This window comes from Bacteroides sp. AF20-13LB, assembly GCF_003603065.1.
GTDB lineage: Bacteria > Bacteroidota > Bacteroidia > Bacteroidales > Bacteroidaceae > Bacteroides > Bacteroides uniformis.
The window spans coordinates 1-57671 of the sequence record NZ_QTMH01000003.1; the positions used below are offsets into that span (position 1 = coordinate 1).

33 protein-coding genes and 1 pseudogene (1 of these 34 running past the window's edge) are annotated in these 57671 nt (G+C 48.7%); 16 read left to right on the plus strand and 18 right to left on the minus strand.

The features are described 5' to 3' along the window. Positions 1-311 precede the first annotated feature (311 nt). Positions 312-1874, minus strand: a pseudogene (locus DWX62_RS03705) (glycoside hydrolase family 3 N-terminal domain-containing protein); the annotation flags it as partial. 58 nt (positions 1875-1932) lie between these two features. Beyond that, on the minus strand, positions 1933-3108 hold the full coding sequence (locus DWX62_RS03710; protein WP_057087309.1) for an acyltransferase: 1176 nt from the start codon (positions 3106-3108) through the stop codon (positions 1933-1935). A 290-nt stretch (positions 3109-3398) separates the two neighbouring features. Here DWX62_RS03710 and DWX62_RS03715 point away from each other — a divergent pair, with 290 nt between their 5' ends. Then, a complete protein-coding gene (locus tag DWX62_RS03715) occupies positions 3399-4235 on the plus strand; it encodes an AraC family transcriptional regulator (protein ID WP_227212800.1) in 837 nt (278 codons plus the stop codon). Between the two features lie 331 nt (positions 4236-4566). Further along, a complete protein-coding gene (gene mutS, locus DWX62_RS03725) occupies positions 4567-7182 on the plus strand; it encodes a DNA mismatch repair protein MutS (RefSeq protein WP_008662199.1) in 2616 nt (871 codons plus the stop codon). A gap of 167 nt (positions 7183-7349) precedes the next feature. On the opposite strand, the gene DWX62_RS03730 is transcribed toward mutS, so the two are convergent. The 6 genes from DWX62_RS03730 to ychF all read right to left on the minus strand — a co-directional run bounded on the left by DWX62_RS03730 (position 7350) and on the right by ychF (position 16009). Continuing rightward, positions 7350-9527 carry a glycoside hydrolase family 3 C-terminal domain-containing protein gene (locus DWX62_RS03730; protein ID WP_120172588.1) on the minus strand — a complete coding sequence of 726 codons (2178 nt, stop codon included), beginning with the start codon at positions 9525-9527 and terminating at the stop codon, positions 7350-7352. A 123-nt stretch (positions 9528-9650) separates the two neighbouring features. Continuing rightward, complete coding sequence (locus DWX62_RS03735; RefSeq protein ID WP_120172589.1) at positions 9651-11987, minus strand: alpha-xylosidase; 2337 nt, start codon at positions 11985-11987, stop codon at positions 9651-9653. 101 nt (positions 11988-12088) lie between these two features. Continuing rightward, positions 12089-12994 (minus strand): prolipoprotein diacylglyceryl transferase, encoded by a 906-nt coding sequence (lgt, locus tag DWX62_RS03740; RefSeq protein WP_117945469.1) that lies wholly within the window; start codon positions 12992-12994, stop codon positions 12089-12091. A gap of 86 nt (positions 12995-13080) precedes the next feature. Then, the gene (locus DWX62_RS03745; RefSeq protein WP_005824862.1) at positions 13081-14001 is read right to left on the minus strand and encodes a ketopantoate reductase family protein; all 921 of its coding nucleotides are present in this window, start codon (positions 13999-14001) and stop codon (positions 13081-13083) included. A gap of 14 nt (positions 14002-14015) precedes the next feature. Next, on the minus strand, positions 14016-14828 hold the full coding sequence (locus tag DWX62_RS03750; RefSeq protein ID WP_120172590.1) for a carboxypeptidase-like regulatory domain-containing protein: 813 nt from the start codon (positions 14826-14828) through the stop codon (positions 14016-14018). A 77-nt stretch (positions 14829-14905) separates the two neighbouring features. Further along, entirely contained in the window at positions 14906-16009 is a 1104-nt protein-coding gene (gene ychF / locus DWX62_RS03755) for a redox-regulated ATPase YchF (RefSeq protein WP_057097379.1), read from the minus strand. 252 nt (positions 16010-16261) lie between these two features. Between ychF and DWX62_RS03760 the strand changes: the two genes are divergently transcribed. Beyond that, complete coding sequence (locus DWX62_RS03760) at positions 16262-17878, plus strand: family 43 glycosylhydrolase (RefSeq protein WP_120172591.1); 1617 nt, start codon at positions 16262-16264, stop codon at positions 17876-17878. Between the two features lie 270 nt (positions 17879-18148). On the opposite strand, the gene DWX62_RS03765 is transcribed toward DWX62_RS03760, so the two are convergent. Next, entirely contained in the window at positions 18149-18772 is a 624-nt protein-coding gene (locus tag DWX62_RS03765; protein ID WP_005833925.1) for an HD domain-containing protein, read from the minus strand. 106 nt (positions 18773-18878) lie between these two features. Further along, positions 18879-20294, minus strand: coding sequence for a calcineurin-like phosphoesterase family protein (locus DWX62_RS03770; RefSeq protein ID WP_005833924.1), 1416 nt, complete (start codon positions 20292-20294; stop codon positions 18879-18881). A 215-nt stretch (positions 20295-20509) separates the two neighbouring features. Here DWX62_RS03770 and DWX62_RS03775 point away from each other — a divergent pair, with 215 nt between their 5' ends. Beyond that, complete coding sequence (locus tag DWX62_RS03775) at positions 20510-23560, plus strand: TonB-dependent receptor (protein WP_005833923.1); 3051 nt, start codon at positions 20510-20512, stop codon at positions 23558-23560. 56 nt (positions 23561-23616) lie between these two features. Next, positions 23617-25404, plus strand: coding sequence for a RagB/SusD family nutrient uptake outer membrane protein (locus DWX62_RS03780; RefSeq protein WP_005833922.1), 1788 nt, complete (start codon positions 23617-23619; stop codon positions 25402-25404). 153 nt (positions 25405-25557) lie between these two features. Here DWX62_RS03780 and DWX62_RS03785 read toward each other — a convergent pair whose 3' ends face one another. Both DWX62_RS03785 and polA read right to left on the minus strand, forming a co-directional pair. Next, on the minus strand, positions 25558-25950 hold the full coding sequence (locus DWX62_RS03785) for a DUF3836 domain-containing protein (protein ID WP_005826180.1): 393 nt from the start codon (positions 25948-25950) through the stop codon (positions 25558-25560). A 278-nt stretch (positions 25951-26228) separates the two neighbouring features. Then, the gene (polA, locus tag DWX62_RS03790) at positions 26229-29084 is read right to left on the minus strand and encodes a DNA polymerase I (RefSeq protein ID WP_120172592.1); all 2856 of its coding nucleotides are present in this window, start codon (positions 29082-29084) and stop codon (positions 26229-26231) included. An 87-nt stretch (positions 29085-29171) separates the two neighbouring features. On the opposite strand from polA, the gene DWX62_RS03795 reads away from it, so the two are divergent. Beyond that, a complete protein-coding gene (locus tag DWX62_RS03795) occupies positions 29172-30146 on the plus strand; it encodes a polyprenyl synthetase family protein (protein ID WP_008662178.1) in 975 nt (324 codons plus the stop codon). Positions 30147-30231: 85 nt separating this feature from the next. On the opposite strand, the gene deoC is transcribed toward DWX62_RS03795, so the two are convergent. The 6 genes from deoC to mnmG form a co-directional block, all read right to left on the minus strand. Further along, complete coding sequence (deoC, locus tag DWX62_RS03800) at positions 30232-31134, minus strand: deoxyribose-phosphate aldolase (protein ID WP_035447524.1); 903 nt, start codon at positions 31132-31134, stop codon at positions 30232-30234. Further along, positions 31121-31459 (minus strand): nucleotide pyrophosphohydrolase, encoded by a 339-nt coding sequence (locus DWX62_RS03805; RefSeq protein ID WP_120172593.1) that lies wholly within the window; start codon positions 31457-31459, stop codon positions 31121-31123. Before DWX62_RS03805 ends, deoC begins: the two co-directional genes overlap by 14 nt. Further along, positions 31459-31911: a D-aminoacyl-tRNA deacylase gene (gene dtd, locus DWX62_RS03810; RefSeq protein WP_005826171.1), complete on the minus strand. Its 453-nt coding sequence runs from the start codon at positions 31909-31911 to the stop codon at positions 31459-31461. The genes DWX62_RS03805 and dtd overlap by 1 nt, the downstream gene beginning before the upstream one ends. 80 nt (positions 31912-31991) lie before the next feature. Then, positions 31992-33812, minus strand: a complete 1821-nt coding sequence (uvrC, locus tag DWX62_RS03815; RefSeq protein ID WP_117713642.1) for an excinuclease ABC subunit UvrC — start codon at positions 33810-33812, stop codon at positions 31992-31994. A 122-nt stretch (positions 33813-33934) separates the two neighbouring features. Continuing rightward, a complete protein-coding gene (locus DWX62_RS03820; protein ID WP_005826167.1) occupies positions 33935-34459 on the minus strand; it encodes an adenine phosphoribosyltransferase in 525 nt (174 codons plus the stop codon). A 56-nt stretch (positions 34460-34515) separates the two neighbouring features. Next, the gene (mnmG, locus tag DWX62_RS03825; protein ID WP_120172594.1) at positions 34516-36390 is read right to left on the minus strand and encodes a tRNA uridine-5-carboxymethylaminomethyl(34) synthesis enzyme MnmG; all 1875 of its coding nucleotides are present in this window, start codon (positions 36388-36390) and stop codon (positions 34516-34518) included. A 295-nt stretch (positions 36391-36685) separates the two neighbouring features. On the opposite strand from mnmG, the gene DWX62_RS03830 reads away from it, so the two are divergent. From DWX62_RS03830 to DWX62_RS03875, 10 genes are all read left to right on the plus strand, one after another. Then, entirely contained in the window at positions 36686-39847 is a 3162-nt protein-coding gene (locus DWX62_RS03830) for a TonB-dependent receptor (RefSeq protein WP_057281851.1), read from the plus strand. Positions 39848-39866: 19 nt separating this feature from the next. Next, complete coding sequence (locus tag DWX62_RS03835; RefSeq protein WP_005833916.1) at positions 39867-41357, plus strand: RagB/SusD family nutrient uptake outer membrane protein; 1491 nt, start codon at positions 39867-39869, stop codon at positions 41355-41357. 331 nt (positions 41358-41688) lie between these two features. Then, complete coding sequence (locus DWX62_RS03840; protein WP_005826156.1) at positions 41689-43506, plus strand: sugar-binding domain-containing protein; 1818 nt, start codon at positions 41689-41691, stop codon at positions 43504-43506. A gap of 105 nt (positions 43507-43611) precedes the next feature. Next, positions 43612-47565: a hybrid sensor histidine kinase/response regulator transcription factor gene (locus DWX62_RS03845; RefSeq protein ID WP_120172595.1), complete on the plus strand. Its 3954-nt coding sequence runs from the start codon at positions 43612-43614 to the stop codon at positions 47563-47565. 300 nt (positions 47566-47865) lie between these two features. Beyond that, positions 47866-50877, plus strand: coding sequence for a TonB-dependent receptor (locus DWX62_RS03850; protein ID WP_005826152.1), 3012 nt, complete (start codon positions 47866-47868; stop codon positions 50875-50877). Positions 50878-50899: 22 nt separating this feature from the next. Beyond that, on the plus strand, positions 50900-52477 hold the full coding sequence (locus DWX62_RS03855) for a RagB/SusD family nutrient uptake outer membrane protein (RefSeq protein ID WP_005826150.1): 1578 nt from the start codon (positions 50900-50902) through the stop codon (positions 52475-52477). Between the two features lie 84 nt (positions 52478-52561). Next, complete coding sequence (locus tag DWX62_RS03860; RefSeq protein WP_120172596.1) at positions 52562-55204, plus strand: family 43 glycosylhydrolase; 2643 nt, start codon at positions 52562-52564, stop codon at positions 55202-55204. Positions 55205-55448: 244 nt separating this feature from the next. After that, complete coding sequence (locus tag DWX62_RS03865) at positions 55449-56417, plus strand: glycoside hydrolase family 43 protein (protein ID WP_005826146.1); 969 nt, start codon at positions 55449-55451, stop codon at positions 56415-56417. Between the two features lie 3 nt (positions 56418-56420). After that, positions 56421-57389: a glycoside hydrolase family 43 protein gene (locus DWX62_RS03870; RefSeq protein WP_120172597.1), complete on the plus strand. Its 969-nt coding sequence runs from the start codon at positions 56421-56423 to the stop codon at positions 57387-57389. Positions 57390-57416: 27 nt separating this feature from the next. After that, a protein-coding gene (locus DWX62_RS03875) for a family 43 glycosylhydrolase (protein ID WP_005826142.1) crosses the window boundary here: on the plus strand, positions 57417-57671 show its start. The gene runs 753 nt beyond the window's last position; the window shows 255 of its 1008 coding nt (coding positions 1-255); the start codon lies at positions 57417-57419; its stop codon lies beyond the right edge, outside the window.

Below are 57671 nucleotides of genomic sequence, written 5' to 3' on the forward strand. Positions count from 1 at the left end.
TTAGCACAAGGGGGCAGAATCGCTTGGTTTTAGGGGGCAGCTTACACTGGATTTTCCAGCGGGTACTCACAAATAAATCAAGCGGTAAGCCATCTATCTTTTTCTTTGCTAAGATTTATTCGTCCGATACTTGTTGAATTATCGTCCGACAGCTGTTGCAGATTCGTCCGACAACTGTCGGACGATAATTCAACGGCTGTCGGACGAATAAGTTTTAGTAAGCAAGAATTTAAAATGCAGTATTGCAGGAATTGTTGCTTAAATAGGGAATGTAGTAAATGGGAGACTGGCAATATAGACTACCGATTGGGAGCTCGCAGGCGAAGGCTGTCGGGGGTCATTGAAGCTATGAGGTCACTGTTGAAAAGGAGAACACTTTCTTTGCCGGCACGGCTTCCTGTATTTTTTACGTCCACAGTGAAGATAAGCTCGTCATCGGCTGTGAAGTCTGCCTTGTTTACTTTCAGATTGCTATAGCTGAAGCAGGTATAGCTTAGTCCGTATCCAAAAGCCCATTGCACGGATACAACCGCGTCATAGTCGTAGGCCCCTTCCATTTTTTCCACTTCCTCGCTCACCTTGTAGTTGTAGTTGATGAGTGAGTTGATTTCTTTCGGATAGGTGAAGGGCAGCTTTCCACTGAAGTTTTCATCACCGCTGAGCAGGTTGGCAAGGGTGTCTCCTCCGTAGTTTCCCGGCAGAATGATGTCTACTACGGCCTTTGCCATCGGCTCTATTTCATTGATGAGGCGGGGACGGCCTTCATTCAGTATAAGGATGACGGGTTTTCCCGTAGCAGACAGTGCTTTTACTAAATCGAGCTGATTGCGCGAGAGGGTCAGGTCAGTCAGGTTGCCGGGAGTTTCACAATAAGAATTTTCACCGATGCAGGCGATGATGTAATCGACTTCTGTGGCTGCTTTCACGGCTTTTTCGATTTCCGGCTTGTTTTCGGCCCAATAAGCCCCTTTTTCATTGTAGGTGACGCCGGGTGGCGTCATTAATGCGGCTTATGGGTACTTCGCCTTCGTGTACAAGTTCTTTCAGCAGTGTACAGAAATCCCATTCATAAGGTTCCATGGCCATGTCGATACCTGCGTTGATGGCGATTTTGATGGCTTCTTTCTTGTCGGCTGCCACTTTTTCGCGGCGCCAGAGGTTGTTGATGTCAGCCCAGTCCGTGACAAGTACTCCATCCCAGTTCAGTTCTTCTTTCAGCCATTAGGTCAAGAGTTTGTAATTGGCGTGTACGGGCAATCCGTTGACTTGCCATGACGGATAATGCTCCTGCTTTTACACAAGCCAGGAAAGGAGCAAAGTGTTTCTCACGAAGGTCTTGAGCCGAGATGTATACCGGTGTACGGTCTTTTCCGGTGAAGGGGACGCTGTAGCCCATATAATGCTTTAGCGATACGGCAATATTTTGTTTGCCGATATGGTTCGGGTCTTCTCCTTGGAAGCCGAGTACGGCAGCCCGCCCCATTTCTGCATTGACGTAGCAGTCTTCGCCATAATTCTCCCATATGCGTGGCCAGCGGGGATCGCGTCCCAGGTCGATGGTGGGAGAATAAGTCCACGGGCAGCTGCCAGCTTTGGTTTCATAGGCAGTAATACGTGCGGCTTCACGGACCAGGTTGCGGTTGAAGGAAGCAGCCACATTGATGTTTTGAGGAAAGAGCGTTCCACCCATTGTGTAGGTTGTCCCGTGATTTTGGTCCAGTCCATAGATGCAGGGTATGCCGATTTCTCTCATGGCCTATTTTCTCTTCAAGGGTCATTTTTTTCAGTAGGGCTTCCACTTTCTGCTCTATTTTTTTGTCTTGTGGAATAGCTGGAGCAGCTGCTTGCTGCGCCATTGTTGGCAGGAGAAACATGCTTGCCAACAAGAAAGATTTTATTCTATTCATGGTAGTGTGTATTTGGGTTCAACAATCATTTGGATGTTTTGGTATTCTTCTTCATCAACCAGTGTTGTTTCAGCCACTCGCGTACCGGTTCGTCATACAGTTTGAGGCAAGCGTATGCAATGGCAATGGAGAGTACAAAGACGGATACGGCAATGAACAAGTGCATTCCTGCCGGTGCGTCGGGGTTATTCCGTGCCCAGGCTATCTGCATGTATATCAGCGGGAAGTGTGTGATGTACAGCGGATAGGATAGTTCGCCCAGGAATTTGCAGAGGGCTACGGAACGCTTGCCCGTGACGTTGCTGCCTGCTCCCATAGCCACTATCAGCGGAAAGAGGGCGAGCACGCTTACGGCTTCGTAGACGCCGTTCATCCATTGGCTGGTCTCGCCTCCGATGCGCGGCATCACGAGGATAACAGTCACCAGCAGGGAACACCAGTAGAATCCTCTCTTCACTTTCACCAGCTTGCCTATGCGAGACAACAGCAGACCCATGAAGAAGGGATAGAGCAGGCGTGAAATGCCTATATAGAGCTGGCCGGGTGTCAGGCTCCAGCCGCCGATGAGGGTGTAGGCGGCTTCTCCCCGCGATGAAAGAAGCCCAAAGGTATCTATGTTGAGCGTGACGTCGAGCGTAAGGCAGGCAGAGAGTCCGACGAATATGCCCAGTGCCAGTTTGGAGAAGCGGCGGATGAATAGGGCATAGAGCACATTGGCAATATATTCCCACATCAGCGACCAGGTGGGGCCGTTCAACGCGTTTGTTTCCCACCAGCCCCGGATGTCCCATGAAGTGGGGGTGGGGAACATAAGGCAGCCCAGGAGTGTCATCAGCAGCACGTTCCACCACGGTGTTTGCATCACCATCGGGAAGGCGGAGCAGGCACTGAAGTAGAATAGGGAGGCGCCGAGGAGTGTACCCATAATCACCATGGGGTGCAGGCGTACCAAGCGTCGCTTGAAGAAGTCCCACGTTGTCATACGGTCCCAGCGGTCGTCGTAGGCATAACCGATGACGAAGCCGGAGAGTACGAAGAAGAAGTCCACGGCCAAGTAGCCGTGGTTCAAAATCTGGTGGGCAGGCCCTGCGGAATAGGTTTCAAAAAGATGGAAAGCTACCACGATTATTGCGGCTACGCCGCGAAGCCCGTCCAGTATTTCGTAACGCGGCTTGGATGCTAAATAAGTTGTTGTCTTCATTGGAATTATGTTTGTTGTTAGATTAATATTCTTCTAAAATGCGGACGTGTCATGACTCACCACAGATTACACAGATTATTTTAGGAGCTCTGATAATCAAGAACTTTTATCGGTGTTAATCTGTGGCGAGTGTGTATTTTGACATATCCTCAGACAATCCGGATTCCCGGCATAACTTTATTTCGCGGGCAAAGTTAGTCTGCAATTTCTCCGGGCATTTCTCTTATTGTTTATTAGGATTGTCTTATATTTGCATTTACTCCCCTTCAGGGAGATATTTTACCCAAATTATGAATGATAATGCAGTGCCTCGGCCGGAAAACACTTCTTTTACCTTCGACGATGTATGCCTGGCTCCCGGCGAGCAGATAGGTCTGCATGAGCAGGCAACGTGGGAGTTGTCGTATATCATCGTAGGCTCAGGCATGCGGCTGATAGGTGACCGTACTGAACCTTTCGGGAGTGGGGAAGTAGTGATAGTTCCTCCGGAGATACCGCATTGCTGGTATTTCGAGAATGATGTGACAGATGCGCAGGGGCATATTGCCAATATCACGATAACTTTCGGCCGGGAATTTCTTGACAACTGCTGTGTTGCTTTCCCTGAGCTGCAGGAATGTACGGAGAAGCTGAAACGGAAAAGGGATGCCGTGAAGTTCGGGAAGGAAAAGTCGTCGGCTATTGCTTCCGTCCTCGAGGAGATGCGTCCTTTGGGGAGGGCTGAACGCATCCCGCTGATGATAAAACTGCTGCTTATTCTTGCCGGGAGCGAGGAAGAGAGTGTGGTGGGGCAGTATCAGAAGATGGACCCGGAACGGGAGCGAATGAATAGGATACAAGTCTACGTCGTTTGTAACGCCAAGCGGGATATTACGCTAGATGACGTTGCCCGCCACGTGGGGATGAACCGCACTTCTTTCTGTATCTTTTTCAAGAAAGTCTCGGGGAAGACTTTCGTCACTTATCTCAATGAATACCGCATTGAGCTTGCCTGCCGGTTGCTGAAACAACAAAAGGTATCCGTAGCAGAAATCTGCTATCAGGTGGGATTCAACAATGTTCCTTATTTCAACCGGGTTTTCAAGAAGATGAAGGGCGTTTCGCCGAGTGAATATGTCTTTTTGTAAGGGAAAAGGGGAAGATACGAAAGGTGTGGGTATAAAAAAAGGAGTACCGCTGTACTCCAACCTTTGTTAACCTTAAATCTAATACTATGAAAAACACATTGCAAAGGTACGGACTTTTTGCTTATCTCCAAATAAAGCAAATAAAAAAGGCTGTTTTATAACATGTTTTAGGAAAATACGTCTCTTTGTTAAGGCTTGCTAAGGTTTTGAAGCCTCTACGCAGCTGTTTTCTAAAAAAGAATTATCTTTGTCACATTAAGTTTTGGGCCTTACTTGACGATTTTCTGCTCTCTTGGCTCAAAATCCTGGAAATTAAAAATTAAAGACTTGTATGCACGAAGATATTGTCCTTACCCCGATGATGAAACAGTTCCTCGACTTGAAGGCAAAGCATCCCGATGCTGTCATGCTGTTTCGTTGTGGTGACTTCTATGAAACCTATTCCACCGATGCCGTCGTCGCGTCCGAAATCCTCGGTATTACCTTGACCAAACGTGCCAACGGCAAGGGGAAAACCATCGAAATGGCGGGCTTTCCGCATCATGCACTCGACACCTATCTGCCCAAGCTGATACGTGCCGGCAAGCGCGTGGCCATCTGCGACCAGTTGGAGGACCCGAAGCTGACGAAGAAACTGGTGAAGCGCGGCATCACGGAGCTGGTGACGCCGGGAGTTTCCATCAACGACAATGTGCTGAACTACCGGGAGAACAACTTCCTGGCTGCCGTGCATTTCGGTAAGGGTGCCTGCGGTGTGGCTTTCCTGGACATATCTACGGGCGAATTTCTGACGGCGGAAGGACCTTTCGACTATGTGGACAAGCTGCTGAACAACTTTGCCCCCAAAGAGGTGCTTTTCGAGCGTGGCAAGCGGCTGATGTTCGAAGGAAACTTCGGCAGCAAGTTCTTCACCTTCGAGTTGGACGACTGGGTGTTTACCGAGACATCTGCCCGCGAAAAGCTGCTGAAGCATTTCGAGGTGAAGAACTTGAAAGGCTTCGGTGTGGAGCATCTCAAGAACGGTATCATCGCTTCGGGAGCCATCCTGCAATACCTCATCATGACGCAGCATACGCAGATAGGGCATGTCACTTCGCTGGCACGCATCGAGGAGGATAAGTATGTCCGCCTGGATAAGTTCACGGTGCGCAGCCTGGAGCTGATGGGGTCGATGAACGACGGCGGTAGCAGTCTGCTGAATGTGATAGACAAGACCATCAGCCCGATGGGTGCCCGCCTGCTGAAACGCTGGCTGGTATTCCCGTTGAAGGACGTGCAGCCGATTAACGAACGGCTGAATGTAGTGGAATACTTCTTCCGCCAGCCCGATTTCAAGGAGTTGATAGAGGAGCAGCTGCATTTGATAGGTGACTTGGAGCGCATCATCTCCAAAGTGGCGGTAGGCCGTGTCTCTCCGCGTGAGGTAGTGGCGCTGAAGGTGGCTTTGCAGGCGATAGAACCCATCAAAGCGGCTTGCATGGATGCCGATAATGCCAGCTTGAATCATATAGGCGAGCAGTTGAACATCTGCCAGTCCATCCGCGACCGCATAGACCGGGAGATAGACAATGACCCGCCGTTGCTGATTAATAAGGGCGGTGTCATCAAGTCCGGTGTTAGTGCCGAGTTGGACGAGTTGCGCCAGATAGCCTACTCCGGTAAGGATTATCTGTTGCAGATACAGCAGCGCGAGAGTGAGCTGACGGAGATTCCCAGCTTGAAGATAGGCTACAACAATGTCTTCGGTTATTACATCGAAGTGCGCAACACGCATAAGGACAAAGTGCCGGCAGAGTGGATACGCAAGCAGACCCTTGCCAATGCCGAACGCTACATTACCCAGGAATTGAAGGAGTACGAGGAGAAGATTCTCGGTGCGGAGGACAAGATACTGGTACTGGAAACACAACTCTATGCAGAATTGGTGCAATCATTGAGCGAGTTCATCCCCGCCATTCAAATCAATGCGAACCAGATAGCGCGTCTGGACTGCCTACTCTCCTTTGCCACGGCAGCGCGCGAGAACAACTATATACGCCCCGTCATTGCCGACGACGATGTGCTGGAAATCTGCCAGGGACGCCACCCGGTGATTGAGAAGCAGCTCCCCATCGGCGAGAAGTATATTGCCAATGATGTGATGCTGGATAGCCAGACGCAGCAGATTATCATCATTACGGGTCCCAACATGGCGGGTAAGTCTGCTTTGCTGAGGCAGACGGCGCTGATTACGCTGCTGGCTCAAATCGGCAGTTTTGTGCCTGCGGAGAGTGCCCATATCGGGTTGGTGGATAAGATATTCACCCGTGTGGGTGCCAGCGATAATATTTCCGTGGGCGAGTCTACCTTTATGGTGGAGATGAACGAGGCGGCGGATATCCTGAACAACCTTTCTCCCCGCAGCCTGGTGCTGTTCGACGAGCTGGGGCGCGGTACTTCTACATATGATGGTATTTCCATCGCCTGGGCGATTGTGGAGCATATACACGAGCATCCCAAGGCAAAAGCCCGAACCTTGTTTGCCACGCACTACCATGAGCTGAATGAGATGGAGAAGAGCTTCAAGCGTATAAAGAACTACAACGTTTCGGTGAAGGAGATAGATAACAAAGTCATCTTCTTGCGCAAATTGGAGCGCGGCGGTAGCGAACACTCCTTCGGTATTCATGTAGCCAAAATGGCGGGTATGCCCAAAAGCATCGTGAAGCGTGCCAATGACATTCTGAAACAACTGGAAACAGACAACCGCCAGCAGGGGATTTCCAGCAAACCGATGGTGGAAGTGGGAGAGACACGCGGCGGCATGCAACTCAGCTTCTTCCAGCTCGACGACCCGGTGTTGTGCCAGATACGCGATGAGATACTGAATCTGGATGTGAATAACCTGACGCCGCTGGAGGCACTGAACAAGCTGAATGATATAAAGAGGATAGTGAAAGGGAAATAACCGGATAGGGGTGTGTCAAAATTCACCACAGATTACACGGATTAACACAGAATGAGCTTAATCTACTGATAATCAAAGATGCTTATCTGTGTAAATCTGTGTAATCGGTGGTGAATACCAGTTTCGACGCATCCTCATCCGGATTGTTTCAAAACACGGCTGGTTTCTTATAGTTTGACTTTTCCCTCCAACCGTATATCTTCCGATGAAGCCCCTATCAGCAGCTTCACCGTTCCGGGTTCTACAACGAACATCTGCTTTCCTTCGTTCCAATAGCCGAGCTCCTCTTTGGGAACGGTAAGCGTCACTTCCCGGGTTTCGCCGGCCTTGATGGGGATACGCTTGAAGGCGCGCAACTGCTTGGAAGGACGTTCCACTTTGGAGTTCGGATAGCTGGCATAGAGCTGTACGACTTCTTCTCCGTCGCGTCCGCTGGTATTCTTCACTGATACCGTCACGCGGATGTTCTTCTTGTCTTGCTTGACGGATTCAATCTTCTCGTACGTAAAGTCGGAATAGCTCAGACCATAGCCGAAAGGATAGAGCACAGGGCCTTGGTGGTACATATACGTACGTCCGTTGCGGATGTCGTAGTCCATCATGTCGGGCAGGTCGATGATGTCTTTCACCCACGTCTGTACGGTACGTCCGGCTGGATTTACCTTGCCAAAGAGTACGTCGGCCAGTCCGTTGCCCTGCTCCTGGCTGCAGTGGGTGATGTGGACGATGGCAGGCACGTGCTCCTGGCTCCAGTTGATGGTATAGGGGAAACTGCTGACGAGCACTAGTATGGTATTGGGATTGGCTTTGAGCACCAGCTTCACCAAGTCTTCATCGGGCAGCATCAGCGATTTGCGGTCCACGGCTTCGCGGCCGTCACTGGGGACGGGAGAGAACTTCCAGTCCGCACGTGTGCCGTAAGGATGGTTTCCTACACATACAATGGCGATGTCGGCGGCTGCGGCAGCCTTTTCCGCCTGGCCCATGCGGTTGTCTTCGGCGTGGATGACTTCGGTATCTTCCTTTACAGCATTGCGTATGCCGCTCAGAATCGTTGTTTCGTAAGGCGGGGTACCACTATACCAGTCTTGCACGATTTTGTCCGAATACGGGCCTATAACGGCTATTTTACGCAGCTTTCCGGCATCGAGTGGCAGGAGATTCTTGTTTTTCAATAACACCACAGACTTGGCGGTGACTTCCCGTGCCAGCCTGCGGGCTTCTGCTGTCATGAAAGGCGGTGCCTGCGTACTGTCCTTTCCGATGGAGAGATAAGGGTTACGGGAGTGGTCCCCGTCCAGCAAGCCGAGCTTGAGGGCGACGAAGATGTTCCCGCGGATAGCCTTGTCGATGTCGGCTTCGGTCAGCAATCCCTTTTCCAGCGCTTCCTTGACGTAAGGAACGTATACGTCGAGAAACTGTCCTGTGGTGGCTTTTACTACGGCAGCGGCGCCCTCCGCAAAGCTCGGAAAACTCTTGTGCGCTTCAATCAGCAGTTTCAGGGCACCACCGTCCGTACAGATGATACCGTTGTTGCCCCACTGCTTGCGGGTAATCTCTTCGAGGCAGGGATGGATGGACATGGGGATGCTGTTCCAACTGTTGTAGGCTGCCATGAAGGCACGGCTGCCTCCCTCGGTGATGCCTTTATAGAAAGGATAAGCGTAGTATTCATGGAACAGCCGCGTGTCGAAGTCGGAGGAAGTGCTGTCCCGTCCGTCCTCGTTACTATTAGCAAGGAAGTGTTTCATCAGAGAGGCAGTTTTCCAGTAGCGGGGATGATTGCCTTGCAGGCCGCGTACGCTGGCAATGGTGAGTTGGGCGGTGAGGAAAGCATCTTCTCCGAAACTCTCCTCGGTACGTCCCCAGCGCGGGTCGCGGGCAAGGTCGGCATTCGGAGCGCGCATCACGAGGGCATGACGCTTGTTGCCGGTGGTCTGCATGTAGTAGCGGGCTTCTTCAGCAGCTTGTTCCGCTACTTTCTGCACCAAATCGGTGTCCCATGTGGAGCCCAGACCGTAGGATTGGGGGAATATGGTGGTGGGGCAGTCTGTGGGGACTACTTTCCCGTCTTCCGTTCTTTGGCGTCCGCCCCACATGGCAGGCCCGCCGAGGGTCAGCCCGTGCAGTCCTTCGTAGTGTCCGCAACGGGGAATGTTGAGGCGGGGGACACCGAGGTCGGTGGAAAGAAGGTTTATCTTTTCATCCAATGTCAGGATGGAAAGAAGATGGTCCACGCGCTGTTCGTCGGTGAGCGTGGTATCTTGGAAGGCTTGTGTTTGTTGTGCGCTTGTCTGCAGGCAAAGCAGCAGAGAGAAAATGAGGAGTAGTGACTTGTTTCTCATGGTTCATTAGGGTTTAATGGATTCAATGTAGTGGGTTGTCATAACAAACATTCTTGGTTGTTATCTCAATCTATACCTTTTGTCTGCACGAGATATGCATCTCATACATGAAAGGATAGAGGATTATGGGATGGATATCCGTTGTAACCGTCCGTCCTGCGGCAGGCAGAGCAATCCTTCAGCTTTCTTTTCGTCTGCCAGATACTTCTTCCACGTAATCTTGTCCCATTTCATCTGGTCTGTGCATTGTGCCACGGGGATATGGGGGATGGCCGAACCGTCCTTTACAAGAATGACGATAGGCAGGGTGCCGCACTCGATATGGTTCCATCCCGGAGCATACACCTTTCCGGTCTGGTAGTCTATCCATTTCTGCCGTCCGGGGAGGTAGACATCCCGTCCGCTGCCCTCTTCGAGCATGGGTGCCACGAGGAGATTGGAACCGAACATGTACTCGTCCTCTACCAGCCATGCACCCGGGTCGTCGGGATACTCCAGCAGCAGGGCGCGGAGCATCGGCCAGCCGTTTTCGGTGCACTCTTTGGATTGTGCATATACGTAGGGCATCAGTTTGTACTTCAGTTCGGCACAACGGCGGAAATAGTCTGTGAACTCTTTCCCGTAGTACCACGGCTCGGTGGGAGGTGCTCCGTGCACGCGGCTGTGGCTGGTGAGGAAGCCGAAGGGCAGCCAGCGGCGGTAGAGGCTTTCGGGGCTTTGGGTCACGAAGCCGCCTATGTCATTGCTCCAGAAGCAGAATCCGCTCAGTCCGATGGAGAGGCCGCTGCGGATGGTTCCCTCGAAACCGGTTTCGGTGGTTGCGGCGTCACCGCCCCAGTGCAATGGATAGCGTTGTGAGCCTGCCCATGCAGAGCGTGCCCAGATGATGTTTTCGCCGTGCAGCTTCTTGATGATGTCGGCCACGGTTTTGTTGTAGCGCAGCGGGTAGAGGTTGTGTTCGTACAGTCCGCTACGGCCGTTGGCATAGATGGCATCCAGCGGGGCACCTTCGCCGAAGTCTACTTTGATGGCGCCTACACCCATTTCAATCAGATTGCCGAGTTTTTCCTGATACCACTTCACGGTTTCGGGGTTGGTGAAGTCCAGCACCACGTCCTCGTAGGGGAGCTGCCCCTTACCGTTGCGTACGTACAGACCGCGTTCCACCAGCTCGGGGAAGAACTTGTTTTTCGGAGTGAAGTAGGGGAGTTGCCAGAGGCAGGTGCGGAAGCCTTGTGACCTTAGGTCGGTGAGCATCTGCCGGGGATTGTCGAAGCGGTCGGCGGCAAAGGCGTAGTCGCATTGCCAGTCCACGCCGAACCAGCCGGTATCGAAGTGGATGACATCGCTCGGTATCTTGTTCTCACGCAGTTTCCGGGCTACATCGCGGCCCTCTGCTTCGCTGAAGTAGGTGATGCGGCTCATCCAGGTGCCGAAGCTCCACAAGGGGGGCATTTCGGGCCGTCCTACCAGTGCGGTGTATTCGCTCAGCATCTCCTTCGGCGAACCCAGGAAGATGAAGATGTCCATCGCTTCGTCTGCCATAAAGAGTTTGGTGGCTCCGATGTAGGAGCAGCCGAAGTCGCAGGTCACGGGGGCGGAAGTGTGCATAAACATGCCATAGCCGCGGTTACTGAAAAAGAAGGGGATAGGCTTGTACATGTCCGGGGTTTCGGGGCCCTGCGGGTCGGTGACAAAGAGGTTGACCTTCTGCCCGGCCTTGTTCAGTGCGGTGGCGGACTCGCCGCAACCGTAGATTTTCTCGTTTGGCGCGAGGCTGAATACGGGATTGATGCTGCGTGAGTTGTCCGAGCCGCGCTTGATGAAGCTGAATGGAGGTACCTTGACCTGTGTGGAGTCGTTGTCGCTCCAGCAACGAGTCTGTGTCAGCAGGCGTCCGTCGGCATCTTTCAGCACCAGGCGCCAGGGGTAATTCTCGATGAGCAGGCTGCCGTATCGGGAGGTGTACAGGGTACCTTTATCCGTCTTCTCGGCTTTCCAGAAGGAGCGTCCGTCGGCAGGCTTTCCTATGAGCATGGGGTCATCGGCATCTTCTTTCGGTACGATGGGCGAGGTAAGCATATGGATGCGGAGGGTACGTTCGCTGACCGGTTCGACGGTGAACGTCAGTTGTGGATTGTTGTCGTAGGCCGTCTCCGGGAAGTCCAGCGACTGGAGGGGCTGGTGCAGGTAGGTGTTTGCATTGAATGCCTGGCGGGGCATCAGTTGCTGGCGTTTCCACTGGACAGTCCCCTTGCCGGTGGAGGTGTCGAACGATACCAGGCTGTCGGCGAAGAAATAGGTGTTGCTGAGGTCCAGAAAATCCTGGCTCATGTCTTTCGACTGGGAAAGCAGGTATTGCACGCCGGCATTTGTTTTCAGTTGGGCATGCGCAGGCGGGGTGGCAGTTGCTGCCAGCAGCATAAAAGCTGCCCCTTTCATCAGTTGTCTCTCTTTCATGATAAATATATGATTTACGGTTACTGTTTCGATGCCGTAAAAGTAGAGAAATCCACACAGATGAAAGGGGTGGGTATGTTGCTTATGTAGGGCTGAAATGTTTATTTGGAAGCTTTCTTCCCGTAGAAACACATGAAATATACCCCGATAATCACAAACGGGATACTGAGCCACTGGCCCATGTTCAGCGTCATGCTGTCCTCAAAGTTCACCTGGTTTTCTTTCAGGAACTCGATGAAGAAACGGAAGGTGAAAATCTCCGTCAGGCAGAGTCCGAAGAAGAAACCGCGGTGATAGGGCAGGGAGGCTTCGGCCTGCACGGTGGTTGATTTCCGCTTGGTGGTGCTGAAATCTGTTTCGAGCTTGGTCTCTTGTTTCTTCTGTCCGCGTTTGTATAGCCAGACCATCCCCAGGAAGAAGATGAAGTAGGCGATGGCTTCGTAGAGCTGTGCCGGATGGCGGGGCAGCATGTCTTCGCGTTCAAAGATGAATGCCCAGGGCATGTCGGTCGGTTTGCCGATGATTTCGGAGTTCATCAGGTTGGCAAGGCGGATGCAGCAGGCGGTGATGGGAGTGGCAACAGCTATCATGTCGAGCACGTCCATGTAGTGCATCTTCGTCTTGCGGCAGTACATCCAAAGGGCGATAATCAGGCCCAGCGTGCCGCCGTGGCTGGCAAGGCCGGTGTAGCCCGTCATCTTCCAACTGCCGTCCGGCAGGATTTTTATGGGGAGAATCATCTCGAGGAAATGGTCCTGGTAGTAGGCCCAGTCGTAGAATATGCAGTGGCCCAGTCGTGCGCCTATCAGTATGCCGAAGAAGCAATAGAAGAAGAGAGGTTCGAATTTCTTTTCGTCTATTCTGCGGTCGCTATACTGGCGTTGCACGATGAAGTAGGCAAGAGCAAGACCGATAATCCATAACAGTCCGTAGTAGCGGATGGATATGCCGAAGAACTTGAACAGTTCGGGGTCGGGATTCCAGTTGATGGTGAGTAATGATAACATATTTATGAAGAATTAAATTACTGAATTACGGGGTTGTTCGGGACAAAGGTATGAAATTATCTCGTTTGGCAGTTCATCGTGGCAGTTTATTTGAATTTCTCCGCCACCATCCTATACGTCAGCACCTCAATCCCTTGTTCCTCTGCAGCCGTAATCATGTCGAACAACAAGCCTTGTACTTCGCTCTGATGTCCTTTGGCCATATCTTTCTGCATGGAGGCGGTACTTTCAGGGGCGAGTTTGTCTATTACTTTGAGGTTGTACTCCACGATGTCTTCCTTGAATTCTATACCCAATTTTCGGCCCAAAGCTGCGCTCTCTTGTGACAGTCCGATGAAGGTATCGCGCACCTTCCCCGGTTTCTGTACTTCGCCCATAGGCACGTCATAGTAGGCTCCGGTGACTGCCATAGCGGAGATGAACGACCACTTGACGAATGTGTCCCGGTCGATGTCGTCGGAGATGTCGGCTTTGATGCCGCTTTCCTGCAAATCGCGTTGCACGGCTTCCAATGTTTCACGGGAAACAATCGTGCTGCGGTGTGCTCCGTAGACGAGCCGGAAAATCTTTCCCATCTGCGTGATTTCTCCCCGTCCGGATACGAATCCTACGATGTAGATGCAGCCGTCGAGCACCGTGACGCCGGGGACCAACCGCTGGATACGGGGACCGGTTCCGTAAACATTCAGGATGGGGATTACCACTGTACGCTCGTGTGAGGCACGTTTGATGAGTTCCGTAATGGAGTCTACGGAATAACCTTTGACGCAGACGAAGATAACATCCGCTTTGCCTTGGAATTCTTCTGCGGTAAATGCCGCCACTTTCAGACAATGTTCACCTTTCAAATCGGAGTGCAGTTGCAGACCGTTCCCGCGTATGGCGGCAAGGTGTTCGCCACGTGCAATGCAAGTGACGTCTTTGCCGGATAATGAAAGAAAGGCGGCGATGCTTCCGCCTACGCCGCCGGTACCTGCTATGAGGTATTTCAGATTACTGTTTGCCATTTGTTGTGTATGGTTTATTGAACGTAGTTTTCCTTTTCCATATAGTAAAGCCCTTCGCCCCGGTCACCGTTCTCCATGTCTTCCAGCTCTACTTTGAAGATACGGTAGGGAAGGTCTTTTCTGGGATGCTTGGGCATGTCTACTGTCAATAGATAGGCGTTGCCATATTCGTTGCTGTCGAAATATTCTTTTATTTCCTGCTTCATCAGCACGGGGACTTTCTCGCCGTCTATCCAGACGGTGACTTTCAGTTGCCCGGGGCGGGGAGCCATCTGGCATTCTCTGGCTTCTTTGTCTTGTTCTTGTTGCTCAATGTCACTCAGGTTTTCACCGTGTACCAATGACTCGGGCTTTGTTTCTTTCATCCATTGGTAGGTACGTGTCAAGCTCATGGGACGGACGTATATCTGATAAGTAGGCATGGCTCCGGGGATGCGGAAAGCACGCAGGCCATAAGCTTCCATACGATGATAACGTATGTCGAGTGTAGTGTCGCGGTCGGCGATGAAATCCCAGGCCCAGAACTCCAGGCGGTGTTCAGTCTCGGGCAGCCCGCTTTTCATGGCAATGTGCGCATAGGAGGGCAGATAAATAGAGGCTGCACTTTGATATTTCCCTTTGGGTATACGGGCCGTGTAATGCCCGTCTTTGTCGGTTATGGCTTCTATGATGTCATTGAACTGCGGGTTTTGCCACCAGACGCTGGCACTGTCTATCGGCTGTCCGTTGTAATCAGTCACCCGTCCGTGAATGGTTACCGAGTCTTGCTGTTGTGCATAAACGGCAGTACAGGACAATAAGAATAAAAGGAAGATAATCTGTTTCACAGTATTGTTATTGTATGGAGTTTATTAGAAAATGGCAATGTACAAAGAAAGTACATTGCCATCTGGAATGAATATCATTACACATTGAACCTGAAGTGCATGATGTCCCCATCCTGCACCACGTATTCCTTACCTTCCACACCCAACTTTCCGGCTTCGCGCACGGCTGCTTCGCTGCCATACTTGATATAATCCTCATACTTGATGACCTCTGCCCGGATAAACCCTTTCTCGAAATCCGTATGGATAACGCCGGCGCATTGCGGTGCTTTCCATCCCTTGCGATAGGTCCATGCCTTTACTTCCATCTCTCCGGCAGTGATGAAGGTTTCGAGGTTCAGCAGGCTGTAGATAGCTTTAATCAAACGGTTGCAACCGCTCTCTTTCAGTCCCAGGTCTTCGAGGAACATCTGTTTTTCCTCGTATGTCTCCAGTTCGGCAATATCGGCCTCGGTCTGGGCGGAGATGATGATAAGTTCGGCATCCTCGCCCTTGATGGCTTCGCGCACCTGCTCTACGTACTGGTTGCCGCCGGCGGCACTGACGTCATCCACGTTGCAGACGTAGAGCACAGGTTTGGTAGTAAGCAGGAACATCTGCTTGGCGCATTGTTCCTCGTCGTCGTTCTGCGGGATGACGGTGCGGGCGCTTTGTCCTTGTTCCAGGGCATCCTTGTAGCGGAGCAGGAGTTCGTACTCTATCTTTGCAGCCTTGTCGCCACCCACCTTGGCTATTTTCTCTACGCGCTTGATGCGGTTTTCCACGGTTTCGAGGTCTTTCAGTTGCAGCTCTGTGTCGATGATTTCCTTGTCGCGTACGGGGTTCACCGAGCCGTCCACGTGGACGATGTTGCCATTGTCGAAGCAGCGCAGCACGTGGATGATGGCGTCGCACTCGCGGATGTTGCCCAGGAACTGGTTGCCGAGTCCTTCACCTTTGCTGGCGCCCTTCACCAGTCCGGCAATGTCTACGATGTCGCACACGGCGGGTACGATACGCCCCGGGTGAACCAGCTCGGCGAGCTTCGTCAGTCGTTCGTCGGGTACGGACACTTGCCCCATTTGGGCGTCGATTGTACAGAACGGGAAGTTTGCCGCTTGTGCCTTTGCGCTGCTCAAGCAGTTGAAAAGAGTGGATTTTCCTACGTTGGGAAGGCCCACGATACCAGCTTTTAATGCCATAGTGTTATCTTGTTTTTTAGTTATTGTTCAGTTAATTGGATGCAAAGATAGTGCAAACCGAAGGCAGAATGAAATGAACGCGTTCATTTTTTATGCTGAGGTGCAGCCTATCTTCACTTTTTTAAGCAAAGATAGTACTTACCGGGGAAAGTGGGTATGTTAATTTGCATTAAAAGCACGAGAGTAAAATGATAAATTGATAGTTTTGTCGCAATTATAAATTTAAGTATCATTCTATAAATCAATGCGATTATGAAAAACAAAGTAAGAAAAATTCTGATGATTTTCTCATGTCTCATCGGTCTGTCTTTTACATTATCTGCACAGAATCCTTATCTGCCGCTTTGGGAATTTATTCCTGATGGTGAGCCCTATGTGTTTGAGGATCCTGACTGTCCCGGCAAGTACCGTCTTTATATTTATGGTTCGCACGATAATCTCAAGTGGATGTATTGCGGACGTGACCAGGTGGTGTGGTCGGCACCCGTAGAGGACCTGACCCGTTGGAGATATGACGGCGTGATATTTAAAGTCAATGAGTCGCCCGAACTGTATAAACTGAATGCTGATGGAACCGACGACGTGCTTTTTGCCCCTGACGTGACAGTAACTACCGATGCCGATGGTAAGAAAACTTACTACCTCTTTCCGAATAATCAAGGTGGTGGACGCAATTCCATGATTGCCAAAAGCGACCGTCCCGATGGCCCGTTTACGGTATGCAACTGGCATAAGGAGCGTCCTCGCGAGACTTTCGGTTGTTTGGGATTCGACCCCGCAGTGTTTGTCGATGATGATGGACGTGTGTATGGTTATTGGGGATTTGGCATTTCGCATGGCGCGGAGTTGGACCCTGCTACCATGTGCACGGTAAAGCCGGGTACCGAAGTGGTGGAGAACATGATTTCAGGCTATCGGCAGGAAGGTATATTCCGCTTCTTTGAGGCATCTTCTATCCGCAAGATTGAGGATAAATATGTGTTTATCTATAGCCGTACTACCGCTGAGGGTGAAGATGGCCTGCCCAACGCCAGCAACTATACGTTGGCCTATGCCTACAGCGAGCATCCCTTGGGCCCGTGGACTTATGGTGGGACAATCATCGATGCGCGGGCGCGCGAATATGATGAAAAAGGCAATGTGATAGCTTCGGCCATGCCCGGTGGAAATACGCATGGCAGTATCTGCAAGATAGGTGAGCAATGGTACGTGTTCTATCATCGCCAGATAGGTACCGATTGCTATGCACGCCAAGCTATGGTGTCGGCCATTGATGTAAAGGTGGAAAAAGGAAAAGGCGGGAAAGTCGTGATTTCACGCGGAGAGTTCAATTCTGAAGGCTTCCTTCTTGAAGGGCTCAATCCTATGCAGCGCATCTCGGCCGGGCTGGCTTGTTGGCACACCAATCCCGGAGGAATCAAAGAGGTCTATCCCCATTATGTGTATACGGGGTCTTATATCCGGCCTGTGTACCGGGATAATAATCCCTATGCCGGCGATAACAACCACAAAATCCCGTTCGCTCCGGTGGTGAATAACACAAGTGGGTCGATTGTAGGATATAAATACTTGAATATGAATGCCGTTCCGCGAGATAAGTCTTTGCAGATGCAGTTAAGGTTGAAGGCTGAAGATACCGACGGGCGCATCCGCATCATGCTGGGTAGCCCTTGGACAACAAAAGGCGGTGTAGAGATAGGACTTGTGAATGTGAAGGCTGGCAGCACTTGCAGGGAGTTCTATGCTTCGCTCTCTATTCCGGCAAAGCTGCATAAGGGAAAGCAGCCGCTCTTCTTTGTCTTCGAATCAGAAACCGAAGGCCAGTCCATCTGTGAGTTTTATGATTTCCTCATGTTGCCACGCCCATAAGTCTTTATACTTATGGAGGCGGATACTTATCTTGTGAGACCTTCTAAATAGAGCTATTGTATTAGTTCACAGTACTGAACACTTTGTTACACCCCGTCGGAACAGATTGTTTCTCTTGTATGAAACGACTTGTTTCGACGGGATAAAACGATTTGTTCCGTTATAGGAAACACTTTGTTTCCTTATAGAGAACACTCTGTTCCATTATAGGAAACAAACCGTTTCCATAGTCGGAAATGAAATGGGGCATATGCTTCATTGATACCGCTATTACTTTTCCTCCTCGAATATTCGGTTGAAAACTTGCCGCAGCTGTCCTTCGTCTGCGATAATGGCTTGGAGCTTCTTCAGCTGTTCCGCATTCTTGCCCTCGGGAAACCAGAGCTTCAGATAACCGCCGGGTGCATATTTTGCCATGAGATGCTGATGGAACCGCTGGTAGTGCCACTCCTTGTCGGCGGCAGGATTCTGTTTCAATCCGTACTGCACGGTGCGGCGCAGGGTGATGTCCGGGTCGATGATACGGTCCGCTTCGGCAACAATCTTGCCGTAGATGCTACGAGGTTCGTGGTCTGTAGAGGCGCGGTGGTCCTCTACGGCTTCTTTCATGAGGAGGATTTCCGTGTCGGAGAACCATTGCCGCAGGGTGGAGTCCGCCATCAGTATCTCGCCGGAGACAAGGTGGTGGGTGGCGCGGTCGCGGCACAGTCCCGTGTCATGGTAGGCGGCAATGACGTATGCCAGGCGTTCGTCCGCTTCGGGATATTGCCGGGCGAGGGCAAGGCTTTCTTCGATGACGGTGCGGACGTGTGAGAGGTTGTGTGCTTTGTCAAACTCCTTGTAACGGGGGATGATTGCTGTCTCGATGTAGGTAATGAGGGGCTTGGGTATCATGTGGCATTCCTTTTTCGGGTAAAGGTACGAATAATAACCGATAGCTGAATAACGAGGAGCAGGGAATGGCTCATAATCAGGTACCGATTACTATCTGTCTGTTTACTTAATGTTCCAAAGACTGCTCGTAGCTTTTCCCGTTGGCGTCAGTCACCACGATTTTTATTTTCTTTGCTTTATCGCTCGGTTTTGTAGAGAAAAAGAAATAAGCATTCTTGTTAGCTTGGCGACCACGTTCCTTCATATCCTTTCCCTCTGTGACAGCTTTGCGCTGCAGGAAGAAATCATAATCAGGATCCATGCCTTTATACTGCTTCATTTCGCCTTTCAACTTCCCGTCTTCGTAGTATTCCACTTTCCAGCGGTTATCCCAATTCCATACCTTGACGCAGAGTTCGTCTTCATGGCCGGGTACTGTACCCACGGGATAGTAACGGAACTGATAGTCACGGTCATGTCCTAATGACTTGAAATAATTTGCAATTCCGTTCTTGCCGGATTCGAATACTTGGTAGCCAATAGGGGTACCGTCTTTGCTATAGATGCCGTCCCATAACCACCACGCGCCTCCGATGGAGGCGATATTGTACTCACGAATGTTGTTTCTGATTTGTGTGTTGCATTGTACATGAGTGTGACCACTGAGAATATCTACCTTATAACCCTCGAAAAGGTCGAGTAACTCGGCTACGCGTCCCAACTTGTAGTTCTCGTTATAGAAGTATGCCGGAGCATGCATGCAAACAAACAGATGAGCCCCTTTGGGGACGTACTGCAGATAGCTCTTCACCCAATTGAGCTGCTGATCATTGAGCCCCACTTCATACTTCTTGTTTCCTTTATAAAGGATATTGTCCAAAACGATATAATAGTCTTTTCCAGCATTGAACGCATAGTAAGTGGGTCCAAAGAAATGCCGATAAAGATGTGCACTGGCATCATCGTCGCTCACCTCCTTGTCGTGGTCGTGGTTGCCGATAACCGGATAGATGGGAATTTGGATCTTTGCTATCTCTTGCTTGATGTGGGGAAACATTTCCAGGTTATCCCATAAGATGTCGCCCAAGAAGATGGCGAAAGCAGGAATATTCTGGCTCATATATTCAAAGCCCACTTGCTTGAGGTCGGGGAAAGCTTCCGTTTCAAGCCGATGGAATGCGTTCTCTCCGCGCGGTTGTGTATCGGCTGCTGCCATCATGGCGTATTTGCCTCCTACTGTTCCCCAGCGATGGAGCTGGAAATCGTGGCTGTTCTCGTTCAGAGTCTTATAGAAGACGGGAGTACCCCCGTTGCAAGGAGCCATATAGCCTGAAGGTGTCACTACATAGATAAAGTGGGCCTTCTCATCAGCATCAATCATATAGCTTCCGTCTTCACTGGTAAGAGCGAATGCGGTGCCATCGGTTACTACAACTTTGGCCAGCCCCTTGCCGTCGGCCATGACTTTGCCTTTAATCTCTTTAGCTTCTGCCCCTATTGCCATAAGCAGCAATGCGGCGTAAAAAATGTTCTTTTTGTTCATTGCTTTTCTCTTTCAATTATTTGTTGTTTGAATTGAGAGCAAAAATAGGTGAGTGAAATTACTTCGTCGTTTCTATGGGGTTACGTTCAAGTTACATATGTCGGGCTCTCATCCGGTGTCATATCAAAATCACAGAAGTGACACAAGTCTGTAATACAGCATCCATTCTTTTGCAGCCGAAATTAAAATCATCATAGAAACTAATGAAAACAAGAATGATTAAATCCTTTGTGTGTGTATGTGGGCTGCTTGTTTCGTTGAATGTAGTCGCAGCTTCACTGAAACCCGTCAAAGGTAAAGTGGTGGACCGGTTCAATAATCCACTTCCCGGTGCTACAATTCAAGTGACCCATTCTCCCGAGAAAACCATTACCGATGTGGACGGCAACTTCAATTTTGAAACCATCGAAGACGCGGAACTCATCGTATCCTACATCGGCTTCCGTACCCTCAAGCTGAAGACTGCAGGGGAGAACTTCATTCATGTGGTACTGGATGAAGACTCACAATTGCTTAACGACGTGGTAGTGGTAGGTTATAGCACTAACAAGAAGGTTAATCTGTCAGGCTCGGTTTCTTCGCTTAACAGCGAGAAGCTTGCAAGCCGTCGAGTATCAAACGTATCTTCGGCTCTGCAAGGCATGGCTGCAGGTGTAACTGTCACTACACAGAGCGGTGAGCCAGGCGGCAATGGCGGTCATATACGTATACGTGGTATCGGAACCTTCGGTGGTGATAGTGCCGCCCCGTTGGTGTTGGTCGATGGCGTAGAAGGAACCATAGATGAAGTGGATCCTAACATCATCGAGTCAGTGTCCGTCTTGAAAGATGCTGCATCTGCATCCATCTATGGCTCACGTGCTGCCAATGGTGTCATTCTGGTGACTACCAAACGGGGTGGCAGTCAAGACAAGTTCAGCATATCCTATAAAGGATATTTTGGATTCCAAGGCGCAACGATGCTTCCTCAAAAAGTGGATGCATTGGAATATATGCAATTGGAAAATGTGGCAGCAGGTAACGACGGATCCGACCTGCCCTATAGTGATGAATATATAAGGGAATATGTGGCTGGCATGGCTACTGACCCGGACATCTATCCTAATACAGACTGGCAGGACTTGATTCTTACAGAAAACGGATTCAACCATGGGCATACGCTTACTCTGACTTCTTCATCAGAACGTATCAAGACACTTACTTCTATAGGGTATCTGGACCAGACGGGTATAGTGGTCAATTCCTCTTACCGTAAAATCTCTGTACGCAACAATATGGACATCAAGCTTAGCGACCGTCTGGACATGAAGTTTGACATACAAGTAAGCAATGCCAATAAAAATAGTTCTCCCTACGAAGGACATGCCTTCAATTATATGAACACCCGAACCCCGAACATTGTCAATCAATTTACTACTGGTCTTTATAATGGGGCAAATGGTCTGATGGGCAATAACCCCGTGCTGTTGTTGCGTGAAGGCGGTATTGTGAAAAACAATGTTATCCGTGCTACCATGGCGATGGCTCTGACCTATAAGATTCTCGATGGATGGAATGTGTCAGTTCAAGCCACTCCACGTTATATCACCAAGAATAACCATAACTATAAGAATTCTGTCACCACGTATGGTGACCCGGAAGGTACTACCAGCTTCAAGAGCGGCGAAACCTACAACTCGCTTACAGAATCGGCCTATCGTTACTTCTACTGGAACACACAGGCACTGACCAACTATGAGAAACAGCTGGATGACCACTACTTCAAAGTAATGGCAGGTATGGAGTGTCAGACCTATACAGAAAAGACTCTTTCTGCCTATCGTCAAGTATTCAACTTCCCTCAATATGACCAAATTGATGCCGGTAACATTGAGAACATGAACAATGGAGGAGGGGAGTACCAATGGGCCATCAACTCCTTCTTTGGCCGCTTGAATTACAACTACAAGGAACGCTACCTTGTGGAGGCCAATATCCGTACCGACGGTTCTTCCAGATTTGCAGAGGGTAACCGATATGGCGTGTTCCCTTCATTCTCTGCAGCATGGCGCATCAGCGAGGAACCCTTTATGGAATCTATACGCGATAGAGTGGATAATCTGAAATTACGTGCCTCTTGGGGCAAACTGGGCAACCAGAATATCGGAAGTTCCTATTATCCCACTACTCAGCAACTCTCTACGGGCTCTATATCTATGGGAGGTAATCTTTACACGACCTCTGCTGTTACCTCGCTCTCCAATAGGGACCTTACATGGGAGACTTCTACCATGACTGACTTAGGCATAGATCTTTCACTGTTCGGCTGTATCAACATCACTGCCGACTGGTATAGGAAGATAACGGATGGTATCCTGATGAAGCTGGACATCCCCAACCACATTGGTATGGGTGCTCCCTTCCAGAATGCCGGCAAGGTAAGAAACCAGGGATGGGAGCTAAGCGTAGGCTACAGCAAGAAGCTGACGAGGGACTTTTCGCTGGATGCCGCCCTTACGCTGAGCGACGTGAAAAACACCATCACCGACATGCGGGGCACAAGCAGCACAAGCGGTGATATTCGTAACCAAGAGGGGTCTTCCATTAACTCCATTTACGGATTGATATGCGACGGTTTCATCAATTCACAAGAAGAAGCGGACGAAATCAATGCCAACTGTCCCCAATTCGGTACAACCGTATATCCCGGTGACCTGAAATACCGGAATGTCAGCGGAGACAACAAAATTACTACAGATGACAAGACGATTATCGGAAGTACAGTTCCACGCTATAGTTATAGCTTTAATTTAGGAGTGGGATACAAAGGAATTCGTCTTTCGGCTTTCTTGCAAGGAGTTGGCAAGGCCGACGGTTATCTCAATTCCTACTACGTGATGCCTTGCTATCAGGGAGGAACCTACCGCAAGGAACACCTTGACTATTGGACGGAGCAGAATCATGATGCATCCACGCCTCGCCTCTCTTATAAGAGCAGTAACAACACCTATACATCATCCTTCTGGATGAAGAGTGCCGCTTACCTGCGTCTGAAGAACCTGCAGCTGGGTTACGACCTGCCCTCCAAGTGGATGAAAGCCATCGGACTGAAGTCTGCCTACATTTATGCCAATGCTGAGAATCTCTTGACTTTTACTGACTTTTGGGATGGCTATGACCCCGAAGTCAACTATAACGCATCAGCAACAGATGGGGTATCTCTGGGTGCGGCAAACAATTATCCCCAGACGAAAGCCTTCACTTTTGGCGTTGACATCAAATTCTGATTAGCCGGAATAGGGAAACCGTCTGTATTCAAGAAGACATAAAAAGAAAAAATGATATGAAACGAAACAATATTTATACAGCACTCCTTTCGCTGTCTCTATTAGGTCTCGGTGCTTGTTCACTCGACCTTGAACCACTCACTTCACCGTCTTCTTCCTCTTATCCTTCGAGTATGGAAGAGGCGAATTTCGGTTTGAACGCTGTTTACTCATCTCTGACAGCTTATAGTGCCAGCACCACCACCTGGTGGAAGGTGACAGACAATATTACCGATATTGGTGCTACACGTGTCAACACGGCTATGTATACGGAATTAATCACCTCCGGAGCTTCTGCTGAAAACGCGGTGGCAAACAAGCTTTATAATTGCGTGTATAAGACCGTGGCACGTATCAACCAGCTTCTCGATGCGCTGGATAATCTGCGTGGCACAGCCTCTGATACGGATATAGAGAGTATACGGGCAGAGCTGCTGTGCATACGGGCATTCTGTTATGATCAAGCTTGCCAGCACTATGGAGACTTGCCGTATGTGGTCCACACAGCGGGTATAAATGACAGCCAGACCCCACGTACACCGAGAGAGACCATTGTAGAGAATCTGCTTTCGGATCTTAGCGACGAGTGTTTGGCTAACCTTCCACTCCGCCATAAAGCAGAAAGCTATGGCAGTGCACGCATCGGACGGGTAGCAGCGTATGCGTTACGTGCCCGTATTGCCTTGAATTGGAAAAAGTATGACTTGGCTGCCAGTTCGGCCAAACAAGCCTTGAATTTGGCTAAGGAGGCAGGCTTTGAATTGGAATCCATCAATACACAGTATTGTGGAGAAAGTCATGAGGCAGGAGAGCCAACCGGTCAGACGGCTCTGTTTGGTTATGACGGTGAGGCAAGCAATGAGTGGCTCTGGTCCGTGCAGTATGATGCGGTAATATCCAGTAATAAAACCAAGGAGGCATATTACATGGCTCCACGTACACTGGGAGGATGCGCCTATTTTGGTCCTACACAAACATTTGTTGATATGTTTCAATGCAAGGATGGCAAATCGATTACGGAATCTTCTCTGTATGACTGGCAGAACCCTTGGCAAAACCGGGACCCTCGTCTGGATCTTTTCTGTTTGCGACCTGGTTCACGCATATTCAATCTAGAATTCCAGACTTCCACTACCAGTAAAAAGATTCACGACTATAGCACGGGCAAGGACGTGACAAACATGGAGTCACAGGGAACCAAGGGCGTATACGGTGCCAATGGCACTAAAGGTCCTGCTGGATATCTCTGGAGGAAATATTTGGATATAGCCGAGTTGGAAAGAGCTGCAATCTCCAACCATGAAACCAGTGATCTTAATTGCGGCTTGATGCGTTTAGCAGAGGTTTATCTAATAGAGGCAGAAGCCAATATTGAAATGGCTGATGGCAATCTGGAGTTAGCACGAACGGACATCAATATAATTCGTAATCGTGTAGGAATGCCCGATGTGGTAGTTACTTCGCAGAGCGGACTCCGAAAGGCATTACGTTACGAACGTACTGTTGAACTTTGTAATGAAGGTTTTCGTTGGTTTGATCTCCGTCGTTGGGGTATGGCTTCTACAGTGATGACAGGTAAGATTTATGCTCCCAATCAAAAAGGGCTTATGTCCAATGCCAAGCCTTCATTTGATGACAACTGGCATCCGGCATATTCAGAGGGTAGTTCTTGGGATGGGAAAGCACTGAATCTCCGTGTGTATAACACGATGAAGTATATCAAAGGAAAGGATGAACTTTGGCCGCTTCCCCAAAGTGAGATTGATACAAACAGTGCCATTATAGAAAACAATCCAGGATACTAATCGTGTAAGGTTATTGGTATCTGACGGAAAGGATTTGTTTTTCAAGATATAATAAAAGAGCCGGAATGTGCGAATCATTCCGGCTCTTTTATGAAAGGTTTCGGTTATTGTTGTTAGGAATAAGATTTCTTACTTTAAGAGAGAGTTTGTCAATTACATGTTAGGGTTGTCCATGATTACCGTCATCTCGGGAACCAGTATGTATTCGCCTTTCTTGTTGTTCCATTTGTAGTATGTGGTAGTCATCGTCTTGCCTTGGTATGCATAGCGGATGCACATGTCCTTGCCCCATGTATTCTTGGTGCTGTTCCATTTCAGGGCTTCGCTTTCCGTCATGCGGTTCTGGTCGTCGTACTTATAATTGTACTTCATATAGTTGGCAAGCGTGTTTCCGTCCATCTTGTATACGGTCTCTGCCACTTTCATGCCATTTACTTCTTCCGAATTGTAAATGAGGTTGCTCTTATTGTCGGCTGAGGCATTTAATCCGCAAACTAAGAGAAGTGCTGAAACAATCACTGTTTTTAAAGATACTTTTGCTTTCATGGTTTTATGTCTTTTTTAGTTTAACTTTCTATTTTCTATCAATATATCATTTATTTCGCTGCAAAGGTACGTATTAAATTGACATAAATATAAATATCGGATTAAATTTTATCAATATGTCAGTAGTGAGGGTTTCGGTATGCTTTCCTTTTGGCAAGATTGGTGAATAAAAAATATCCGGCAGCGAGGTTGCCGGATATTCTGATGAGCAAACTGTATTTGGAAAGGATTGCTTCTGTTGCTTTCTGATTGTAAGTTAAATAAAGTTATTGGGCTGTTTAGTGTGCCTGCAACCAGTTGTTTCCCCACCCACAATCGGCTTTCAGGGGTACGTGCATGCGATATGCCTGCTCCATCTCTTCGATTACGATTTTCTGTACAAGCTCTTTTTCTGCCTCTGGAACGCTGAAATTTAGTTCGTCATGGACCTGTAAAATCATCTTTGCTTTCAGATTGTAAGCTTGGAAGCGCTGATAGATGTGTGCCATGGCTACTTTTATGATGTCGGCGGCACTTCCCTGGATGGGAGCGTTGATGGCATTCCGTTCGGCATAGCCCCGTACCACCCCGTTTCTTGAGTTGATGTCCGGCAGGAAGCGCTTGCGGTGGAAGATGGTTTCCACGTAGCCCTGCTCGCGTGCCACCTGGATGCTTTTGTCCATATACTCCTTCACTTGCGGGTAGGTTTCAAAGTAGCCGTCTATCAGCTCTTTGGCTTCCTGGCGGGAAACGCCCATGCGTTCGGCAAGCCCAAAGACGGAGATGCCGTAGATGATGCCGAAGTTTGCCGTTTTTGCCTTGCGGCGCATGTCGGCGGTTACCTCGTTTATATCTATCTTATATATCTTGGCAGCGGTGGCGGCGTGGATGTCGTGTCCGCTGAGGAAGGCGTCTATCATGTTCTTATCTTCGCTGAGGTGTGCCATGATGCGCAGCTCTATCTGCGAGTAGTCGGCAGAGAAAAACTCGCAGCCGGTGTCGGGGATGAACGCCTTGCGGATTTCCTTTCCGTCTTCGTCGCGGATGGGGATGTTCTGCAGGTTGGGATTGCTGGAGCTGAGGCGTCCGGTAGCGGTCACCGCCTGGTTGAAGGAGGTGTGTATGCGACCCGTGCGCGGGTTGATGAGCTGGGGTAGGGCATCTATATAGGTGCTCAGTAGTTTCTTCAGTCCGCGGTATTCCAGTATCTTTCCGATGATGTCGTGCTTGCTGCGGTAGCTCTGCAGCACCTCTTCGGAAGTGACGTATTGTCCGGTCTTGGTCTTTTTGGCCTTCTCCACGATTTTCAGCTTGTCGAACAGCACTTCGCCTACCTGCTTGGCGGAGCTGATGTTGAATGTCTCGCCAGCCATCTCGTAGATTTCCTTCTCAATCTCCTGCAGACGGACGGTGAAGTGTTGGGACGATTGCTTCAAGGCTTCCGTGTCGAGCAGCACTCCGTTGCTCTCTATATTGACAAGTACGGGGACGAGCGGCATCTCTATTTCGTAGAACAGATGTTCGGCACCTTGCTCCTTCAGTTCCTTTTCCAGCACGTTTTTCAGTTTGAGGGTGACGTCCGCATCCTCGCAGGCATAACGGTAGACATCTTCGGGTGGAAGGTCGCGCATGTTCTTTTGGTTTTTGCCTCGCGCTCCAATTAGCTCATCGATGTGGATGGTCTGGTAGTGCAGGTAGATTTCCGCCAGATAGTCCATGTTGTGTCGCAGTTCGGGTTGAAGCACGTAGTGGGCAAGCATGGTGTCGAAAAGTTTGCCTTTCACCTGGACGCCGTAATTTTGGAGGATAATCATATCGTACTTGATATTTTGTCCCACCTTCATGGATTTCTCGTTTTCGAAGAGGGGACGGAACTCGTTTACAATTTTTAAGACTTCCTCTCGTTCGGCGGGAACGGGTACGTAGTATGCACGGTTTTCGGCATCGCTGAAGCTCATTCCTACAAGTTCGGCGTCCATTGGCTCGGTTCCGGTAGTCTCGGTATCTATTGAGAGAATTTCGCTTGTAAGTAACTTTTGAATAATTTCTGCTCTTTTGTCTTCTGTATCAATGAGTTGGTAGTCTACATCGAGCATTTCTAACCGCGTCAGGTTTGAATTTTCAGAAACGCCCGTCCCCTCGCCCGCAAAATTTGCAAACAAATCGCCTTGAATCGGGGCGCTGTTTTCGGGAGTGGAGGTTTGCGGCTGGGCAAACAGAGTCCCGGCAAAGAGGTCGGGTACCGGAGAGGTTGGAGTAGGGGAGGACGAATTGCCGCTTCCCTTTTTGAGTACCCGATCGATGAGTGTGCGGAATTCCAACTCCTCGAAAATCTTGCGGAGTTCCTCTTCGTTCGGTTCTTCGCGGACGAGCGAATCCATGTCGAGCTGAATGGGAACATCTGTTTTGATGGTGGCAAGGAATTTGGAGAAGGTTATCATCTCGCGGTTGGTTTCCACTTTCGTTTTCAGTGCGCCTTTCAGCTGGTCGGTATGTTCCAGCAGGTTTTCGATACTGCCGAATTCGGCAATCAGTTTCTGTGCGGTTTTCTCGCCCACACCCGGACAGCCGGGGATGTTGTCGGAAGCATCACCCATCAGTCCCAGCATGTCGATGACCTGCTCGGTGGTCTGTATGTTGAACTTGGTTTTTACTTCTTCGGTACCCATCACTTCGAATCCGCCGGTGTGCTTGGGGCGGTACATGAAGACGCGGTCCGATACCAGTTGCCCGTAGTCCTTGTCGGGAGTCATCATATAGGTGGTGATGCCCTGCCGTCCGGCTTCGGTGGCGAGCGTGCCTATCACGTCGTCGGCTTCGTAGCCGGATACTTCGAGGATGGGAATGCGGTAGGCGCGGATGATGTCCTTTATAATAGGTACGGAAAGGCGGATGGCCTCGGGTGTCTCCTCGCGCTGTGCCTTGTATTGCTCGTAGGCCTCGTGGCGGAAGGTGGGGCCCGACGGGTCGAAGGCTACTCCTATGTGTGTGGGATTCTCTTTTTTGAGCACTTCTTCCAGGGTGTTTACAAAGCCCAGAATGGCCGAAGTGTTGAATCCTTTTGAATTGATTCTCGGGTTCTTGATGAACGCGTAATAGGCTCGATATATCAGTGCATAGGCATCGAGCAAAAACAGTTTATCGATTGAATTCATACATTTAATCCTTTTTTTCATGGTAAAAGTACAAAAAAATACCGTATTAACCGTTTTATTACTATTTTTGTAGGCAAATAGCGATGCATGGACAACTCATCATTGATAAAATCTCCGATTTCTGAGGAATTGGAGGACTTCAAGAAGCTTTTTGAAAGTACCCTCTCCAGTTCCAACCTTTTGCTGAACAGCGTAATTGCGCATATCCGGCAGAAGAACGGGAAGATGATGCGCCCCATTCTGGTGCTTCTGGCTGCGAAGCTTTTTGGCAAGGTATGTCCTGCAACCCTGCATGCTGCGGTTGCGTTGGAACTTCTTCATAATGCCAGCCTTGTGCACGATGATGTAGTGGACGAAAGTACTGAACGCCGTGGACAACTCTCCGTTAATGCCATTTTCAATAATAAAGTAGCCGTACTGGCAGGCGATTATCTGCTTGCAACAGCGTTGGTGCAAGTGGGCATGACCCGTAACCATGACATTATCGACATCGTCTCCTGCCTGGGGCAGGATTTGGCAGATGGTGAACTTCTGCAGCTTTCCAACGTCAGCAATCTCCATTTCTCCGAGGAAGTCTATTTCGACGTTATCCGCAAGAAGACGGCCGTGCTCTTTGCAGCTTGTACGAAGGCGGGCGCTCTCTCGGTGGGGGCCAGCGATGAAAAGGCGGAATCTGCGCGTCTGTTCGGTGAATATATCGGGCTTTGTTTTCAGATAAAGGATGATATTTTCGATTACTCCGAGAGCAAGGAAATAGGCAAACCTACCGGAAATGATATGGTGGAGGGGAAGTTGACTCTGCCTGCGCTTCATGTGCTCAATACCGTGAAGGATAAAACAGCGGAAGAAATTGCCGTAAAGATAAAGAATGGGGAGGCAACGCCTGGCGAAATAGCCCATTTAATCGAATTTACCAAGCAGAATGGTGGTATAGAGTATGCTTCGCAAGTGATGTATGACTATAAGGAAAAGGCTCTTTCTTTGCTGGCTTCTTTGCCCGATACGGAGGTAAAAGTAGCGCTAGCCGGGTATCTGGATTATGTGGTAGAGCGGGAAAAATGACGGAACTGTTTCCGGTTGATAATATGAGAAAGCCTGATGGAACCCACTCCATCAGGCTTTATTTATAGGTAAATGCAGCTTCCTCTTAAAAGAATTTCATTTCCTCGCCCTTGATTTCCGAAAGCAGCAGGTTGGCAAGACGACTGGTTCCCAAGCGGAACAGTTCGTTGTTCAGCCATTCTTCGCCGAGCACTTCCTTGACGATGGTGTAATAAATCAGTGCATCGTTCACGCAGTTGATTCCTCCTGCGGGCTTAAAGCCTACCTTGATACCCGTCAGCTCGTGATATTCCTTGATGGCCTGGCACATAACCAGGGCGGCCTCCGGCGTGGCGGCAGGCTGCTGCTTGCCGGTGGAAGTCTTGATGAAATCGGCACCCGAATACATGGAAAGGATGGATGCTTTTTTGATGTTCGAAGCCGTCTTCAAAGCTCCGGTTTCGAGGATTACCTTCATGTGGTGCTCTTTGCAGGTTGCTTTGAGTTCTTGTATCTCCTCGCACATGCCTTCATAGTCTCCCGCCAGGAACTTGCCCACCGAAATAACGATGTCTATTTCATCGGCGCCTTCCATCAGTGCCATGGCAGTTTCTGCCACTTTCACTTCAATGAAAGTCTGGGAGGAGGGGAAACCTGCTGATACACAAGCTATTTTTACATCTTCCACTTCCAGCGTGTCTTTTACGACTTCTGCAAAATTGGGGTATACACAGATGGCTGCCACATTCTTCAGGTCGGGGAACTCTTCGTCGAATTTATTCACTTTCTGGGTGAATTTCATGACGCTTTCGTCGCTGTCCGTACTGTTCAGTGTGGTGAGGTCAATGCAGTTGAACAGGAATTTCTTTACCTCCGGTGTATTGTTTGCCGGTACTTTCTCTGCAATGATTCTGGCAGCTTGTGCAGCTATTTCTGCATCATCCAGTTGGGTGTTGTACTTTGCCAGGGCGGCGTCATACTTACTCTGGGTAGGCTCATTCTTCTCCATGGTCTTTCAATTTAGGATTATTGATATGTCTTGTCTGGTCACGTCTGGTTTTCTTCTCGAAGTTGCGGCGGAAAGCCTCTGTTAGGTTCACTCCGGTCTGGTTTGCAATACAGAGAAGTACCCAGAGAATATCTGCCATTTCATCGTCGAGGTTGTCTTTTTCTCCTTTCTTGAAGGATTGGTCGCCATACTTGCGTGCCATGACGCGGGCGAGTTCGCCCACTTCTTCGGTCAGTATCGCCATATTGGTGAGTTCGCCGAAATAGCGCACTCCGTATTCCTTTATCCAGGAATCCACTTGTTTCTGTGCTTCTTCTAACGTCATTATTCCTTGTTTTTTGTATCTATACAGATGGTCACGGGACCATCGTTCATCAGTTCTACTTTCATATCGGCACCAAATTCGCCGGTACCTATTTCTTTACCTAATGCTAAACTCAGTTCCCGGCAGAATTGTTCGTACAGTGGGACGGATATTTCCGGCCGTGCTGCCCGTATGTAGGAGGGACGGTTGCCTTTCTTGGTGGAGGCGTGGAGGGTGAACTGGCTGATAACCAGTATCTCGCCGTCTGCTTCAAGAATAGATTTGTTCATTACGCCGTTTTCGTCATCGAAAATGCGCAGGTTGACTATCTTCTTGCAAAGCCAGTCAATATCTTCTTTTCCATCGGATTCTTCGATGCCTACGAGTATCATGAGGCCCTTTCCAATGGAGGCTTTGCAGGTTCCGTTGATGGTGACGGAAGCGTGTCCGGCACGTTGTATCACTACTCTCATGTTGTTCTTGTCTTTTTGAGGGGACAAAGTTACGAATTAATTCGTTGTGTGCATGGCTCTGCAGGCTGATTTATCAGTCATTATTTCTCTGAGAAATAGGTCTGGATGATTTTGGCTTTCGCTTCTCCCACCACGGCGGCAAGCTCCTCGGCAGATGCTTCGCGGATACGCTTCACGCTTTTGAACTCCTTGAGCAACGTGCTTTTCGTCTTTTCACCGATACCTTTTATCTCGTCCAGTGCGGAGGCAATCTGCCGTTTGCTGCGCTTGTCGCGGTGGAAGGTAATGGCGAAGCGGTGCACTTCATCTTGAATCTGCGTCAGCAGTCGGAAGAGGGGGGTGTTCTGTTTCAATCCGATGGTCTGGGGAGGGTAGCCATACAATAGCTCGGAAGTGCGATGTTTGCCATCTTTGGCAAGTCCGGCGATGGGGATGTTCAGGCCAAGCTCGTCTATCACCTCTTTTACGGCGCTCATTTGCCCTTTTCCACCGTCGGTGATAAGAAGGTCGGGCAGGGGTGCTTTCTCTTCTATAGCGCGCTGATAGCGCCGTTTTACGACCTCTTTCATGGAGGCATAGTCATCCGGTCCCTCTACGGTCTTGATATTGTACTTGCGGTAATCCTTCTTGGAAGGTTTCCCCTTGACGAAGACCACGCACCCGGCCACGGGGTCGGAACCCTGGATGTTGGAGTTGTCGAAACATTCTATCTGCATGGGCAGGCGGTCCAGGTGCAGCTCTTGCTGTATCTCTTTCAGCAGGCGCACGGTCCGTTGCTCCGGATTCAGCTTTTCGGCTTGCTTCAGGCGGTCGGCTTTGTACTGCTTCACATTGAGGAGGGAGAGTTCCAGCAGCTTCTTTTTGTCTCCCCGTTGCGGGATGGTAAAGACGACATCTTTCAGCTCCATATCCAGTTCAAAAGGCACGATGATTTCACGAGAAAGGCTCTTGTATCTTTCCCGCATTTCGATGATGCCGAGAGAGAGCAGTTCTTCTTTGCTCTCATTCAATCGTTTCTTGTATTCAAAGGTGAAAGCCTGGTTGATGGCACCGTTCGTAATGTGCAGGTAGTTGACGAAAGCGGACTTTTCATCGCTGTCTTCTTCGATGGAGAACACGTCGATATTGTGCAGCACGTTGCTTACCACTTCCGATTTCGCCCGGTAGTTTTCCAGCAGCAGGTATTTCTTCTTTATCTTCTGTGCTTCTTCAAACTTCATTTCGGCTGCCAGTTCCTGCATTTGCTGGAAAAGCATCCGTTCTATCTCCTGGGTATTCCCTTTGAGTATTTCCTTGATTTCAGCGATGTTTTTCAGATACTCTTCCTGGCTTTGCTTCCCGATGCAAGGTCCTGCACAGTTCTTGATGTGGTATTCCAGGCAAACATTGAACTTTCCGGCACGTATGTTTTCCGGAGAGAGGTTCAGGTGGCATGTACGCAAAGGGTACAGATGCTTGATGAGGTCGAGTAATGCGTACATGGAAGGTATATGGCTGTAAGGGCCATAATAGGAGGAACCGTTACGGATTATCTTCCGGGTTCTGAATACACGTGGAAAGTATTCGTTCTGCACGCAGATGCTGGGATACGTCTTGTCGTCTTTCAACAGTACGTTGTAGCGAGGCTTGTATTTCTTGATAAGATTGTTTTCCAGCAATAGCGCGTCTTCTTCCGTATTCACCACGATATATCGGATATCTGCAATCTTGCTGACCAGCACCCTCGTCTTTCCCGGTTCGTGCTCCCGGTTGAAGTAGGAAGACACTCTTCGCTTCAGATTCTTTGCCTTTCCTACATATATAATAGTCCCTTCGGTATTCAGATATTGGTAAATACCGGGACTTTCGGGAAGGTTGGATACAATCCCTTTGAGGTAGTCGTTAGTTCTGAGTTCTTCCATAATACCGACGTTTCACCACAGATTACACAGATTAACGCAGATTTCTCTTTGATAAAACTGTGTTTTGTGGTGGATAAATAATCTGTGTTAATCTGTGTAATCTGTGGTGAAATATGAAATGGCTAAAGCGACAGCACAGCCTCCACTTCCACATCATCTCCAAACACATCCTTGCCATGAAGCTCTTTCAGCTCGATGATGAAGTTTACATACACTTTCTTGGGGTTCATCTGTTTCACCAGTTTGCAGGCGGCTTCCATTGTTCCACCGGTTGCCAGCAAGTCGTCGTGTAGCAATACTACATCGTCTTCATTGATGGCATCCTTGTGCATCTGCACGGTGTCTTTGCCATATTCTTTATCATAGCTTTCTTCAATGGTTTCTGCAGGAAGCTTTCCCGGCTTGCGGATAGGTACGAAGCCTGCCCCCAGTCTGGTGGCGAGAATGGGGCCCATAATGAATCCTCTTGATTCTATACCCACTACTTTGGTGATGCCTTTGTCTTTATACATCTCGTATAGTGTGTCCGAGAGTTCCTGCAAGGCGGTAGGCTCCTTGAACAAGGTAGTTACATCGTAGAATAGAATTCCCGGAATGGGGAAGTCGGGTATTTCTCGGATGCTTTTGGTAAGAGTTTCTTTGCTCATAATCAGTTTATTTAATACGTTTATTGAATTCTTTGTTTCACGTGGAACTTTGCGCTCTATCGTCCGCAAAGTACCAGTAGCACGTTGATGTCGCTTGGAGATACTCCCGGAATCCGACTCGCTTGGGCTATTGTTTCCGGATCTATCTTCATCAGCTTCTGTCTAGCTTCGGTGGAAAGGGATTGAATGGAATTATAGTCAAACTTACCTTTTATCTTGATGCTTTCCAATCTTGCCAACTTATCCGCAATAATCCGTTCGCGCCCGATGTATCCCTCGTACTTGATGAGTATTTCTGCAGCTTCTACAATTTCTTCCTTTCTATCGGATATTTTATCCAGTTCTCGTTTAAAGGCACTGACGTGTTCGGCAATGTTCTCAATCGTTATCTGCGGACGGTTTATCAAATCTATCAATTTGCATCCCTGGCGCAGTGGAGTTGTGCCGAGCTGCTCCAATACCGGATTGATTAATGCCGGTTTCATCGAGTAATTCCGCGCGAAGTCTATAATCCGGTTCACGGCTTCACGTTTTTCTGTCAGCAGCTTGTACCGCTCTTCCTTGGCGAGTCCCAGCTTCCAGGCTTTTTCCGTGAGTCGCATGTCCGCATCATCCATACGGAGCAGGATGCGATATTCGGCACGGGAAGTAAACATACGGTAAGGCTCGTCCACGCCTTTTGTTACCAAGTCATCGATTAAAACGCCGATATATGCTTCATCCCTTGCAAGGGTGAACGGCTCTCCGCCGTGGCAATTGATGTGGGCGTTGATGCCTGCCATGATTCCTTGTCCAGCTGCTTCCTCGTAACCGGTTGTTCCGTTTACTTGTCCGGCAAAGAACAGATTCTTTATATTCTTCGTTTCCAGCGTATGTTTCAGTTGGGTGGGGTCAAAGAAGTCGTATTCGATGGCATAGCCCGGGCGGTAGATGACCAAATCTCTGAATGCCGGTATCTTTTTCAATGCTGCAATCTGGATGTCCATGGGCAATGAAGAAGAGAATCCATTCAAGTAGAGCTCCTGGGTTGTTTCCCCTTCGGGCTCCAGGAAAAGCTGGTGCTGCGGTTTGTCGGGGAAAGTCACAATCTTGGTCTCTATACTGGGGCAATAACGTGGGCCGATACTTTGGATTTGTCCGTTGAAAAGGGGGGAATCCGGCAGCCCTTCCTGCAGAATCCGGTGTACCTCTTCATTGGTGAAACAAGTCCAGCAAGGGAGCTGTTTCAAATGGCGTACATGAGTGTCCATGAACGAGAACTTGTGGAAGTCACATTCTCCGTCTTGGATTTCCATATCCTCATAATGCACGCTGCGTCCATCTATGCGTACGGGGGTTCCCGTCTTCATGCGTCCAAAGGTGATGCCATGCTTTGCGATGGATTCGGTTAATTGGTAGGATGCAGGTTCTGCCATACGTCCACCTGGAAGCATGGTACGTCCCACGTGCATCAGTCCATTGAGGAAAGTTCCTGCGGTGAGTACTACACATTTGGCATGGAACGTTACTCCCCATAATGTGACTACTCCCGTAATCTCACCGTTTTCAACGAGGATTTCCTGCACGGTATCCTGCCAGATATGCAGGTTGGGGATATTTTCCAGTATCTCTCTCCATGCCCAGATGAATTTGTTGCGGTCGCACTGCGCGCGCGGACTCCACATAGCGGGACCTTTGGAACGGTTCAGTATACGGAACTGTATGGCTGTCTGGTCTGTCACCAATCCCATATATCCTCCCAAGGCGTCTATTTCGCGTACTATCTGTCCTTTGGCGATGCCTCCCACTGCCGGGTTACAACTCATCTGTCCGATTTTGTTCATATCCATTGTGATAAGACAAGTCTTCGAACCCAGGTTTGCAGCAGCGGCAGCGGCTTCGCATCCTGCGTGTCCGGCGCCGATTACAATAACGTCATACTTAAACTCCATTCGTTCAGTGTATTTTAAAACTGTGCAAAGTTACGAAAAAAGTTGTATGCCGGGACGTGTCATATCTTAAAATCCGGATATATCTTCTTTGGCATTGCTTATATTTCCGTATCCAGCATCATACTTATTGCTTGGAATGCTTAGGTTATAGACATATTGCTTGTGTTTGGCTTAAAATACAATCAAAATGAAGCTTTTTGAATACTATTGCTTTTCTTTTTGAAAAAGATACATACCTTTGCAGCGTTTGGATATTAAAAAGTGTTTTGATTGACTAATTTTAAGGAAGAGAAGCATGAGAAAGAAATTCTTCTTGTTAATCATTGTCTGCCTGGTTATGGGGGCGGGAGTGATGGCTCAGACGTCTACGGTCTCGGGAACAGTATTTGCCGAGGACAACAATGAGCCGATTATTGGGGCATCGGTATTGGTGAAGGGCACAACGCTGGGGGCCGTGACCGATATCGAAGGTAAATTTACAATCTTGAATGTGCCGGGCACGGCAAAGACAGTGATTGTCTCTTTTGTAGGTATGCAGAAAGTAGAAGCTGCCATAAAGCCTGCTATGAAGGTGGTGCTGAAATCGGATTCGGAACTGTTGGATGAAGTGATGGTGGTGGCTTACGGCACGGCCAAAAAGAGCAGCTATGCAGGTTCGGCTTCTTTAGTGAAAGCGGATGCGCTGAAAGACATTCCGACGACCAGCTTTGAAAACGCGTTGAACGGTAAAGTGGCGGGCTTGCAACTGACGAATAATTCCGGCCAGGCGGGTTCCGCACCGGCCATCCGCATCCGTGGCATAGGTTCTATGAATGCCGGGAATGAACCGTTGTATGTAGTGGACGGTGTTCCGGTCTCTTCGGGCAATACGGGGCAGATGAGCGGTGAGCTCTATTCTACCAACAACATCATGAATACGTTGAACCCGGAAGACATCGAATCTATTTCTGTATTGAAAGATGCGGCGGCCAGCTCGCTTTATGGGTCGCGTGCGGCAAACGGCGTCATTCTGATTACTACCAAAAAAGGACAGATTGGCAAGCCGGTGGTGACGCTGAAAGCCGAAGTGGGCTTCACGCCCTGCTGGGCAACGGACAACTATGAAACGGCCAGCGTACAGGAGAATGTGAATATGCTCTACACCGTATTTCACGATGCCCGTACAAGCGGTAAGGGCGAAACGGACGAAAAGGCGGCAGCCTATGCCATAGGCCAGTTGAACAGCCGTTTCAACAAACATGGCTACCAATTTACCACAAATGGTACGGGAGCTTACGAGAACGTCAATATCCTTGAGTACGACAACTCCGGGCGTGGAGGCAAATACTACGATTGGGACAAGGCATATTTCCGTACCGCCATTTACCAGACCTACGATATGTCCGTCAGCGGTGCTACGCAGAATACCAACTATTACACTTCCCTTTCCTATACCCAGGACGAAGGACGTTTGAAGATGAACAGCTTCGACCGTGTTTCCGGTCGCCTGAACCTCACCCAGAAGGTGGGGAAATTCCTTGAACTGACCACCAATGCCAGCCTGGCGCGTACCAAGAAAAGCGGTTATAATGATACACGCAACACGGGCAGCAATTACTTCATGCAGACCCGTAACTTGCTGTGGGGACTCTACTGGCCCACTGATTACAAGACCGGCGAGCTCTGGACCGAACGTTACGGTAGCTACGCCTACAATGGGCTTTATTATGACAAAGAGTGGGAGAACGGTTCTACCAGTACCAAAATCATGGCTGCGGAGACGCTCACCCTGCATCTGATGCCGGGCCTGGACCTTCGTTCTATCTACTCTTACGACAATACTACTGTAAAAGACCATATCTATTACAGTGCCAATCACTATAAAGGCTCGGCAGACAATGGGAATGTCAACGAATACCGTACTACATACGAGAAGATGGTTACCTCCACTACCGCCAATTATACCGGCACCTTCGACAAACACACAGTTGGCACCATGGTGGGTTTCGAAGCGGAGAAGAACAAGACAGACTATGTGCGTGCCACAGGAAGCAATCTTGCGGTCAGCACCATTCATACAGTTTCTACTGCCGGAACGCAGACTTCTGCCGGATATTCCTGGGGAAACTCGATGGTGTCCGTGCTCTCCAAGTTGGATTATAATTACGATGAACGCTACTTCATTTCCGGTTCTTACCGCCGCGACGGTTCTTCCCGGCTCAGCAAGCAGGAACGTTGGGGAAACTTCTGGTCAGTGGCAGGAGCGTGGAACATCATGCGCGAGGGTTTTATGAGCAAATATTCTTTCCTGAGCAACCTGCGTATACGTGCCTCTTATGGTATTAACGGTACGCTGCCTTCGGACAATTACGGCTATATGAGCTTGATGAGCTATACCAGTAAGTACATGGGTAACCCGGGCGGTACAATCACTACCGTCACCAATGACAAGCTGTCTTGGGAGACGAGCTACAACACGAATGTGGGTATCGACTTCGGCTTCTTCGGCCAGCGTCTGCGCGGTACGGTGGAATACTTCAACCGTGATTCGAAGAACCTGCTCCAGGATGTTCCCATTTCGATGGTTACGGGATTTTCCTCTACGTTGCGGAACGTAGGATGCATCAACAACCATGGGGTAGAGGTGGAGTTGAGTGGTGACATCATTGATAGTAAAGGATGGTTATGGAGTGCCGGTGCCAACGCAACCTTCCTCCGTTCTGAGGTGAAAGAGTTGTATGGCGGTGCGGACATTATCTGGTACGACCCCACCAGTAGCGACAGCCGTGCGCAATATGTATACCGGGAAGGTCAGTCCACGCTGGCTTTCTATGGATACGAATGGGCAGGTGTGGACAAGACCAACGGCAAGAACGTCTACTATGTAAATGACCCCAAGAATGGCAAGGCCGGAGATTTTGAGTATAACGGGCGCGGAGCTACTTATGACTATAACAATGCCAACTACACCATCATCGGCAATGCCGTTCCCAAAGTGTATGGGGGCATCAATACCTCGGTCTCCTACAAAGGCATAGCCCTTTCGTTGGGCTTTACCTATAAGATAGGAGGAGACTTGTACGATGGAGCCTACATGGATGTGGCCGACGACGGTTATTATTGGGAGCGTATCCGTGCTAAAAGCTACTACAACAACCTTTGGACGCCAGACCATACGAACGGTACAGAGCCCCGTATCGAAGGTGTAGACCTCGATGACCCGCAACAATACAGCAGCCGCCACTTGTTCAATGCCAGTTATCTGCGCTTGAAGAATCTCTCATTGGCCTATACGCTGCCCAAAGCCATGACCCGCAAGGCTTTCATCGAGAATGCCCGCCTTTTCTTCACTGCCAGCAACCTTTGGACAATAGCCAAATACAAGGAGGCAGACCCCGAAGTGAGCGAATACGGCACACGTGGTTGGGAAACCCCTATCGGAAAAACGTTTGTCGTTGGCGTTGAATTGAAATTTTAATGAACTGGAGGAACTAACAATGAAAAAGATATATCATTTATTGGCACTTGTGATACTTGGTGCCTTTACATTCACTTCGTGTGACGATTTTCTGGATATGCAGCCCACCAACTCCGGAAATGCAGAAGGTGCTGTCGGTACGGTAGCCGATGCGCAGGTGGTTATCAACGGTGTGATGAGTGCGATGACCTCATCGTCCTATTACGGCAGAAACCTTTTTATGTACGGTGATGCCAAGGGCGGTGACCTCACGATTTTTGCTGCCGGACGCGGACTGGATGCATTCTATACGTTCAACCACACTTCCAACAGCAATACTTATTCCGGTTTCTGGAGCCGTGGATATTACTGCATTCTGCAGGTCAACACCTTGTTGAGCAACATTGAGAAGCTGGAAGAATCGGGCAGTATGGAAGACTTTTCCGAAGCCAAAGGGCAGGCGTTGACTCTGAGGGCGCTGTTCTATTTCGATTTGGTCCGTCTCTACGGGCTTCCTTACAATTACAACAAGACCTCTTATGGAGTTCCCAATGTAACCGAGCCGCTTACGGTGAACGCCCAGCCCACCCGTGCTACTGTGGAGGAGAACTATCGCCAGATTCTGCAGGACTTGTCGGACGGGGCGGCCCTGCTTGCCAAGAAGAAGACAAAGCAGAGCGGATATGCGGACTATTACACCAACATAGCCCTGCAAGCGCGTGTGAAACTCTATATGGAAGATTATGACGGTGCTTTGAACGCTGCCCGGGAGATTATAGAAAGCGGTGTGTACAAACTGTATGAGCCTGCCGATTGGACGGCTTCCTGGAGCAAGCAGTTTGGTTCCGAGTCCATCTTTGAGCTGGGCATCACCACTGAGGAATCAGACCTGGGAACTTCTTCTTTGGGCTTTTACCTGATGCGCTACGGACAGTTGAAGAATGCCATGGGCTGGTATCTTGCCAGCGATTATTTCTTGAACCGTCTGGGTGAAGACGAGACGGATGTGCGTTGGGGAATCATGGACAACGATGAATACTGGGTGGACAATGAGATTGAACGCAAGGGAGCCTGCTACAAGTATATGGGCAGTACCACTCTGGCAGGTGACGGCAAGGCAACCAATACAGCCGTCAATATCAAGATAATCCGTCTTTCCGAGATATATCTGATTGCCGCCGAAGCAGCCTTGCACTCCACGAAGCAGGAAGCAGGCGCAGATGCCGCCGCCGGTTACCTGAATGAAATCCGCAGGCGTTCTCCCGGACTGGCACCGGCCACTGCCGCTACCATTACCGATGATATGATTCTGGACGAGCGCAGCAAGGAGCTTTTTGGTGAAGGACAACGCTTCTTCGACATGATGCGTATGGGCAGAACCATCGAATTCAACGACGATTTTCAAGATATTCCGGTGAGTCACCGTGGAAAAACAATCGACCGTACTTTCGAGAAGATTGTGCTTCCTATTTCGCAGGATGAGATAAATGCCAATCCGGCATTGGAGAACCAGCAGAATCCGGGATATTAGTCATTCCCTGCTGTCTATTGTTTGCTACTCCTTGTATATCAGGGAGGTATTTTGCCAACAAGTTGTCACTGCCTTGGCAAACTTTTGCCACGCCTATGGCAAAGTTTTGCCAACGCGGTGGCAAAGTCTTGCCAATGGGAAGGCAAAACCTTGTCATAGGCGTGGCAAGAAAAGCGGAAAAAGGTGCCTTTGATGAATTTCTTTGATAAAATGAGATGGTAATACCTTGATATTCCACAAAAATACTATTTATTGGTTCGAAATTTCTATTCTTTTTTTCTGAATCGGCTTATCTTTGCTTTCGTAGAAACCAATAAAAAGTTATAATACTATGAGAAGATTTTTCCTCATATCGTCATTCTTGACGTTGTTTGCAATCGGAAGCTCGGCGCAATGGAAGCCGGCAGGTGATAAAATCAAAACGGACTGGGCATCCCAGATCAATCCCGCGAATGTGTTGCCCGAATATCCTCGTCCCATCATGGAACGGAGTGACTGGAAGAACTTGAACGGACTGTGGAATTATGCCGTTATAAATAAAGGTGAGCATCTTCCGGCAGAGTTCGAAGGGCAGATACTTGTTCCTTTTGCCATCGAATCCTCCTTGTCCGGAGTTGGAAAAAGAATCAATGAAAACCAGGAACTGGTCTACCAGCGCAGTTTTGAAATTCCTTCTGCCTGGAAGGGAAAACAAGTGCTGTTGCACTTTGGCGCTGTCGACTGGAAAACGGATGTATGGGTGAATGATGTGAAAGTAGGCAGCCATACGGGGGGATTTACTCCGTTCTCTTTCGATATTACTGCCGCCCTTTCTGGCAAAGGCAATAATCAGTTGGTCGTAAAAGTTTGGGACCCAACGGATAAAGGACCTCAACCCCGTGGAAAGCAGGTCAGCAATCCGGAAGGTATCTGGTACACTCCCGTAAGCGGTATCTGGCAGACGGTATGGATGGAGCCGGTTGCCGGAAAACATATCAAGAACCTCCGTATCACTCCCGATATTGACCGTAATCTGTTGACAGTGAAGGCTGAATTGAATAGTGCATGTCCTTCCGACTTTGTGGAAGTGAATGTGTATGACGGCAATCAACTGGTAGCCACCGGCAAAAGTATCAATGCAGAGCCGGTGGAGGTGTCCATGCCCCGGAATGCCAAGTTGTGGAGTCCGGATTCCCCCTTCCTCTATACGCTGAAAGTGACTCTGAAAAGCGGAGGCAAAGTAGTGGATAAGGTGGACAGCTATGCTGCCATGCGTAAGTACTCCACCCGTCGTGACGCGGATGGCATCGTACGCCTGGAACTAAATAACGAGGCTTTGTTCCAGTTTGGACCGCTGGACCAGGGTTGGTGGCCCGACGGACTGTATACAGCTCCCACAGACGAGGCTTTGCTGTATGATGTACAGAAGACGAAAGATTTCGGTTTCAATATGATTCGCAAGCATATCAAGGTGGAACCGGCACGTTGGTACACACATTGTGACCGTTTGGGTATCATCGTATGGCAGGATATGCCGAGCGGTGACCGTAATCCGGAATGGCAGAACCGCCGCTATTTCGACGGAACAGAACTGAAACGCTCCGCCGAATCCGAAGCCTATTATCACAAGGAATGGAAGGAAATAATGGATTGTCTCTACTCTTATCCGTGTATCGGTACATGGGTACCGTTCAACGAAGCCTGGGGGCAGTTCAAGACGGTAGAGATAGCCGAATGGACGAAACAGTATGACCCGACCCGTCTGGTGAATCCGGCAAGTGGCGGTAACCATTATACTTGCGGTGACATGCTCGACCTCCACAACTATCCCCAACCGGAGATGTATCTGTATGATGCACAGCGTGCCACGGTTTTGGGTGAGTATGGCGGCATCGGCCTTGTCTTGAAAGACCATATCTGGGAACCGAACCGCAACTGGGGATATGTTCAGTTCAACTCTTCCAAAGAAGTGACTGATGAGTACGTGAAATATGCCGATATGCTGTATCAGATGATAAAAAGAGGTTTCTCGGCAGCCGTCTATACACAGACCACGGATGTGGAGGTGGAAGTGAACGGTCTGATGACTTACGACCGCAAGGTGATAAAGCTGGATGAGAAACGCGTGAAAGAGATAAATACACGTATCTGCAATTCACTTAAGAAATAGGGGCATTTACAATTTACCATTTACAAAGTACAATTTGGCTGCGCTGTCATCTGCATAGTTAAATTGTACTTTGTAAATGGTAAATTGTACATTAAAAATGTTGTTATGAAACGATTGATTATAAAGCTTTTCCTTAGTCTGTGCCTATGGGCGGTATTGCCGGTCTGTGCGCAGGATGCTGTTCATTACTATTTCAGAACGATGGATATCCGGAACGGTCTTTCGCAGAACACCGTGTATCAGATTTTGCAGGATAGGAAAGGCTTTATGTGGTTCGGAACCAAGGACGGTCTGAACCGTTATGACGGATTGTCTTTCCGTATTTACAAGAAAGAGAACTCCGGTTTAGGAAAGAACTTCATAACTGCGCTCTACGAGGACCGCCGGGGAAATATCTGGATTGGTACCGATGGGGGAGTCTTTATTTACGACCCGGTACTGGATTCCTTTACCGCTTTCGATGAGGCCAGTGATAACGGCAGTATCATCAGGGATTTCGTCACCATGATTGGAAGTGACGAGGACGATAATATCTGGATATCGGTAGAAAACCAGGGGTTGTTCTGCTATAAACCGGATGAAGGGAGGCTGCTGAACCATCTGCACGATTCGGGACTGCCCAATGTAACCCGCTTTTGGCTGAATGGGAATACGTGTTGGCTGGCCTTGTATGCGGATAATCTTTACTATACGAAAGCTGACTTTGAAACTCCTCTGCAGCCTTTCAAGGACGCGGAAGGAAATGAGATTTTCAAGAATGATATTATCAACTGGCAGGTCAGCGGACCCCATAACTGCGTGTATATCGCTTCGCTGAACGGGTTGACAGAGATAAATCAGACTACAGGCAAGACGCGGAAACTGCTGAACACCTATGTGAGGGCTTTGCAGTTCAAATCTGACAACGAGCTGTGGGTGGGCGCAGAGTCCGGCTTGTATATTTACAATCTGACGAATGACAAGATTACCCATTTAACCGTTCCCGACCAGGATGATTTGTATGCATTGTCGGACAATGCCATTTATTCGCTCTGTTGCGACAAGGAGAACGGCATGTGGATAGGTTCTTATTTCGGTGGAGTGAATTATTGTCCTTATCAGTGGACTTATTTCGAGAAATTCTATCCGAGAGACAATCTCAGGCATTTCGGCCGTCGTGTACGGGAAATCTGTGAAAGTAATGATGGCACCTTGTGGATAGGTACCGAAGACAAAGGCTTGTTCAATTACAATCCGGAAAACGGAAAGATAGAGCCTTTTGAGCATCCGGCCATTTATCAGAATGTCCACGGCCTTTGCCTGGACGGGGATGATTTGTGGGTGGGTACGTTCTCCGGTGGTCTGAACCGGGTGAATCTTCGGACCAGGCAGGTGAAACATTATGCCAAGGGTGAGAGTGAGAATTCCATGGTCGCCAATGACGCCTTTACCATTTGCAGGACCACTACGGGAGATGTGTGGATAGGCACCACGTCCGGTCTGTTGAAGTACAATCGCTCTACAGATGACTTTACCCGGATTCCTCAGCTGAAGAATATGTTTACTTATAACATTCTGGAGGACTTCAACGGAAATCTGTGGTTTGCTACTTTCTCCAATGGAGTGTTCTGCTACAATGTAAGAAGCCAGCAGTGGAGGAATTATCTGTCTAATGAGAATGATTCGACCTCTCTTCCCTACAATAAGGTAATCAGTATCTACGAAGACAGCAGGAAGCGTCTGTGGTTCATGACGCTGGGTGAGGGCTTTTGCCGCTACAATCCGGAAACGGACAATTTTACCCGTTATGACATGTCGAAAGGATTTCCGAGCAACACTATCTACAAGATGGTCGAGGATAAGCGGGGTAACTTATGGATTACTTCCAATTATGGTCTGGTCTGCTTCAATCCCGATACGGAGAGCAAACATGTCTATACCACGGCAAACGGGCTGCTGAGCAACCAATTTAATTTCCAGTCCGGTTACATTGACAAGAAGGGACGCATCTATTTGGGAAGTATCAACGGATTCATAGCCTTTGACCCGGAAACTTTTGTGGAGAACACTTTTCTCCCTCCCGTAGTGATTACAGATTTTTATCTGTTCAACAAACGGCTTTCGGTGGATAGTCCGGATTCTCCTTTGGAGAAGAGCATCACCTATGCGGATGAGATAGAGCTGGATGCCGACCAGAATTCTTTCTCTTTTCAGGTTGCAGCCCTGAGTTACCAGGCACCCGAAATGAATGGTCTTGAATGTAAGCTGGAAGGCTTTGACCGCGACTGGTATACGGTAGGGCGGAATTCCATCATCAACTATTCAAACCTTCCTTATGGAAGCTATACATTGCGTATAAAAGGTTCCAACAGCGATGGCAAGTGGAACGCGACGGAACGTGTGCTCGACATCCATATTCATCCTCCTTTCTATCTCTCCACTTGGGCGTATGCTGTTTATACGGTATTGGCGTTATGTTCACTGGCTGCTGTAATTATCTATTTCAGAAAACGGACCCGGCAGAAGCATCAGCAGGCTATGGACAAGTTTGAGCGGGAAAAGGAACGGGAGTTGTATACTGCGAAGATAGACTTCTTCACGAATGTGGCGCATGAGATACGTACACCGCTTACACTGATAAAGAGTCCGCTCGAGAATGTATTGGCTTCCCGTTCTGTTTCGGATGACATCAGGGATGATTTGGAGACCATGGAACTGAACACCAACCGACTGCTTGATTTGGTGAACCAGTTGCTGGACTTCCGGAAGACGGAGACGCAAGGCTTCCAATTGAATTTTGTGGAATGCGACGTGTCTGAGCTCTTGCAGAAGACGTATAAGCGTTTCAAGCCTTTGGCACGTGAAAGGGGGCTGGCATTGAGTATAGAGACTCCCGAAAGCTTGTATGCTTCGGTTGATAGGGAAGGGCTTACCAAGATTATCAGCAATCTGCTGACCAATGCGATAAAGTATTCGGAGACCTATATACGCATCAGGCTATATTCGGAAGGTGAAAGACTGCTGCTTTCTGTATGCAATGACGGCCTTGTCATTCCGGTAGAGATGCGCGAGGAGATTTTCAAGCCGTTCATCCAGTATAAAACCGGTACCTTGCGCTCTGTGCCCGGCACCGGTATCGGGCTTGCACTTGCCCGTTCATTGGCCGAACTCCATGAGGGTACGTTGTGCATGGAAGATTCGATGGAGAACAACTGTTTCCTGCTGTCACTTCCGCTGAAGCACGAGCAGACGGTGGCTATGGAGCATAAAGAACCGGTAACGGGCGGGGAATCCTCTGAGGAAAGTGGTGCAGGTACTGCCTTGGAACAGCACCGGTATACTCTTTTGGTGGTGGAAGACAGTCTGGAAATGCAGGCATTTGTTGTGAAACAGCTCTCTTCGGAATATCGTGTGCTGACTGCCGTGAATGGGGTGGAAGCTTTGAAGGTGTTGAAGGAACATACTGTAAATCTTGTCATTTCAGACATTATGATGCCCGAGATGGATGGATTGGAGCTGTGCGAGCATCTGAAGTCCGAGCTTGACTATAGCCATATACCGATTATCCTGCTTACGGCGAAGACGACTCTTCAAGCCAAAATAGAGGGAATGAAGCTGGGGGCTGACGTATATATAGAGAAACCTTTCTCCGTGGAATATCTGAAAGTTTGTGTGGCCAATCTGCTGAACAACCGTGAGAAGCTACGGGCTTCTTTTGTCAATTCTCCCTTTGTGCAGACGGGCAGTATGGCAATGACAAAGGCAGATGAATCTTTCCTTAAAACATTGAAGGAAGTGGTGGTTGCCAATATGCAGAATCCGGATTTCTGCCTGGATGATATGGCAAGCCTGCTGAACATGAGCCGGTCGAGCCTGAACCGGAAGATAAAGGGCATATTGGATATGACTCCCAATGACTACATCCGTCTGGAGCGGTTGAAGAAAGCGGCGCAGCTTTTAAAGGAAGGAGAGTGTAAAATCAATGAGGTTTGCTATATGACCGGCTTCAATACTCCTTCCTATTTTACCAAGTGCTTCCAAAAACAATTTGGTATTCTGCCCAAAGACTTCGTGAAATGATAGCATGGAATGCTTGCTAAATATAACAATCCAATCAAATGCCCCTGAGGTGTCTCTCAGGGGCATTTTTTGGATTTATAATTGCATAGATTGAAGCGATATTTGCATTAATTTTAGCTTTATGCGGATATATTTGCATCCGAAAGCCAACAATTTATAATACTATGACCCCTATGCCTATGACGTAACAAATCCTAATCAATGTTCTATGATTGGCAGAAGTGACTAATCACTTTCTGCGGTGTATTTAAAAAGCGGGCGTTAGTTTCCGCATAGTTTTAAAATCTAATTCTATAAAAAATGATCAAGAAAATCTTATTCTTATTCTTTGTTGTGTTTGCAGCTACCGCTTATTCACAAGATGTGACCATAACGGGAACGGTGACGGATGCAAATAGTGAGCCTTTGGTGGGCGTGAATGTATTGGTGAAGGGTACTACCACGGGTGCCATTACCGATATTGACGGTAATTTCTCAGTGAGTGGAAAAAAAGGAAGTACACTCGTTTTCTCTTATATCGGTATGCTTACGCAGGAAGTTGTCTATAAGGGAACTGCCTTGCGCGTGGTGATGAAAGATGATTCGAAAGCACTGGAAGAAGTGGTTGTCATCGGTTATCAGACCGTGAAGAAGTCCGACTTGACTGGAGCGGTTGCCGTTGTTGATACCAAGGAAATGAAGAAAAGCGCTGCAGGAACACTGGTCAGCCAGATGCAGGGTTTGGCAACCGGTATTAACGTACGCAGTAGCGGTAGGGCGGGCGAAGATGCCTCTATTGAAATTCGCGGTGTCGGTTCTTTGAGTAATAACTCTCCGTTGTGGGTAATTGATGGTATGATTACAGATCCGGGAGTTGACTTCAACCCTGCAGATGCAGAATCCATCCAGATTCTGAAGGACGCTTCTGCTGCTGCCATCTACGGTTCGCGTGCTGCCAATGGTGTGATTATCGTTACTACCAAGAAGGGTACGAAAGGTCCCATGAAGGTGAATGTAAGCGTAAAGGAAACATTGGAATGGAGCCCGAAATTTGATTTGATGAATGCGGCAGAATATATCAAGTATAATGATATTGCCTATAATGAAGCTATCAAAGATGGCATTGCTACTGTAAACAGCACTCAGAAACACTCACAGTATGATACCAACTGGCAGGATGAAGTGTTGAAGACCGCATTGGTGCAGGACTACAACGTATCACTCTCCGGTGGCGGTGACTCCGGTAGTTATTTTGTATCAGCCGGCTACTATAACAATGACGGCGTTTCTTATGGAAATACTTTCGACCGTTATAGCTTCCGTGTCAATACACAAGGTAAAAAGGGCTGGTTCTCTTTTGGTGAAAACTTGGCTTATTCACTCACAAACACAGACCCGAACCAGACCAATACCTACAATGACTTTTTGCGTATGATGCCTACTATTCCTATCTATGATGAGAATAATCCGGGTGGATATGGCTATGGTGATGCTGCCAAATACAATACTTTTGGTGTGAACCCGATTGCCCGTGAAGATTTGGAATACCGTCATTTCCGCCAGAATCGTCTGAATGGTTCTTTATGGTTGGAATTCAAGCCATTCGAATTCCTTTCCTATAAATTCAATGGTGGTATTGACCTTTACTTTTATGAGAATTCATGGTTCCGTGGAGAAGGTAACTGGACTCAGAATCAGGAACACCGTGATCCGGAAAGCCAGAAGGCGCGTGACAATACCTACAACATGTTGATTGAGCACACGTTGAACTTCAATAAGGATTTTGGCAAGCATCATGTGGATGCTGTAGTCGGTACTACTTACCAGCACCATGAATGGGAAGGCTTGTGGGCTTCCCGTCTGAACTTCCCGATGTTGGGTAACGGTGATTATCTGACTGTATTGAATGCCGGACAAAGCAACCAGCAGAATTCAAACAGTATCAGTGAGAATGCGATGATTTCTTATTTGGGACGTGCGAACTACATTTATGATGATAAATACTATCTGACTGCCACCTTCCGTCGTGACGGAACCTCCCGTCTGGCTAAGGAAAACCGTTGGGGTAATTTCCCGTCATTCTCCGGTGCCTGGAGAATTTCAAAAGAGGAATTCTTTGATGTGCCTTGGATTAATGATTTGAAGATTAGAGGTAACTGGGGCCGTCTTGGTAACTCTTCCATTGGCGATTGGGATTATATTGGAACTATCAATCAGAGTATTGTAACTGTATTCGGAGGTGCTATTGTTCCGGGTTCTACTCAGGTGAAACTTGTGAATGCAGGTCTTGTTTGGGAAACGAAAGAAACGGTGAATGTAGGTTTTGATGCCAGCTTCCTTAACCAGCGCTTGACTGTCAGCGCAGAGTATTACAACTCAAAGACCAGTGATGTATTGGCAGAGACTCCGATTGCCATTTCTACCGGTAACCAAGGAGGTTCTCCATGGAAAAATGCTGCCAGCTTGCGCAACAAGGGCTTCGAGTTTACACTTGGTTGGAAAGACCAGATTTCGGACTTTAAGTATAGCGCTTTGCTGAATGTGACTACTATGGATAACGAAGTATTGAGCTTGGGCCGTGATGGTACTAATAGGGATTATATTGATTCCGGTCAGGCAAGAACCAAACCGGGCAGATCTTTGGCTGAATTTTATTTGAGAAAGACAGACGGTATTTTCAAGACACAAGAACAGATTGATAATTATGTGACATCTACGGGTACCCCCATTATGATTGAGGGAAAGCGTCCTCAATTGGGAGATGTCAAGTATCTCGATTTGAATGATGATGGAGAGATTACTGATGCCGACCGTGGTTATTGTGGTAGCCCCTGGGCCAAGATGCAAATGTCATTGGTATTCAATGCAGAATGGAAGAACTTCGATTTCAGTATGATGTGGAATGGTCAGTTCGGCAATAAGATATACAACGTATCCCGCTGGCAAGGACGTCTGTTTGCAGACAACTCCAACTATATCCGTTTTAAAAAGGGTGAAGAACCTTACCAGGTAAATCCTAACTCCAATACCCCGCGTATCATTTACGGTGATTTCCGCAACTCCCGTGATGCCGACCGTTTCCTGGAGAATGGCTCTTACTTCCGTATGAAGAACATTTCCATTGGATATAACTTCAGACAAGATTGGTTGAAGAATTTGGGAGTCGAGAAGCTCCGTCTGTTTGCTACCGGCAGCAATTTGATTACCATCACCGGATATTCCGGCTTGGATCCTGACTTCAAGGGTGCGAATTCCGTTTGGAACAGTGGTACGGACAGCTTTGCATATCCCAATACCCGTTCGGTAATGTTTGGATTGGATTTGACCTTTTAACTTATAAATCAGCTTATAAATTATGAAAAAGATATATTATGGATTAATGCTTGCAGGTGCCTTGACGTTGTGCACCGGATGCAGTTCGAGTTTATTGGATATTGATAATCCCAATGAAGTGACCAATGATACTTATTGGAATAAGCCGGAAGATGCGACAGCCGGTGTGAATGCCTGCTACAGTTTTCTTTATAAGGAAGGTACTTGGATGCGTTGGCTCTCTTTCCGCTATGATTTGACTTCGGACGAAGGATGGAGTTCTTCTCCTTGGATTGAATTGGGCGACTGGACACGTTTCCTTTACAACAACTATAATTTTTATGAAGGCAACAACATACATTGGGAGCATTTCTATGTAGGTATTTTCCGTTGTAATCAGGTGTTGGCTCATGTTCCTTCTATTGAAATGGACGAGACGACGAAAAACCAGGTACTGGCACAAGCTTCTTTCTTGCGTGCATTGTGGTATTTTCAGGTAAATCTGTTGTGGGATAAAGGAACTATGCCGTTGGAGCCTAAAGATGCTTCCTATATACCGGAAGATGCTTCCGAGCAGGAAATATGGGACCAGGTAGAGAAAGATTTGACTTTTGCCATGCAGTATTTGCCGGAATCTTGGGATGCTGCCAATCTGGGACGTGCTACCAAAGGTGCTGCCAAGGCATTGTTGGGCAAGGCTTATATGCAACAACATAAGTATGACAAGGCAAAGGAACAGTTGCAATGGCTGATTGATAAAGAGGGCTCTTTGTACGGTCTTATTGCCAACCGTGAGGATAACTTCACCGACTTGGACGAGAACAACAAGGAAGGCATCTTTGAAATTCAGTTCGATGACCAGAACAAGGGTGGCACGGGTAATGACGCCAGTATGGCATTCGGTTTCCAGCGTACTCAGTTCTATGCTCCGAGTGGTATAGGTTGGGGAGACGGTAAGGCACGCCGCTGGCTGGTAGACGAGTTCTTGAAAGAGAAGCGTGTGGACGGAAAGAACGACTTGCGTTTGTACGGTAGCATTTTGTACCGTGGATTCTCACAAGACTTCCCCGACCAGCCGAAAAGTTACTATAGATTTGAAAATGCCGATTGGAATGACGGTTGGGGAACTGACCCGGAAGACTGCTATATCCGTAAATACAATACTTCGTACTATCGTAGTGCAGAAGATTATTTTGCCCGTAACAACTATCGTATCATGCGTTACGCAGATATACTGATGAACTATGCAGAGTGTCTTGTTGAAACGGGAACCAATCCTGCCGATGCTGCTGTTTATGTGGACAAGGTAAGAGAACGTGCCGGTCTGGCCAAGTTGGAAGACAGTCAGTGGAAAGACTGCTTGAGCTCTAAAGATGCCTTTATCAAGCGTCTGCAGATGGAACGTACATTGGAACTCTGTTTCGAAGGTTGGCGTTGGGCTGACTTGAAGCGTTGGGGATTACTTGATTCCCAGGCTGGAATTGATGAACTGAAAGCTCGTGACAAGGACTTTGACAACTTTATTGTCGGCAAGCACAGACGTCTGCCTATTCCAAGAGATGAGGTGGAAAACAGCACAGTAGGTGGTGTTGCACATCTTACTCAGAATCCTAACTATTAATAACTAAAGAAGGCTATGCCTGGAAGCCTGTTCTCATTTAGGATGCTTCCGGCATAGCCTTTTCTTTCTTAAATCTTATACCATATGCTTGTCTGTAAAAAACTACTATTACCATTCGCTTTTGCTTGCTGCGGCAGCTTGTTTGCGCAGAACATCCAGAATCCGGTACTTCCGGGAGTGGCGGATGCCGGCGTAATGAAATATAATGGCAAATATTATATTGGAGGGGTCCGTACAAACGGGGATTTCTATGTATCCGATGACCTGGTTCATTGGGGGAAACCTATCCATGTCGTATCCATGGACAATGACTGGACCAGAGGCAGCGGAGCCGGAGATGACCAGATTCATGCCAATGACATGTTCTATCTGAATGGAGATTTTCATTTGTACTGGTCAGTCAATTATTGGGGGAAGGACAAGCATGCCGTTCACATTGTACATGCGCAGAGCAAAGATGCCCTGGGCGCTTACACAGAGCCGAACAAGAAGACATGGATGGATAACCGTATCGACCCCAAAATATTCAGAGATGATGATGGACAACTATACATGTATATGGTACGTTTTACTGATGGAAATACCATATGGGGACGTAAAATGAAGAACCCGGCAGAATTTGCCGGTGAACCGGTGTGCCAGTTCGCCTCATTGCCGGATACATGGGAAACGATGGATAACAGAGTAGCGGAGGGACCGTGGGTCATGAAGTATAGAGGCCGCTACTATATGATGTATAATGCCAACCACACCTCTACAGAGTGGGGCAATTATCAGTTGGGAGTTGCTGAGGCAGACTCTCCTTTAGGTTTTCAAAATGGTAATAAATATAGCTATCCGGTTGTAGGCTGCAATCAGACACAACTGGAGGAGAAGCAAGTGGATTTATTGCGGTATGGCCGCACATATGAGCCGTTGTTTGCTTATACGGAGGACAAGCCGGAGGGCGACTGGACAAAGGCGACCTACGATGACTCCGGCTGGGCGAGGGGGGAGACCGGCTTTTCGTCCCGTGAAGTGAAAGGTTCCACCACCCGGCATCTGGGCACCTTGTGGAATACGCCCTCCTTATGGTTGCGAAAGACTTTCTCTGCCGGTAGCGAAACCGGCAACCTGGCATTGCGTGTCGCTCACGACGGAGATACCCGGATTTATCTGAACGGAACACTTGTCTACGAGAAGCAGGGGCGTGATTATTGTATCGTGAACCTGGACAAGAAGCTGCGTGCTACTTTGAAGGAAGGCACGAATCTGCTTGCCGTAGAAACAAACAAGGGACGTTCGCAATTCTTCGACGTTTCTCTGTTCGATATGAAAGACGGTATTGCCGATGATATTCTGATGACTCCCGGTCAGCCCAATATTTTGAGAGGCCCCAACGGATTTGAATGGTGGCTGATTTATATGGCAAACAAGAACGATGAGCATCGGGGGCAATATATCAACCGTGTCCAGTTCTTCGACAAGACGTTGTTTGTGGATGGTATCACCGGCCCTCGCACGGCAGGTTATCATCCCGAACCTTCGATGCCTACCTTTGCGGGTAAAGGCGAGACAGCTTCGTTCGGTGTGTTGCAACAAGTACAGCCGTCCGTGGCTTACTTGTTCGAGACGGGAGTCAAGACCGAGGGTGGAGCCGGCATCGTTGCCTGGTGGAAGGATGCGGATAACTGTGCCTATGTCGGTCTGGATGCCGAGAACCGGAGCTGGTACCTGCGTACACTTGTCGGCGGTAAGGAAAATAAGGAATCCTATGCCCTGCCTGAAGATTTCCGTTGGGGTGTGTACCATCATCTGCGCATTGAGCGTAACGGTGGCTGTCTGAAGATTTGGCTGGATGAGATTCCCGCACCGGGGAGACATGTCTTTGCAGAGGCTCTTCCGGTAGAAGAAGCGGGTGTTCCCGGAGTATTTGACGAGACAAAGTCTGCCTTGTTCGAAGGGGCTACCTATACCATCGGCTTCGATGATGTGCATTTCCAGCTTTCGGGGAATGAGGAGTTGTTGAAGGGCGATTTCTTGAACGATTATGAATTCAGCTTCCAGTTGTCCGGCTTGTCCGGACAAGACAAGGCAGGAAGCTATCCGGTTTATGTGGATAAGGATAACTATGTGAAGGCTCAGTTCGATGGCATCACCCGTATGCTTGAGGTGACAGCCGTGAAGAAAGGGAAAACTGCCTGGAAGAAGGAATTCCCGTTGGGATGCCTGCAAACGCTCTATCCGGATGTGAAGTATACCGACTTCATTGAGAAAGGTTATCGTTTTGCCGCACCTGCATGGTTGGATACACTTTACCTGAATCGTCACGAAGCAGGCAATAAATCCGAATTTGTGGATGACATGTTCGGCAAGTTCGACATAGAATACCTGAATGGCGGCGAATGGCATCCGATAGAAAACAAAGATAGGGGGATAGCAGAACATCCTGCATATAATTATTGTACCTTTACTCCGGTAAAGGCAGAAGGCATCCGCTTCATCAACAAGGAGGCGGAGGATTTGGAACGCCATATCTATAAGATAGGTGTACATGAATTGTGGAAGGAATCCTATAATTTTCGTGCCGTGCGTCGTGCAGACAAGCTGTATCTGTTTGTCGACGGCAGGGAGCTGGGAGCTTTGGATATACGCTACCCTGCATCCCGCATCGGATTCTGTTCGGAGGGCGGCTCTCCGGTTTATAGCGGTACGTTGTATTATCATGTAGGGCAGAGGCGCGATTAGACGCGATCGTGGGATGTGCCGTTCCGTATATATGTAATGAAAGATGTATATAGAAGCCGGTGTTTGTATTTCCTTGTGAATCAGTGTGATGGACTGGGGTGATTCAGTATACGACTGAATGTATTTCAGTATACGATTGAATAGGATTCAGTATACGACTGAATAGGGTTCAATATACGGGTGTAACGGAACATCTTCTTGAAAGTAAATATTTATCATCATAACAATTGTTTAAGAAAGAATCATGAAAAAGAATTTTATATGTATGTATCTGTTTCTGTTGGCCACGCTGGCTTCCTGCCAGTCCTGCTCTTCAGACTATAAGGATGTGGACGATATTGTTGTCGAAGGAGTTGAAACGCCGGTGCTTTTGGGCGACCCGTTCATCATGTTGCACGATGGCACTTACTATGCCTATGGCACCCATGCGGATGACGGCATCGAAGTCTATACCTCCGATGATTTGAAGACTTGGAAGTATAAGGGCATGGCGCTCCAGAAGAAGGATGTCTGGGCCGATCGCTGGTTCTGGGCACCGGAGGTCTACGAAGTGAACGGGAAGTTCTATATGTATTACTCGGCAGACGAGCATATCTGTGTGGCAACAGCAGACTCACCTGCAGGACCATTTACCCAAAGTAAGAAGGAACCGATGATTGCCGATGAGAAATGCATTGACAACTCTCTGTTCATTGATGATGACGGCACGCCTTATCTCTTCTTCGACCGTTTCAACGACGGGCTCAACATCTGGGTGGCCGAATTGGAGAAAGACCTCATGACTATCAAGAAGGAGACCATGCACCCTTGCATCCACGTCTCTCAGGCATGGGAGGAAGTGTGGCCCCGCGTGAATGAAGGTCCGTTTGTCATCAAGCACAACGGACTCTACTATATGACCTATTCCGCCAACAGCTATGAGAGTCCTTTCTACGGCATAGGTTGCGCCACAGCTACCGATTTGATGGGTACCTGGACCAAATACGAGGAGAATCCCTTGCTGCAGAAACCCGGAGAACTGGTTGGGGTGGGGCACAGTGCCACCTTCACCGACAAGGCGGGCAAGCTTCGTATCGTTTTCCATGCCCATAAGGACAAGAGTAGCATCCATCCGCGCGCCATGTACATCAGTGACGTTTCTTTCGAGAAAGTGGACGGTGTGGACCGCATGAGAATCAGCAAGGACTATATGACACCCAAAATAGTAAAATAAGAGATGGATATGAAGAAGAATTATATATTGCTGCTGTTGCTTTGTCTTTGCTTTGCAGGCTGCAAGGAGAAGACGGTTGTAGAATCAGACTATCTGCCGATTGCCGACCCTTACGTAATGCTTTACGACGGCAAGTATTATGCTTACGGCACCGGAGGTACGGTGGAGGGGGAGGGCTTTGCCTGCTTCTCTTCCGATGACCTGAAAAGCTGGACGCGTGAAGGCCAGGCATTGTCGGCTACCGACTCCTACGGCACGTGGGGATTCTGGGCACCGGAAGTCTACTACATCGGGTCGAAGAAGAAGTTCTATCTGTTCTATTCCACCGAAGAGCATATCTGCGTGGCAACGGCAGATGTTCCCCAAGGCCCGTTCCGTCAGGAAGTGAAGCAGCCGATATGGGATGAGAAGAGTATCGATACCTCTCTATTCATTGATGATGACGGTACGCCTTACCTTTATTTCGTGCGTTTTACAGATGGCAACGTTATTTGGGTGGCAGAGATGAACGATGATTTGACCGGCATTAAGCAGGAAACACTGACAGAGTGCATTAAGGTGGGAGAGCCTTGGGAACTTTCGCAGGACAAGCCTGCTAAGGTGGCCGAAGGTCCTTCAATTTTGAAGAAAGAGGGTGTCTACTACCTGGTTTATTCAGCCAATCACTTTGAAAGCAAGAACTACGGAGTGGGTTACGCGACTTCGAACAGCCCGATGGGACCGTGGAAGAAATACGAGGGAAATCCGATTCTGCAACATGCCGACGGCTTGATGGGTACCGGTCATGGAGCACCCTTCTGCTGTAAGGACGGTAGCTGGAAATACATTTTCCATGCACATTGGGATTCCACGAAAGTACAGCCGCGCACTTCGTATATCAAGGATTTTGCCATTTCCGACCAGGGAACGGTTTCTATCGGTGGCTCTCTTATCCGTCCGCAGGTATTGGGCAGTACATCACCCGAAAAGTAAAATGAAAGAATGAAAAGAATACATTGTATGAAGAAGTTTCTTGTATTATCAGTGTTATGCAGTCTGATAGCCTGTTCCTCGTCATCGGCTACAAAAGAGGATAAACCGGAAGAACAACAGCCGAAGAATGTCTATCGCAATCCGGTGATAGATTATAGTTTGCCAGACCCTTCTGTCATTGAGGGAGATGATGGATACTACTATTTGTATGCCACCGAGGACATACGCAATCTGCCGATTCACCGTTCCAAGAACCTGGTGGATTGGGAGTATGTAGGTACT

Excerpts from the sequence above, each read along its gene's own strand:
- DWX62_RS03710 (WP_057087309.1), bottom strand. The coding sequence starts at position 3,108 with ATGAAGACAACAACTTATTTAGCATCCAAGCCGCGTTACGAAATACTG.
- DWX62_RS03715 (WP_227212800.1), top strand. The coding sequence starts at position 3,399 with ATGAATGATAATGCAGTGCCTCGGCCGGAAAACACTTCTTTTACCTTC.
- mutS (WP_008662199.1), top strand. The coding sequence starts at position 4,567 with ATGCACGAAGATATTGTCCTTACCCCGATGATGAAACAGTTCCTCGAC.
- DWX62_RS03730 (WP_120172588.1), bottom strand. The coding sequence starts at position 9,527 with ATGAGAAACAAGTCACTACTCCTCATTTTCTCTCTGCTGCTTTGCCTG.
- DWX62_RS03735 (WP_120172589.1), bottom strand. The coding sequence starts at position 11,987 with ATGAAAGAGAGACAACTGATGAAAGGGGCAGCTTTTATGCTGCTGGCA.
- lgt (WP_117945469.1), bottom strand. The coding sequence starts at position 12,994 with ATGTTATCATTACTCACCATCAACTGGAATCCCGACCCCGAACTGTTC.
- DWX62_RS03745 (WP_005824862.1), bottom strand. The coding sequence starts at position 14,001 with ATGGCAAACAGTAATCTGAAATACCTCATAGCAGGTACCGGCGGCGTA.
- ychF (WP_057097379.1), bottom strand. The coding sequence starts at position 16,009 with ATGGCATTAAAAGCTGGTATCGTGGGCCTTCCCAACGTAGGAAAATCC.
- DWX62_RS03760 (WP_120172591.1), top strand. The coding sequence starts at position 16,262 with ATGAAAAACAAAGTAAGAAAAATTCTGATGATTTTCTCATGTCTCATC.
- DWX62_RS03765 (WP_005833925.1), bottom strand. The coding sequence starts at position 18,772 with ATGATACCCAAGCCCCTCATTACCTACATCGAGACAGCAATCATCCCC.
- DWX62_RS03770 (WP_005833924.1), bottom strand. The coding sequence starts at position 20,294 with ATGAACAAAAAGAACATTTTTTACGCCGCATTGCTGCTTATGGCAATA.
- DWX62_RS03775 (WP_005833923.1), top strand. The coding sequence starts at position 20,510 with ATGATTAAATCCTTTGTGTGTGTATGTGGGCTGCTTGTTTCGTTGAAT.
- DWX62_RS03780 (WP_005833922.1), top strand. The coding sequence starts at position 23,617 with ATGAAACGAAACAATATTTATACAGCACTCCTTTCGCTGTCTCTATTA.
- DWX62_RS03785 (WP_005826180.1), bottom strand. The coding sequence starts at position 25,950 with ATGAAAGCAAAAGTATCTTTAAAAACAGTGATTGTTTCAGCACTTCTC.
- polA (WP_120172592.1), bottom strand. The coding sequence starts at position 29,084 with ATGAATTCAATCGATAAACTGTTTTTGCTCGATGCCTATGCACTGATA.
- DWX62_RS03795 (WP_008662178.1), top strand. The coding sequence starts at position 29,172 with ATGGACAACTCATCATTGATAAAATCTCCGATTTCTGAGGAATTGGAG.
- deoC (WP_035447524.1), bottom strand. The coding sequence starts at position 31,134 with ATGGAGAAGAATGAGCCTACCCAGAGTAAGTATGACGCCGCCCTGGCA.
- DWX62_RS03805 (WP_120172593.1), bottom strand. The coding sequence starts at position 31,459 with ATGACGTTAGAAGAAGCACAGAAACAAGTGGATTCCTGGATAAAGGAA.
- dtd (WP_005826171.1), bottom strand. The coding sequence starts at position 31,911 with ATGAGAGTAGTGATACAACGTGCCGGACACGCTTCCGTCACCATCAAC.
- uvrC (WP_117713642.1), bottom strand. The coding sequence starts at position 33,812 with ATGGAAGAACTCAGAACTAACGACTACCTCAAAGGGATTGTATCCAAC.
- DWX62_RS03820 (WP_005826167.1), bottom strand. The coding sequence starts at position 34,459 with ATGAGCAAAGAAACTCTTACCAAAAGCATCCGAGAAATACCCGACTTC.
- mnmG (WP_120172594.1), bottom strand. The coding sequence starts at position 36,390 with ATGGAGTTTAAGTATGACGTTATTGTAATCGGCGCCGGACACGCAGGA.
- DWX62_RS03830 (WP_057281851.1), top strand. The coding sequence starts at position 36,686 with ATGAGAAAGAAATTCTTCTTGTTAATCATTGTCTGCCTGGTTATGGGG.
- DWX62_RS03835 (WP_005833916.1), top strand. The coding sequence starts at position 39,867 with ATGAAAAAGATATATCATTTATTGGCACTTGTGATACTTGGTGCCTTT.
- DWX62_RS03840 (WP_005826156.1), top strand. The coding sequence starts at position 41,689 with ATGAGAAGATTTTTCCTCATATCGTCATTCTTGACGTTGTTTGCAATC.
- DWX62_RS03845 (WP_120172595.1), top strand. The coding sequence starts at position 43,612 with ATGAAACGATTGATTATAAAGCTTTTCCTTAGTCTGTGCCTATGGGCG.
- DWX62_RS03850 (WP_005826152.1), top strand. The coding sequence starts at position 47,866 with ATGATCAAGAAAATCTTATTCTTATTCTTTGTTGTGTTTGCAGCTACC.
- DWX62_RS03855 (WP_005826150.1), top strand. The coding sequence starts at position 50,900 with ATGAAAAAGATATATTATGGATTAATGCTTGCAGGTGCCTTGACGTTG.
- DWX62_RS03860 (WP_120172596.1), top strand. The coding sequence starts at position 52,562 with ATGCTTGTCTGTAAAAAACTACTATTACCATTCGCTTTTGCTTGCTGC.
- DWX62_RS03865 (WP_005826146.1), top strand. The coding sequence starts at position 55,449 with ATGAAAAAGAATTTTATATGTATGTATCTGTTTCTGTTGGCCACGCTG.
- DWX62_RS03870 (WP_120172597.1), top strand. The coding sequence starts at position 56,421 with ATGGATATGAAGAAGAATTATATATTGCTGCTGTTGCTTTGTCTTTGC.